The 57,344-nt window shown below is 72.9% G+C and carries 48 protein-coding genes and 1 tRNA gene (2 of these 49 only partly in view); 26 read left to right on the forward strand and 23 right to left on the reverse strand.

All coding sequences use genetic code 11. The features are described from left to right. The 4 genes from AB0I29_RS12105 to rlmB all read left to right on the forward strand — a co-directional run. On the forward strand, nt 1–472 hold the final stretch of the coding sequence (locus AB0I29_RS12105) for an amino acid deaminase/aldolase (RefSeq protein ID WP_357481770.1). 758 nt of this gene lie to the left of the window's left edge; the window shows 472 of its 1,230 coding nt (coding positions 759–1,230); the start codon falls outside the window, past its left edge; its stop codon occupies nt 470–472. Between the two features lie 33 nt (nt 473–505). Next, nucleotides 506–1,774: a low temperature requirement protein A gene (locus AB0I29_RS12110; protein WP_357481772.1), complete on the forward strand. Its 1,269-nt coding sequence runs from the start codon at nt 506–508 to the stop codon at nt 1,772–1,774. 19 nt (nt 1,775–1,793) lie between these two features. Continuing rightward, nucleotides 1,794–3,221, forward strand: a complete 1,428-nt coding sequence (gene cysS / locus AB0I29_RS12115; RefSeq protein ID WP_357481774.1) for a cysteine--tRNA ligase — start codon at nt 1,794–1,796, stop codon at nt 3,219–3,221. Between the two features lie 95 nt (nt 3,222–3,316). Then, nucleotides 3,317–4,306 (forward strand): 23S rRNA (guanosine(2251)-2'-O)-methyltransferase RlmB, encoded by a 990-nt coding sequence (gene rlmB / locus AB0I29_RS12120; RefSeq protein ID WP_285105400.1) that lies wholly within the window; start codon nt 3,317–3,319, stop codon nt 4,304–4,306. 7 nt (nt 4,307–4,313) lie between these two features. Here the strand turns inward: rlmB and AB0I29_RS12125 are convergent, their stop codons facing one another. The 3 genes from AB0I29_RS12125 to otsB all read right to left on the reverse strand — a co-directional run bounded on the left by AB0I29_RS12125 (nt 4,314) and on the right by otsB (nt 9,359). Beyond that, nucleotides 4,314–5,567 carry a DUF4032 domain-containing protein gene (locus tag AB0I29_RS12125; protein ID WP_285105402.1) on the reverse strand — a complete coding sequence of 418 codons (1,254 nt, stop codon included), beginning with the start codon at nt 5,565–5,567 and terminating at the stop codon, nt 4,314–4,316. A gap of 191 nt (nt 5,568–5,758) precedes the next feature. After that, a complete protein-coding gene (gene ugpC, locus AB0I29_RS12130; RefSeq protein ID WP_285105404.1) occupies nt 5,759–6,877 on the reverse strand; it encodes a sn-glycerol-3-phosphate ABC transporter ATP-binding protein UgpC in 1,119 nt (372 codons plus the stop codon). Between the two features lie 151 nt (nt 6,878–7,028). Beyond that, the gene (gene otsB, locus AB0I29_RS12135; RefSeq protein ID WP_285105406.1) at nt 7,029–9,359 is read right to left on the reverse strand and encodes a trehalose-phosphatase; all 2,331 of its coding nucleotides are present in this window, start codon (nt 9,357–9,359) and stop codon (nt 7,029–7,031) included. Nucleotides 9,360–9,534: 175 nt separating this feature from the next. Here otsB and AB0I29_RS12140 point away from each other — a divergent pair, with 175 nt between their 5' ends. The 3 genes from AB0I29_RS12140 (at nt 9,535) to AB0I29_RS12150 (ending at nt 12,526) form a co-directional block, all read left to right on the forward strand. After that, nucleotides 9,535–11,349 carry a serine/threonine-protein kinase gene (locus AB0I29_RS12140; protein ID WP_285105407.1) on the forward strand — a complete coding sequence of 605 codons (1,815 nt, stop codon included), beginning with the start codon at nt 9,535–9,537 and terminating at the stop codon, nt 11,347–11,349. 121 nt (nt 11,350–11,470) lie between these two features. Then, nucleotides 11,471–12,316 carry a thioredoxin domain-containing protein gene (locus tag AB0I29_RS12145; RefSeq protein WP_357481778.1) on the forward strand — a complete coding sequence of 282 codons (846 nt, stop codon included), beginning with the start codon at nt 11,471–11,473 and terminating at the stop codon, nt 12,314–12,316. A gap of 134 nt (nt 12,317–12,450) precedes the next feature. Then, nucleotides 12,451–12,526 (forward strand) — tRNA-Thr (locus AB0I29_RS12150). A gap of 64 nt (nt 12,527–12,590) precedes the next feature. On the opposite strand, the gene AB0I29_RS12155 is transcribed toward AB0I29_RS12150, so the two are convergent. The 3 genes from AB0I29_RS12155 to AB0I29_RS12165 form a co-directional block, all read right to left on the reverse strand. Continuing rightward, nucleotides 12,591–13,139, reverse strand: coding sequence for a TetR/AcrR family transcriptional regulator (locus tag AB0I29_RS12155; RefSeq protein ID WP_357481780.1), 549 nt, complete (start codon nt 13,137–13,139; stop codon nt 12,591–12,593). A gap of 34 nt (nt 13,140–13,173) precedes the next feature. Continuing rightward, nucleotides 13,174–14,709 (reverse strand): MFS transporter, encoded by a 1,536-nt coding sequence (locus AB0I29_RS12160; RefSeq protein ID WP_357481782.1) that lies wholly within the window; start codon nt 14,707–14,709, stop codon nt 13,174–13,176. Nucleotides 14,710–14,843: 134 nt separating this feature from the next. Beyond that, nucleotides 14,844–15,602 (reverse strand): SGNH/GDSL hydrolase family protein, encoded by a 759-nt coding sequence (locus AB0I29_RS12165; RefSeq protein ID WP_357481874.1) that lies wholly within the window; start codon nt 15,600–15,602, stop codon nt 14,844–14,846. 196 nt (nt 15,603–15,798) lie between these two features. Here AB0I29_RS12165 and AB0I29_RS12170 point away from each other — a divergent pair, with 196 nt between their 5' ends. The 6 genes from AB0I29_RS12170 to groL all read left to right on the forward strand — a co-directional run bounded on the left by AB0I29_RS12170 (nt 15,799) and on the right by groL (nt 21,675). Further along, a complete protein-coding gene (locus AB0I29_RS12170; RefSeq protein WP_285105900.1) occupies nt 15,799–16,515 on the forward strand; it encodes a uracil-DNA glycosylase in 717 nt (238 codons plus the stop codon). Between the two features lie 112 nt (nt 16,516–16,627). Further along, nucleotides 16,628–16,924, forward strand: coding sequence for a DUF3263 domain-containing protein (locus tag AB0I29_RS12175; RefSeq protein WP_285105902.1), 297 nt, complete (start codon nt 16,628–16,630; stop codon nt 16,922–16,924). A gap of 42 nt (nt 16,925–16,966) precedes the next feature. Next, nucleotides 16,967–17,623, forward strand: a complete 657-nt coding sequence (locus AB0I29_RS12180) for a LytR C-terminal domain-containing protein (RefSeq protein ID WP_357481784.1) — start codon at nt 16,967–16,969, stop codon at nt 17,621–17,623. A gap of 204 nt (nt 17,624–17,827) precedes the next feature. Beyond that, complete coding sequence (locus AB0I29_RS12185) at nt 17,828–18,031, forward strand: cold-shock protein (protein ID WP_036964095.1); 204 nt, start codon at nt 17,828–17,830, stop codon at nt 18,029–18,031. Nucleotides 18,032–18,321: 290 nt separating this feature from the next. Next, entirely contained in the window at nt 18,322–19,842 is a 1,521-nt protein-coding gene (locus AB0I29_RS12190; RefSeq protein WP_285105414.1) for an NAD(P)/FAD-dependent oxidoreductase, read from the forward strand. 204 nt (nt 19,843–20,046) lie between these two features. Next, nucleotides 20,047–21,675 carry a chaperonin GroEL gene (gene groL / locus AB0I29_RS12195; RefSeq protein WP_285105416.1) on the forward strand — a complete coding sequence of 543 codons (1,629 nt, stop codon included), beginning with the start codon at nt 20,047–20,049 and terminating at the stop codon, nt 21,673–21,675. A 111-nt stretch (nt 21,676–21,786) separates the two neighbouring features. Here the strand turns inward: groL and AB0I29_RS12200 are convergent, their stop codons facing one another. From AB0I29_RS12200 to AB0I29_RS12215, 4 genes are all read right to left on the reverse strand, one after another. Beyond that, nucleotides 21,787–22,113, reverse strand: coding sequence for a WXG100 family type VII secretion target (locus AB0I29_RS12200; RefSeq protein WP_350224583.1), 327 nt, complete (start codon nt 22,111–22,113; stop codon nt 21,787–21,789). A gap of 130 nt (nt 22,114–22,243) precedes the next feature. Next, nucleotides 22,244–22,948, reverse strand: a complete 705-nt coding sequence (locus tag AB0I29_RS12205) for a hypothetical protein (protein ID WP_285105418.1) — start codon at nt 22,946–22,948, stop codon at nt 22,244–22,246. Between the two features lie 105 nt (nt 22,949–23,053). Continuing rightward, nucleotides 23,054–24,619 (reverse strand): HAMP domain-containing sensor histidine kinase, encoded by a 1,566-nt coding sequence (locus AB0I29_RS12210; protein ID WP_357481788.1) that lies wholly within the window; start codon nt 24,617–24,619, stop codon nt 23,054–23,056. Continuing rightward, a complete protein-coding gene (locus tag AB0I29_RS12215; RefSeq protein WP_182619482.1) occupies nt 24,612–25,337 on the reverse strand; it encodes a response regulator transcription factor in 726 nt (241 codons plus the stop codon). The genes AB0I29_RS12210 and AB0I29_RS12215 overlap by 8 nt, the downstream gene beginning before the upstream one ends. Before the next feature lie 140 nt (nt 25,338–25,477). Here AB0I29_RS12215 and AB0I29_RS12220 point away from each other — a divergent pair, with 140 nt between their 5' ends. Continuing rightward, nucleotides 25,478–26,071 (forward strand): NYN domain-containing protein, encoded by a 594-nt coding sequence (locus tag AB0I29_RS12220; protein WP_285105422.1) that lies wholly within the window; start codon nt 25,478–25,480, stop codon nt 26,069–26,071. Nucleotides 26,072–26,123: 52 nt separating this feature from the next. On the opposite strand, the gene AB0I29_RS12225 is transcribed toward AB0I29_RS12220, so the two are convergent. From AB0I29_RS12225 to AB0I29_RS12245, 5 genes are all read right to left on the reverse strand, one after another. Next, nucleotides 26,124–26,924: a carbonic anhydrase family protein gene (locus AB0I29_RS12225; protein WP_357481791.1), complete on the reverse strand. Its 801-nt coding sequence runs from the start codon at nt 26,922–26,924 to the stop codon at nt 26,124–26,126. Between the two features lie 114 nt (nt 26,925–27,038). Continuing rightward, nucleotides 27,039–29,252, reverse strand: a complete 2,214-nt coding sequence (locus AB0I29_RS12230) for a TPM domain-containing protein (RefSeq protein ID WP_357481793.1) — start codon at nt 29,250–29,252, stop codon at nt 27,039–27,041. A gap of 125 nt (nt 29,253–29,377) precedes the next feature. After that, on the reverse strand, nt 29,378–31,075 hold the full coding sequence (locus tag AB0I29_RS12235; RefSeq protein WP_285105427.1) for a DNA repair helicase XPB: 1,698 nt from the start codon (nt 31,073–31,075) through the stop codon (nt 29,378–29,380). Nucleotides 31,076–31,106: 31 nt separating this feature from the next. After that, on the reverse strand, nt 31,107–33,800 hold the full coding sequence (locus AB0I29_RS12240; protein ID WP_357481796.1) for a helicase-associated domain-containing protein: 2,694 nt from the start codon (nt 33,798–33,800) through the stop codon (nt 31,107–31,109). A gap of 60 nt (nt 33,801–33,860) precedes the next feature. Continuing rightward, complete coding sequence (locus AB0I29_RS12245) at nt 33,861–34,781, reverse strand: NAD-dependent epimerase/dehydratase family protein (RefSeq protein ID WP_357481798.1); 921 nt, start codon at nt 34,779–34,781, stop codon at nt 33,861–33,863. A 125-nt stretch (nt 34,782–34,906) separates the two neighbouring features. Here AB0I29_RS12245 and AB0I29_RS12250 point away from each other — a divergent pair, with 125 nt between their 5' ends. The 4 genes from AB0I29_RS12250 to AB0I29_RS12265 all read left to right on the forward strand — a co-directional run bounded on the left by AB0I29_RS12250 (nt 34,907) and on the right by AB0I29_RS12265 (nt 40,325). Then, on the forward strand, nt 34,907–35,650 hold the full coding sequence (locus AB0I29_RS12250; protein ID WP_357481800.1) for a TetR/AcrR family transcriptional regulator: 744 nt from the start codon (nt 34,907–34,909) through the stop codon (nt 35,648–35,650). Nucleotides 35,651–35,845: 195 nt separating this feature from the next. Continuing rightward, complete coding sequence (locus AB0I29_RS12255; protein WP_285105431.1) at nt 35,846–36,220, forward strand: cold shock domain-containing protein; 375 nt, start codon at nt 35,846–35,848, stop codon at nt 36,218–36,220. Nucleotides 36,221–36,243: 23 nt separating this feature from the next. Further along, on the forward strand, nt 36,244–37,083 hold the full coding sequence (locus tag AB0I29_RS12260) for a DUF3027 domain-containing protein (RefSeq protein WP_357481803.1): 840 nt from the start codon (nt 36,244–36,246) through the stop codon (nt 37,081–37,083). Further along, nucleotides 37,080–40,325 (forward strand): ATP-binding protein, encoded by a 3,246-nt coding sequence (locus tag AB0I29_RS12265; protein ID WP_357481805.1) that lies wholly within the window; start codon nt 37,080–37,082, stop codon nt 40,323–40,325. Before AB0I29_RS12260 ends, AB0I29_RS12265 begins: the two co-directional genes overlap by 4 nt. A 14-nt stretch (nt 40,326–40,339) precedes the next feature. On the opposite strand, the gene AB0I29_RS12270 is transcribed toward AB0I29_RS12265, so the two are convergent. Then, nucleotides 40,340–40,576, reverse strand: coding sequence for a DUF2530 domain-containing protein (locus AB0I29_RS12270; RefSeq protein WP_285105434.1), 237 nt, complete (start codon nt 40,574–40,576; stop codon nt 40,340–40,342). A gap of 77 nt (nt 40,577–40,653) precedes the next feature. Continuing rightward, nucleotides 40,654–41,205, reverse strand: coding sequence for a low molecular weight phosphatase family protein (locus tag AB0I29_RS12275; protein ID WP_285105435.1), 552 nt, complete (start codon nt 41,203–41,205; stop codon nt 40,654–40,656). Between the two features lie 346 nt (nt 41,206–41,551). On the opposite strand from AB0I29_RS12275, the gene AB0I29_RS12280 reads away from it, so the two are divergent. The 4 genes from AB0I29_RS12280 to AB0I29_RS12295 all read left to right on the forward strand — a co-directional run bounded on the left by AB0I29_RS12280 (nt 41,552) and on the right by AB0I29_RS12295 (nt 46,440). Next, nucleotides 41,552–43,303: a DUF4012 domain-containing protein gene (locus AB0I29_RS12280; protein ID WP_357481807.1), complete on the forward strand. Its 1,752-nt coding sequence runs from the start codon at nt 41,552–41,554 to the stop codon at nt 43,301–43,303. A gap of 127 nt (nt 43,304–43,430) precedes the next feature. Continuing rightward, complete coding sequence (locus AB0I29_RS12285) at nt 43,431–43,991, forward strand: hypothetical protein (protein WP_357481809.1); 561 nt, start codon at nt 43,431–43,433, stop codon at nt 43,989–43,991. A gap of 127 nt (nt 43,992–44,118) precedes the next feature. Continuing rightward, nucleotides 44,119–45,588, forward strand: a complete 1,470-nt coding sequence (locus tag AB0I29_RS12290) for a sugar transferase (RefSeq protein WP_357481811.1) — start codon at nt 44,119–44,121, stop codon at nt 45,586–45,588. 63 nt (nt 45,589–45,651) lie between these two features. Next, entirely contained in the window at nt 45,652–46,440 is a 789-nt protein-coding gene (locus AB0I29_RS12295) for a glycosyltransferase family 2 protein (RefSeq protein WP_357481813.1), read from the forward strand. Here AB0I29_RS12295 and AB0I29_RS12300 read toward each other — a convergent pair. From AB0I29_RS12300 to AB0I29_RS12310, 3 genes are read right to left on the reverse strand one after another with little or no spacing between them, the layout of a single operon-like run. Further along, a complete protein-coding gene (locus AB0I29_RS12300; RefSeq protein ID WP_285105440.1) occupies nt 46,413–47,528 on the reverse strand; it encodes a polysaccharide pyruvyl transferase family protein in 1,116 nt (371 codons plus the stop codon). The genes AB0I29_RS12295 and AB0I29_RS12300 overlap by 28 nt on opposite strands. After that, entirely contained in the window at nt 47,525–48,817 is a 1,293-nt protein-coding gene (locus AB0I29_RS12305; protein WP_357481816.1) for a hypothetical protein, read from the reverse strand. The genes AB0I29_RS12300 and AB0I29_RS12305 overlap by 4 nt, the downstream gene beginning before the upstream one ends. Then, a complete protein-coding gene (locus tag AB0I29_RS12310) occupies nt 48,814–49,602 on the reverse strand; it encodes a glycosyltransferase family 2 protein (RefSeq protein WP_357481818.1) in 789 nt (262 codons plus the stop codon). The genes AB0I29_RS12305 and AB0I29_RS12310 overlap by 4 nt, the downstream gene beginning before the upstream one ends. 237 nt (nt 49,603–49,839) lie before the next feature. On the opposite strand from AB0I29_RS12310, the gene AB0I29_RS12315 reads away from it, so the two are divergent. From AB0I29_RS12315 to AB0I29_RS12325, 3 genes are read left to right on the forward strand one after another with little or no spacing between them, the layout of a single operon-like run. Next, entirely contained in the window at nt 49,840–51,399 is a 1,560-nt protein-coding gene (locus tag AB0I29_RS12315) for a polysaccharide biosynthesis tyrosine autokinase (protein ID WP_357481820.1), read from the forward strand. Beyond that, nucleotides 51,396–52,427: a glycosyltransferase gene (locus AB0I29_RS12320; RefSeq protein ID WP_357481822.1), complete on the forward strand. Its 1,032-nt coding sequence runs from the start codon at nt 51,396–51,398 to the stop codon at nt 52,425–52,427. The genes AB0I29_RS12315 and AB0I29_RS12320 overlap by 4 nt, the downstream gene beginning before the upstream one ends. Further along, nucleotides 52,424–53,899: a lipopolysaccharide biosynthesis protein gene (locus tag AB0I29_RS12325; protein WP_357481824.1), complete on the forward strand. Its 1,476-nt coding sequence runs from the start codon at nt 52,424–52,426 to the stop codon at nt 53,897–53,899. The genes AB0I29_RS12320 and AB0I29_RS12325 overlap by 4 nt, the downstream gene beginning before the upstream one ends. 44 nt (nt 53,900–53,943) lie before the next feature. On the opposite strand, the gene AB0I29_RS12330 is transcribed toward AB0I29_RS12325, so the two are convergent. The 3 genes from AB0I29_RS12330 to AB0I29_RS12340 form a co-directional block, all read right to left on the reverse strand. Further along, nucleotides 53,944–54,684, reverse strand: coding sequence for a polysaccharide pyruvyl transferase family protein (locus AB0I29_RS12330; RefSeq protein ID WP_285105448.1), 741 nt, complete (start codon nt 54,682–54,684; stop codon nt 53,944–53,946). Between the two features lie 150 nt (nt 54,685–54,834). Continuing rightward, complete coding sequence (locus AB0I29_RS12335) at nt 54,835–55,806, reverse strand: hypothetical protein (RefSeq protein ID WP_357481827.1); 972 nt, start codon at nt 55,804–55,806, stop codon at nt 54,835–54,837. Further along, the gene (locus AB0I29_RS12340; RefSeq protein ID WP_357481829.1) at nt 55,803–56,747 is read right to left on the reverse strand and encodes a sulfotransferase; all 945 of its coding nucleotides are present in this window, start codon (nt 56,745–56,747) and stop codon (nt 55,803–55,805) included. The genes AB0I29_RS12335 and AB0I29_RS12340 overlap by 4 nt, the downstream gene beginning before the upstream one ends. A 237-nt stretch (nt 56,748–56,984) precedes the next feature. Here AB0I29_RS12340 and AB0I29_RS12345 point away from each other — a divergent pair, with 237 nt between their 5' ends. After that, on the forward strand, nt 56,985–57,344 hold the start of the coding sequence (locus tag AB0I29_RS12345) for a CAP domain-containing protein (protein WP_357481831.1). 483 nt of this gene lie beyond the right edge of the window; only the first 360 of its 843 coding nucleotides appear in the window; it begins with the start codon at nt 56,985–56,987; its stop codon lies beyond the right edge, outside the window.

The raw sequence follows: 57,344 nt of genomic DNA on the forward strand, positions 1-57,344 counted from the left end.
CAACGCGGGCGGGACCGGTTCGATCGAGGTGAGCGGCAGCGCCCCCGGCGTCACCGAGGTGACGTCCGGCTCCGGGCTGTTCACGCCCGGCCTGTTCGACGGCTACCGCTCCTTCGAGGCCCGCCCGGCGGCGTTCTTCGGGCTCGACGTGGTGCGCGAGCCCGCCCCCGGCTGGGTCACGGCCTTCGCGGGCGGTTACGCGGCGTCGGGCCAGGCGGGCAAGGCGCGGCTGCCGCGCCTGTTCACGCCCGGCTACACGCTGAGCGGGACCGAGGGCGCGGGCGAGGTCCAGACGCCGCTGCGGGCCACGCGGGCGGACGGCAGCGTGCTCCGGACCGGCGACCGGGTCTGGCTCCGGCATGCGAAGGCCGGCGAGATGATGGAGCGGTTCGACCGGGTGCACCTCGTACGAGGGGCCGAGATCACCGAGACGGTGCCGACCTACCGGGGCGAGCACAAGAACTTCGGGTAGTCCCGCGGGCGGGCCATCGGGTAGAACAAACCCATGCCCACACTGCACCACCGCAACCGCCCGATGACGGGTCGCGACCCGCACGAGCCGGCGCGCACGGCGACCCCGCTGGAACTGCTGTTCGACCTCACGTTCGTCGTCGCGTTCGGGGTGGCCGGTGAGCAGGGCGCCCACCTCCTCGCGGAGGGGCACGTCGCGTCGGGCATCATCGGGTTCGCGTTCTCGATGTTCGCCATCTGCTGGGCGTGGATCAACTTCACCTGGTTCGCCTCCGCGTTCGACACCGACGACTGGTTCTACCGCGTCACCACGATGGTGCAGATGATCGGCGTCGTGATCCTGGCGCTCGGCCTGCCCGACATGTTCAGCTCCCTCGACGAGGGCGACCGCGTGCACAACGAGGTCATGGTCGCCGGGTACATCGTCATGCGGCTGGCCATGCTCGTGCAGTGGCTGCGCGCGGCCCGGCAGGCCCCCCAGTACCGGGCCATCTGCCTGGGATACGCACGCACGCTGGTCATCACGCAGATCGGGTGGGTGATCCTGGCCGTCGCGCCGGTGACCGTCCCCGTCTTCCTCGTGTGCGGCGCGCTGCTGGGGACCGCGGAGATGGCAGGCCCGTGGCTCGCGGAGCGGTTCGGCACGCCCGGCACCGGCCGGCAGAGCACGCCGTGGCACGCCCACCACATGGCCGAGCGCTACGGGCTGCTCGCCATCATCACGCTCGGCGAGGGCGTGATCGGCACCGTCGCGTCGCTGTCCGCCACCGTGGGTGGCTCGGGATGGACGCTCGACGCCGCCCTCGTGGCGCTCGCGGGCACCGGCCTCACCTTCGGGCTCTGGTGGACGTACTACCTCACGCCCGACGCCGAGCTGCTGCACCGGCACCGAGAGCGGTCGTTCGCCTGGGGCTACGGCAACATCGTGGTCTTCGCGGCGCTCGCCGGCGTGGGAGCCGGGCTGCACGTCGCCGGCTACTACCTGGACGGGGAATCGCACCTCGGCGCGGTCGGGACGGTGCTGGCGGTCGCCGTGCCGGTGCTCGTCTTCGTCGTGGTCGACTACGTCCAGTTCTGGGTACTGAGCCGGTCGGTCAGCCCGCTGCACCTGTACCTGGTGCTCGGCACGGTCGCGATGCTCGCGGTGGCCGTCGCCGCGGCGGCGGCGGGCGTCGCCATGTCGTGGGCCCTGCTCCTGGTGATGCTCGCGCCGGCGATCTCGGTCGTCGGGTACGAGGCGCGCGGGCACCGGCACGTGGCCCGGCTGCTCGGGCAGGCGCTCGAGCAGGAAAAGGGTGCCTGACCGCCGGTACCCTTGACAGGTGACTATTCGCCTGTTTGACACCGCTGCGCGCGAGGTGCGCGACTTCACCCCCATCACCCCGGGCGAGGTCGGCATCTACCTGTGTGGCGCCACGGTGCAGGCACCTCCTCATGTGGGCCACCTGCGCCCGGTCATCGCGTTCGACGTGCTGCGCCGGTGGCTCACCCGGCGGGGCCTGAAGGTCACCCTGATCCGCAACGTCACCGACATCGACGACAAGGTGCTGGCCAAGTCGGCCGCCGCCGGCCGGGAGTGGTGGGCGCACGCCGCGCTGTACGAGCGGGTGTTCACCCAGGCGTACGACGCGCTCGGCGTCATCCCGCCCACCTACGAGCCGCGGGCCACCGGCAGCGTGCCCGAGATGGTCGCGCTCATGGAGCGCCTGGTCGAGAAGGGGCACGCCTACTCCACCGGTGAGGGCAACGTCTGGTTCGACGTCCACTCCTGGCCCGCCTACGGCGAGCTGACCCGGCAGCGGGTCGAGGACCTCAGCCCCGAGGAGGGCGCGGAGGCCACGGCGGGGTCCGCCGCCGCGGCCAAGAAGAACCCGCACGACTTCGCGCTGTGGAAGGCGCCCAAGCCGGGTGAGCCGGAGTCGGCGTCCTGGGACACCCCGTACGGCCGCGGCCGCCCCGGCTGGCACCTGGAGTGCTCCGCCATGGCCCGCCGCTACCTGGGCGAGACGTTCGACATCCACGGCGGCGGCCTCGACCTGCGGTTCCCGCACCACGAGAACGAGCAGGCGCAGTCGCGGGCCGCGGGCTACGGGTTCGCGCAGCGCTGGATGCACGTCGCGTGGGTCACCCAGGCCGGCGTCAAGATGTCGAAGTCCCTGGGCAACGGGCTGCTGGTCAGCGAGCTGCTGGCCCAGGCGCCCGCCCCCGTGGTGCGCTACGCGCTCGCGGCCGTGCAGTACCGGTCCATGCTCGAGTGGGCGCCCGACACGCTGGACGAGGCGCGCACCACGTGGGAGCGCCTGTCCGGCTTCGTCACGCGCGCCTCGGAGCGGGTGGGCGACGTCCCGGCCGAGGAGGTCGCCAAGGCGGAGGTCCCCGAGGCGTTCGCCGCCGCGATGGACGACGACCTGAACGTGCCGCAGGCACTCGCCGTCGTGCACGAGCACCTGCGGGCCGGCAACACGGCTCTCGCCTCCGGGAGCGACGACGCCGTCCGTGACGAGCTGGTGACGCTGCGTGCGATGCTGGACGTGCTGGGCCTGGACCCGGCCGACCCGCAGTGGTCGACGTCGGGCGACGACCGGTACGCGACGGCCCTGGACGGGCTCGTGGCCGCGGAGCTCAAGGCACGCGCGGAGGCACGTGCCGCGAAGGACTGGGCCACCTCCGACGCGATCCGGGACCGCCTCGCGGCCGCGGGCATCGAGGTCCAGGACAACGCCGACGGGGCCCGCTGGTCCCTCTCCTGAACTTTCCCTGGTGGTCCAGCTTGTCGGGACCACCTCGACCGAGACCCGCGGTGGTCACGACAAGCTCGACCACCGGCTGAGAGACGAGATACACGATGGCAGGCAACTCGAAGCGCGCCGGTGCGGTGCGCAAGGCCGGCTCCAAGAAGGGCGCGCAGGTCGGCACCGGCGGCCACAGCCGCAAGGCGCTGCGCGGCAAGGGCCCGACCCCCAAGGCGGAGGACCGCACGTACCACCCCGCGCACCAGCGCAAGGTCGCGGCCGAGAAGCGGGCCACCGCTGGCGGACGCCGTCCGGGGAGCCCGGGCGGGCGGGGCGCGGGCCGCAAGGGCGCCGGGGCGGCCGAGGTCGTTGCCGGCCGCAACGCCGTGCTGGAGGCGCTGCGCGCGGAGATGCCCACCGAGGGCATCTACCTGGCCTCGCGCCTGGAGTCGGACGACCGCACCCAGGAGATCCTGGAGATCGCGCACGCGCGCAGCCTGCCGATGTTCGAGGCGTCGCGCCTCGACCTGGACAAGATCACCGACGGCGCCGTGCACCAGGGCGTCGCGATGAAGGTGCCGGCCTACGACTACCGGGACGCCGACGACCTGCTCGACGCCGCGGCCGAGGCCGGGGAGCCGCCGCTGATCGTGGCGCTGGACGGTGTCACGGACCCCCGCAACCTCGGGGCCGTGCTGCGGTCCGCCGGGGCGTTCGGCGCGCACGGCGTGCTGGTCCCGGAGCGGCGCGCGGCGGGCGTGACGGCGTCGGCGTGGAAGGTGTCCGCGGGCGCCGCCGCACGCGTGCCCGTGGCCCGTGCGACCAACCTGGCGCGCGAGCTCGCCGAGCTGAAGAAGACCGGCTGCTTCGTGGTGGGGCTCGACGCGGGCGGCGACATGCCCGTGGGCGAGCTCGCGTACGCGAACGACCCGCTGGTGCTGGTGGTCGGGTCGGAGGGCAAGGGTCTGTCCCGCCTCGTGCGCGACGCGTGCGACGCGGTGGTCTCGATCCCGATCGCGGCCACGACGGAGTCGCTGAACGCCGCCGTGGCGGCGGGGATCACGCTCTACGAGGTGGCCAGGCAGCGGGCCGAGGCCAGCTAGGCCGCTGCTAGGCCTGCTGCTCGGCCTCGCCCGGTGCGAGGCCGAGCAGGGCGTCCTCGTCGGGGCGGTGCCGCAGCACGTTCTCCACGTAGGACGCCGCGGCCTCGGGCAGCGGGATGTCCCGCTGCGCCTGCTGGGAGATGAACCAGCGGTGGTCGAGGATCTCGTGGAAGAGCTGCGCGGGCTCCAGCTTGCGCCGCATCTCGCGGGGCACGGCGTCGATCGTCGGGCGGAACACCTGGCGCACCCAGGCGTGCGCCACGATCTGCTCCTGGTCGTTCTGCCGGTCGGTCGCGGCCCGGAAGCTGTCCAGGTCGTTGAGCATGCGGCGCGCCTGGTTCTCCTGCACGTCCAGCCCCGTGAGACGCAGCAGGCGGCGGGAGTGGTGCCCGGCGTCGACCACCTTGGGCTGGATGCGCACCTTGGTGCCGTCGATGTCCGTGGTGATCTCCAGCTCGCCCACGTCGAAGCCGAGGTCGTTGAGCCGCTCGATGCGGGCGGCGACGCGCCAGCGCTCCTCGGAGTCGAACGCCTCGGAGATGGTCAGCGCGGCCCACAGCTCCTGGTAGCGCTCCACCAGGGCGTCGCCGATGGACACCTCGTCGACGTCCTCGTCGAGCAGCTCGCCGGCGGCGAGGTCCATCAGCTCGCCGATGATGTTGGTGCGCGCCAGGTCGACGTCGTAGTTGCGCTGGCCGTCCGTGAGCTGGCGGTGCATGTCGCCGGTCTCGGCGTCGACCAGGTAGGCGGCGAAGGTCTCGGCGTCACGCCGGAACAGCGTGTTGGAGAGCGACACGTCGCCCCAGTAGAAGCCGACGAGGTGCAGGCGCACCAGGAGCACCGCGAGGGCGTCGATGAGACGCGTCGCGGTGTCGGGGCGCAGGTCCTGGCTGAACAGTGCGCGGTAGGGCAGGGAGAACGGCAGGTGCTCGGTGATCAGCACGGCCTCGAGCCGGTCGCCGTCGGGCGCGCTGCGGCCCGTGATGACGCCCACGGGGACCACGGAGGGCACCTCGATGCGGTGCAGCTGGCGCAGCAGCGCGTACTCGCGGTAGGCGACGCTCTCGCCGATCTCCTTGATCGCCAGGACGCGGCCGCCGTGGTTGACGAAGCGGACCACGTGCCGCGAGATGCCCTGGGGCAGCGCGGCAAGGACCTCGTCCGGCCACTCGGCCAGGGGGACGTCCCACGGGAGGTCCAGCAGAGTCGGGTCGGGTGCGACCGCCGTGATCTGCAGGTTCTGCTGGGGCATGGGCACCATTCTGCGCTGAGCCGGCCGGTGGGCCGGGCAGGGCGGGGAATCCGCCGGGGGCGGAGTCATGAAAGGCCTGCGGGGTGTGTTGCTCGGAGCAGACATTGTCTACGCCGAGCAACACACCCCGAGGATGTCACCGTTCCCTCGGCGAGCCGAGGGGTCGGGCCCGGTGGCCGGGCCCGTGGTCACGCTTCGGCTCAGCCGAGGCGCTCACCCGTGGTCGCGGAGAACACGTGCGAGTGACCGGCCTGGATGGCGACGGAGATGACGTCGCCCTTGTCCGGCACGCCGCGCGGGTCGATGCGCACGATGACCTGGTTGGTGTCGCCGGCGCTGAGGTCGACGTCGGCGGCGTCGCCCTTGAGAGAGCCGTAGACGAACGCGTCGGAGCCGAGCTCCTCGACCAGGTTGACCTCGACCTCGAACGAGCCGGCGGTGCCGGAGGAGACGACGTCGAGGGCCTCGGGGCGGAAGCCCAGGGTGACCTTGCCGCCGTCGGCCTCGGCGAGGTTGCTCGCGATGGAGCGGTCGAGCGGGACGCTGGCCGAACCGACCTTGACCTGGCCCTCCTTGACGTCGAACGTGCCGATGTTCATGGCGGGGGAGCCGATGAAGCCGGCGACGAACACGTTGTTCGGGCGGTCGTACATCTCACGCGGGGTGCCGACCTGCTGCAGGATGCCGGCGTTGAGGACCGCGATGCGGTCGCCCATCGTCAGGGCCTCGGTCTGGTCGTGGGTCACGTAGACCGTGGTGACGCCCAGGCGGCGCTGCAGCGACGCGATCTGCGTGCGGGTCTGGACGCGGAGCTTGGCGTCGAGGTTCGACAGCGGCTCGTCCATGAGGAACACCTGCGGCTGACGCACGATGGCGCGGCCCATGGCGACACGCTGACGCTGACCACCGGAGAGGGCCTTCGGCTTGCGGTCGAGGTACTCGGTGAGGTCGAGGATCTTCGCGGCCTCCTCGACACGCTGGCGGATCTCCGCCTTGGGCGTGCCGGCGATCTTCAGGGCGAAGCCCATGTTGTCCGCCACCGACATGTGCGGGTAGAGCGCGTAGTTCTGGAAGACCATCGCGATGTCGCGGTCCTTGGGCTGCACGTCGGTGACGTCGCGGTCACCGATGAAGATGTGCCCACCGTTGACGTCCTCGAGACCCGCGAGCATGCGCAGGGAGGTGGACTTGCCGCAGCCGGACGGGCCGACGAGGACGAGGAACTCGCCGTCCTCGATCTCCAGGTTCAGCTGGTCGACGGCCGGGCGCTCCGTGCCCGGGTAGACGCGCGTCGCGTGGTCGAAAGTGACCGTAGCCATGAGAAAACATCCCTCCACCGGCAGGTACGTGCCGGACGATCCGTTGTGGTCGGGTGCCGTTGCTTCCACTCGCGTGTCGGCGGTGACACTGTTGCAGCGCGATCGTACCCCGGTTGGTCAAGGCCGCGGTATCGACCGGGTCACGTACGGGTCAGTCCTCCCCGCGCAGCGTGCGGGCGAGGCCGGCCAGCACTGCGGCGAGCGCGTCCGGGTCGGGCACGCGGTGGGAGGCGAGCGTGTCGCCCGTGCCCACCTTGATCGACAGGTCGCCGGCCTCGAGCGCGCCGAAGGCCTGCTCGTCGGTGGTGTCGTCGCCCGCGTACAGGACGCGCACCTTCTCGACGCCCAGCTCGGCCGCCACGGTACCGCGCAGCCGGCGCAGCGCCTCGCCCTTGCTGGTGGTCACCACGGACACCTCGACCACGTCCTTGCCGTGCATCACCGGCAGCCCCAGGTTGGCCGCGACCTCGTCGGCGGCCACGGTGATGGCGGCGGCGTCGTCCACGCTCGCCAGGCGCGTGTGCACGACGGCGGCGGCGGGCTTGACCTGCACCCATGCCCCCTCGCGGCCGGACACCGCGGACTCGAAGCCCGCGACGAGCGCGTCGAGCTGGCCGGACTGGACGGTGGTCAGCTGGAAGGGCACCTGGTCGACGCCGGTGGCGGTGGCCCGCCCGGCCTCCGCGCCGTGGCTGCCCACGAGGAACGTGCCGTCGGGGGCGACGGTGCGCTCGGCGAGGTCGGACAGGTCGCGGCCGGAGACGAACGCGAGGCGCACGGGCGCCTCCTGCGCCAGCGCGTGCAGCTGCTCGACCGCGGTCCGCGCCGCGCGCGTCATGGTCGACGACTTGGGGTCGTCCACGAGCGGCGCCAGCGTCCCGTCGAAGTCGGAGGCGAGCAGCCAGCCCGTCGTCGGCTTCCTGCGCCGTCCGCTCCCGTTGCCCATGCGCGCGAGCCGGCCCTTGGCGGGGATGCCGTCGGGAACGGTGGTGAACGCCGTGAGCGCGTCCCGGAGGTTGTGGTGCCGGGGCTCCGCGGAGCGCGGGTCGACGCTGAGCGGCCGCGGCGGGACTGCCGTGAGCACCCCGAGGAAGGTCTCCGACCACTTGGCCACGTCGTCGGCCAGGACCTTGCGGCGCAGGCGCCGCATGCGGCGGCGCTGCTCCCGGGGGTCCATGGTCGCGGCGGCCACGATGATGTCCTTCATGCCGTCGATGTCGTGCGGGTTGACCAGCAGCGGGCCGGGGGAGAGCTCGTCGGCCGCGCCCGTGAACTCGCTCAGCACCAGGGCGCCGCGCTCGTCGGAGCGGGCGGCGATGTACTCCTTGGCCACGAGGTTCATGCCGTCGCGCAGCGAGGTCACCAGCAGCACGTCGGCCGCGAGGTAGAGCGCCGCCATCTCCTCCGGCGGGTAGGAGTGGTGCAGGTAGTGGATCGCCGAGTGGCCCAGCTCGCCGTACTCGCCGTTGATCCGGCCCACGAGGATCTCGACGTGCTCGCGGAGATCCTGGTAGGCGCCCACGTTCTCGCGGCTGGGGCTCGCGACCTGCACGAGCGTGGCGTGCTCGACGTCGAGGCGGCCGTCGTCGAGCAGCTCGCCGTAGGCCTTGATGCGGTGCCGGATGCCCTTGGTGTAGTCGAGGCGGTCCACGCCCAGCATCAGCGTGTCCGGGTTCCCCAGGTCCGCCTTGATCTCCTTGGCGCGGGCCTGGACCTCGGGGGTGCGCGCGAGCGTGTCGAACCGGTGGGAGTCGATCGAGATCGGGAACGACGACGCGCGCACGTGCCGGCCGGGCCGCCCGTCGGCGTCCGGGATGGTGATGACGGGGCCGCGCGTGGTGAACCCGGTCAGCCGCCGCGCCGAGCGCACGAAGTTCGCGGCGTCGCCGTTGCGCTGGAAGCCCACGAGGTCCGCGCCGAGCAGTCCGTCGATGATCTGCCGTCGCCACGGGAGCTGCGCGAACAGCTCGACCGGCGGGAACGGGATGTGGTCGAAGAACCCGATCCGCAGGTCCGGTCGCAGGTCGCGCAGCATGCGGGGGACGAGCTGGAGCTGGTAGTCGTGCACCCAGACGACGGCGCCCTCCGCGGCCTGCTCCGCGGCGGCGTCGGCGAAGCGCTGGTTGACCCGGCGGTAGGCGTCCCACCACTGCCGGTGGTAGTCGGGGCGCTCGATGACGTCGTGGTAGAGCGGCCAGAGGGTCCCGTTGGAGAAGCCCTCGTAGTACCGCTCGATCTCGACGGCGTTCAGCGTGACCGGGACCAGCAGCATCCCGTCGGCCTCGAAGGGCTCGTGCGCGAGGTCAGGGGCGCCGGACCAGCCGACCCAGGCGCCGTCGGCGCCCTGCATGACCGGCTCGAGTGCCGTGACCAGGCCGCCTGGTGACCTCTGCCAGGTGAGGTCACCGGTGGTGCCGACCGAGAAGTCGACCGGGAGCCGGTTCGCGACGACGACCAGATCGTACCCGTCTTTACCCGGCAATGTACTGCTCCTTATGTGTGGATGATTCTCGCTCTGCTGCGTCAAGAGTAACGAGGTCTCTTCCCTGCTCAGGGTAACGATGTCTCGCTCCACTCGAACGTCGGCCCGTCGCGGTGCTGGTCAGGGGCTGGATGTTGGCGGGCGTCCCCTGTCGGTGACGGCTACGGTGTGCCTCATGGAGGAGGTGGAGGCCTCGATCGCGCCCCCGCACGGCGCCGGCCCCGCTGCCGGTACGAAGCTCGGCGGGTACACGGTCGTGCGCGAGATCGGGTCGGGCGCGATGGGCGCCGTCTACCGCGCCCAGGACGACGGCGGGAACGCCGTGGCGCTCAAGATGCTCCACCGCCACCTCGACGACCGGGCGGCCCGCGAGCGGCTGCGCCGCGAGGCCACCGCGCTGCAGGGGCTGAGGCACCCCGCGGTGGCCCGGGTGCTGGACGCCGAGCTCGAAGGACCCGACGCGTTCATCGTCACCGAGCTCGTCGAGGGCCCCACGCTCGAGGAGGAGATCGACGCGCGCGGCCCCCTGGACTCCCGGGACCTCTTCGAGCTCGCCGACCAGCTCGCCGACGCGCTCGAGGCGGTCCACGGCACCGGCGTGGTGCACCGGGACCTGACCCCGTCGAACGTGCTCATCGCACGGACCGGGCCGGTCCTGATCGACTTCGGGCTCGCGCAGGGCCCGGGCGACGTGCGGGCGACCCGGACCGGGTTCGTCATGGGCACCCCCGGCTACCTCGCGCCCGAGCTGCTCGACGGCGCCGAGCCCGGCCCTGACACCGACTGGTGGTCCTGGGCGGCCGTCCTCGCCTTCGCGGGCACCGGCCGCGCGCCCTTCGGCGTGCGGCCCACCGAGCTGGTGCTGCGCCGCTCGCGGCAGGGCCGGGCCGACCTCGACGGGCTCCAGCCGCGTGCCGGCCGGGCGCTCGCGGCGGCGCTCCGGGCCGTACCCGCGGAGCGCTGGGGACCGAACGAGGTCGCGCGGGCGCTCAAGGCCGAGTCGGACGCCTTCGTCGCCACGACGACGGGGGAGGGCGGCCCGGAGACGACGGTCCTCGACACCTCCGGTGACGGGACCACCGTGGCCGCGGCCGACGCCGGCTCGACGCGCGTCATGCCGAAGGGCCTGCTGCCCCGCCGGCGACCGGTCTCCGAGGCGGCCGGCGGTGTCGGCGTCGGTGCGGCGGCAGGAGCCGCCGCTGCCGCGCGCAACCCCAACCCCGTGGGCGGCGTGAGCGACCTGGCGCAGGGCGCCGGCCAGGCCAAGGGCCGGTCGGTCACGGGCCGGGCGTCCGGCTCGCCGGGTCCGGGCACGCCGTCGGGCGGGACCGCCCTCCTGCCGGAGCCGGTGAACCCCGCACGGGTCACCGGCTACCGCACGCTGTTCCTGACGCTCACCGTCGCCCTCATGACGCTCGCCGCGACCCGGCCCGGTGCCGCCGTCGCCGTGCTCGTGGTCCTGCTCGTGGTGACCCGCCTGGCCGGCATCGCCGTCGACGAGTTCCGCAGCCGCCGCGCGCGGCGTGGGCCGAGCCGCAGCGACGCGCTCGTGGCGACCCTCGTGTCCCCGTGGCACCTCGTTCGCGCCGTGTTCGGCGTGCTGCCCGCCGTGGCCGTCGGGATCTGCGCGGGGGTCATCGTGGTGCTGCTCGGACTGGTGGTCTTCGCGCCCGGCAACGTGATCATCGCCCCCATCCCGACCGTCGAGGCACGGTCCGTGGGCGGCATGAACGAGCCGATCGTCGACAGCCTTGTGCTCGCCGTCGCCATGCTGGTCACCGTGGTCGTGACGTGGTGGGGGCCGGCGTCGTACGGGACGCGGGTCGGGGCCGGGCCGCTGCTGCGCCGGATCGCCCCGACCAAGGGCTCCAAGACGGTCGTCACCCTGGTCGTGCTGGCGCTCGCCGTGCTCGCCGCGCTGCCCCTGTTCGGCGGCTCCGTGGACGTCGTCTGGTGGCCGCTGGACGACCGGCCCGCCGTGACCTGGTGACCCCTGATCCGGGTGTCCGGATCGTACAGAAACGTTCAGCAGTCTCCCAGCGAACGCTAGTAGGCTTGATGGAGGCGCGTGTCGCGCCTCGCCCCATTGGCCCGCATCTCGAAGGACCCCGATGTCGACGAATCAGACCAAGGCACAGCGCCGCGACGCGGCCCGTGCCGAGGCCCTTGCACTCCAGAAGAAGCAGCAGGCGAGCGAGAAGCGCAACCGCCTGATCGTGCTCGGCGCGCTCGGGCTGGGAGTCATCATCCTGGTCGTGGCTGTCGTCATGATCTTCATGGAGTCCCAGAAGACGCCCATGGAGAAGGTCGACAACGTCCCGGCCGGCGTGGTGCAGGAGACCGGCATCCCGGTCGGCGCCGACGGCGCCGCGGGCACCTCGAACGAGGGCGCCAAGACGCTCGACGTGTACGTCGACTACATGTGCCCCATCTGCGGCCAGTTCGAGCAGACCAACAGCGCGAGCATCACCGAGATGCGCGAGGCCGGTGACGTCACGTTCGTGGTGCACCCGGTCTCGATCCTGGACCGCACCTCGCAGGGCACCGAGTACTCGACGCGTGCGGCGTCGGCGGCGGCCTGGGTCGCCGACCGCGCCCCGGAGCAGTTCGCCGCGTTCCACGACGCGATGTTCGCCAGCCAGCCGCAGGAGAACACCGCGGGTCTGTCCGACGAGCAGATCGCGCAGGTCGCCGAGCAGGCGGGCGTGCCGGCCGACGTCGCCGCGGGCATCACTGACGGCGACGCGACGGACACCTACCGGGAGTGGGTCACCGCGTCCACGGAGCTTGCGACCAGTGACGAGGCCTTGTTCAACGCCCAGGGCGGCTTCGGGACGCCGACCGTGGTGATCGACGGTGAGCGGTTCGAGGACTGGCAGACCCCCGGCGCGCTGACCCAGGCGATCACGGGCGAGGCCGCCAGCTCCGACGAGCCTTCCGCGCAGCCTTCCGAGTAGCAGCGGGCGAGTCGACGGCGGGGTCTCGGACTGCGGTCCGGGGCCCCGCCGCTCTGTCTCCCGCGGCGTCTCGGCGACGCGCGGGGATTCGACTCGGACTCGGGCCGGAGGAACCGTTAGGCTGTTCCCCGCCCGCCGCCTTAGCTCAGCTGGTAGAGCTCCCGCCTTGTAAGCGGAAGGTCGTCGGTTCGAACCCGACAGGCGGCTCCAGAGGCCCGGAATCCTTGGGATTCCGGGCCTGCTCTGTCCCGCGTCGAGGGCTCCTGAGCGGGCGTCAGGCCTGAGGAGCTCCCGCCACGGCGCGCACCAGGTGTTCCGCGACGGCGCGGCGCTGGGTGTCGGGCATCGACCGGTAGGCGAGCGACTCGAACATCCACAGCCCGTCGGCGGCGAGGCGCGCCACCAGCAGGGACATCGAGGCAGGGTCGGCCTCGGCGTCGTCGGGCACGGGCGCCCACCGGTCCAGCACCATGCTCCACGGGCCCGCCCACTCCGGACGGGTCGCGGCCTCCAGCATGAGCTGCAGCTCCGCCCGGGTCGCGGCCTGCGCGCTCACGCGGATATAGGCGGCCAGCCGCTCGTCGGAGGTGAGCTGGTCGGCTGGGCGGCCGGCGTCGGCCTCCAGGGTGGCCTCCCACCGGTCGGCCAGGTGCTCGTGGATGGCCACGAGCAGCCCCTCGCGGGAGGGGAAGTGGTACATGATCCCGCCGCGGGTCAGCTCGGCCTCGGCCGCCACGGAGTCGAACGTCACGGCCCTGACGCCCTCGCGCTGGACCAGGCGCACGGCGGATTCGAGGATGCGGTCGCGGTTGCTCGGTCGCACGGGGTCTCCTGCGGGGCGTCGCGGTCGGAGCGGTTCAGTGACCCGAACCGTAGGCGGAGGATGCCGATCCCGGCCCGTAGGCATGGAGCAGCACAGTTGTGACGATAGCGCCGACCGCCAGGACCGCGGCGCAGACCACCATGACGACGAAGTAGCTGTTCCCGAAGGCCTGGCCCGCGGCGGCGAGCACCTCGGGGCCGGTGCCCGGGGCGGTCAGGGCATCGGACATGGACCGGCTCGCCTCGACGGGGGCGTCGACGGGCAGGCGGACCGTCGCGGTGTAGATGGTGGTCAGCAGCGAGCCGAGCAGGGCCACGGCGGCCAGGCTGCCGAACTCGTACGAGACCTCCTCCACGGAGGACGCCATACCGGCGCGGCGGGCCGGCACGTTCCCGATGATCGCGGTGGAGGCCACCGACATCGCCGCCCCCAGCCCGAGGCCCGTCACGAGCAGGCCGGCGAGCAGCAGCCACTCGGTCCCGTGCTGCACGCCGTACAGCGTCCCGGCCACGCCGGCGGCGCCCACGGCCAGGCCGCCGCCGATCAGCATCCGCAGGCCCACCACGTGGAGAAACGCCCCGGCCAGGAGCGAGGACGGCAGCGAGCCGAGGGCGATCGCTGCCACCAGGAGCCCGGACTCCAGCGGGGTGAACCCGGCCACGAGCTGGAAGCGCTGCGTCGTGGCGAGCTGCAGGCCGCCCATGGCGAACATGGCGATCGCCGCCGCCAGCACCCCGGACGAGAACGCGGCGTTGCGGAAGATCGACAGGTCGAGCAGCGGGAACGGCAGGCGTCGCTGCCGGCGCACGAAGACCCACCAGCCCACGACGGTCACGGCGGCCGCCCCGAGGACGACGGTCCCGGACCGGTCGGCGCGGGCGACCTCCTTGATCAGGACCACGAGCCCGACCAGCGTGACCAGGGCCTGGACGGACGAGACGAAGTCCCACCGGGTCGCAGGGTGCGGGTCGTCCTCGGGCGCGACGGCGAGCCCGACGATCACGGCCAGCAGGACCACCGGCACGTTGATCAGGAAGATCGAGCCCCAGGCGAAGTGCTCCAGCAGGACGCCGCCGACGATCGGCCCGAGGGCACCGCCGACGACGGACAGGCTGCCCCACACGCTGATGGCGATGTTGCGCTCGCGCTCGTTGACGAAGGCCACCCGGATCAGGGCCAGCGTGGCCGGCATCATCGCCGCGGCGCCGACGGCCAGCAGCCCCCGCGCGGCGATCAGCACCTCGGGCGTGGGCGCGGTCGCGGCCAGGAAGGAGGCGAGCCCGAACACCACGAGGCCGGCCACGAACATCCGCCGGTGCCCGAACCGGTCGCCCAGCGTGCCCGAGCCGAGGAGGAGCCCGGTCATCACCAGCGGGTAGGCGTTGATGATCCACAGGCTCTCGCTCCAGCTCGCGTCGAGCTCGCGCGTGAGGGTCGGCAGCGCCGTGTAGAGGATCGAGTTGTCCAGGGTGATCAGAAGCAGGCCGGTGCCCACGGTGACCAGGAGGGTCCAGCGTCGTCCGGTGCTGAGCTGGGACGTGCCCGCACTGCGCGGAGGGCTCATCGTCATGGTTGTAAATGTACCATCTAGAAGGTTAAGTTACGCGGCCAGGGCAGGGTTGCGGAGACGTCAGAGGCTCCCCGGTGCGAGCACCAGGGAGCCTCTGAGATTCACCCTCGAAAGTGTAGGGCCGTACCGGGGGGTTACGCGCGCGGCCAGACCCCCGGCGTCGGCCACTTGGCGGTGCGCCCGTCGCCGCTGGAGGTGCCCGTCAGGCGCCGCTTGACCCAGGGGCCCACGTGCTGGCGCATCCAGGCGGCGTTGGCGCGCGCCGTCTCGCGGAAGGCCGCGGGCGGGGCGGCGTCGAGCGGCACGTCGTAGCCGGCGTCGTCCGGTTCGAGGCCGAGCGCGACCAGCGCGGCGTTCGCCACCCGCTGGTGCCCCTCGGGGGTGAGGTGGATGCGGTCGGAGGACCAGAGGCGCAGGTCGGCCAGGGCGCGCATGCCCCAGAGGTCCACGACGTGCGCGCCGTGGCGCCGGGCGATGGACCAGACGTTCGCGTTGAAGATGCCCACGCGGCCGTTGGTCCAGCTCAGGGCGGCCCCCGCCTTGAAGCCGGTGCCCATCAGCACGTCGGCGCCGGTGGCACGGAGTGCGGCGACGGCGTCCTCCAGCGCGGCCGAGATCGCGTCGATGTCGGCCGTGGCGCGCAGGATGTCGTTGCCGCCCGCGACCAGCGAGACGAGGTCGGGCTGGGCGTCGAGGGTGACCCCGAGCTGCTCGGCGACGATCGGGCGCAGCTTGCGGCCCCGGATCGCGAGGTTCGCGTACTCCAGCGGCGCCTCGCCGGCCGAGATGCGGCGGGCGGAGAGCGCGGCGGCGAGGTTGTCCGCCCAGCCACGCTGCACGTCCGGGGCGTCGGGATAGGGGTCCCACAGGCCCTCCGAGAAGGAGTCGCCCATGGCGATGTACCGCGTCCAGCGGACGGGGGCGGTCGCGGAGGGAGTGGTGGAGGGGCCTTCCGGTTCTGGGGTCGTCGTCGCGCTCACGGTGCCCATTGTCGCGCCAACACCGTGAGGAGTCGTCACAAGTGGGTGTGTCGGGCAGCACAGGGCGTCAGTGTCGGAGGGTGCCGGTAACCTCCTGAACGTGGAGACCATCGTGAACCCGACACCCCCTGCCGACGCCGCCGCTGCCGCTGGCCGGCCCCCGTTGTCGCAGGTCATCGCGCCGGACTGGGCCGAGGCCCTGGCCGACGTCGAGCCCCGCATCCATGCGATGGGCGACTTCCTGCGCAACGAGGTCGCCGAGGGACGTACCTACGTCCCGGCGGGGGAGAACGTGCTCGCCGCGTTCAAGCGTCCGCTCGCGGACGTGCGCGTGCTGATCGTGGGCCAGGACCCGTACCCGACGCCGGGGCACGCGATGGGCCTGTCCTTCTCGGTGCAGCCGGACGTGCGGCCGGTCCCGCGGTCGCTGGTCAACATCTACAAGGAGCTGCAGGAGGACCTCGGCCTGCCGATCCCGTCGAACGGTGACCTCCGGCCCTGGGCGGACCAGGGCGTCATGCTGCTGAACAGGACGCTGACCTGCCGCCCGGGCTCCTCCGACTCGCACGCGGGCAAGGGCTGGGAAGAGGTCACGGAGGCCGCCATCCGCGCGCTGGTGGCCCGTGGCGGCCCCCTCGTGGCGATCCTGTGGGGCGCGAAGGCGCGCAACCTCAAGCCGTGGCTGGGTGACGTCCCCGTCGTCGAGAGCGCGCACCCGTCGCCCCTGTCGGCACGCAGCGGCTTCTTCGGGTCGCGGCCGTTCTCGCGAGCCAACGCGCTCCTGGAGCAGCAGGGCGCGCAGCCCGTCGACTGGCGCCTGCCGTAACGATCGCGGGCCGCCCTTGGCGCCGGCGGACGGCCGGCGTGCAGACAACGTGAAAAGGACTCAGGTGAACGACAGGACTGTTCCTCCGACCTACGGGGGGACCGGCGAGACGCTGGTCGCCCACGTCGAGGCCCCCGCCGTCGCGGGCGGGGAGAAGGGGCTCTCCGACCGGGACCGCGAGATCCTCGCGTTCGAGCGCCAGTGGTGGAAGTACGCCGGCGCCAAGGAGGAGGCGGCGCGTGAGCTGTTCGGCCTGACGGCCACGCGGTACTACCAGGTTCTCAGTACGCTCATCGACTCCCCGGCCGCCCTGGAGCACGACCCGATGCTGGTCAAGCGCCTGCGCAGGCTCCGGTCGACCCGGCAGAGAGCACGATCTGCACGCCGTCTGGCGGATGAGAACCACTGAGAAGGCACCGATCCGTCACAACAACCCGCTACTCTCTCTGCCGTGACGAAGAGTGGCTACCCCTACCCGCCCGACGAGTTCGACGTCGCTGTCCCCGGGGGCGCACCGGTGGGTGTCCACCGTGCACCGCGCAGCGGCTGGAGCTCGGCCTGGCCGTTCCTGCTGGTCGCCGTAGTCTGCGCCGCCGTGGCGTGGGGCGGCATCACACTGCTCTCCGGCGACGGGGAACCGGCGGAGGCGTCGGGCGACCCGTCGAGCTCGGCCTCGGCCCCGGCATCGCCGTCCGCCTCGGCGTCGGGTGATGCCTCGGGTGAGCCGTCAGGCGAGCCCAGCGGTGAGCCGTCGGCGGAGACCGGCGGCCCTGCCGACCCGGCGGCGCTGAAGGCCGGCGCGGACCTGACCGCCCAGGTCGCCGTCTACAACGTCGGGCAGGAGGCAGGTCTCGCCGGCGAGACCGCCGAGTACCTGATGGGGCAGGACGTGGCCGGCGCGGCGCTGCGCGAGGAGCCGCAGACCCCGGACGGCGCGACCTACACGGAGAACACCATTCTCTACGGTGCCGACCGTGCGGACACGGCCGCCTACACCGCGGCGCTGCTCGGCATCCCGGAGGCGAACATGGTCGAGTCGGCGGCGGTTTCGAGCTCGCCCGAGGCCGTGTGGGTGGTCGTCGTGACCCGGCCCTCGACGATGGGCTGACCCTCGGTTGGGTTTACCAGCCTGTACCACCATGTTGATATTCCTTGACAAGCGGCCGTTTGCAGCCCTCTGACCTGGGCGTTCGCCATGCGCTTAATGCCGCATACCGGGCATAGAGGGTTCCCTGGTGTGAGACGGACCACTAGGCTCGAACCACCACGGGTCGACCGAGTGGCCCGTGCAGAGGTACAAGGAGAACTACGCATGGCCCAGGGCACCGTCAAGTGGTTCAACGCCGAGAAGGGGTATGGCTTCATCACCCCGACCGCCGGCGGCCAGGACCTTTTCGTTCACTACAGCGCGATCCAGAGCGATGGCTACCGGTCCCTCGACGAGGGTCAGGAAGTCGAGTACGAGGTGGGGCAGGGACAGAAGGGTCCGCAGGCAGAGCAGGTTCGTCCACTCTGATTCGATGGGACGACGGGTGGGAAAGGCCCACCCGTCGCCCGCCGCCCCCCGAGGATGCTGGGACCCAGACCCCGGCGTCCGCACTGGACGGTCGACGACGACCGGTATCGCACCATGTCGGACGACGATGCCCGACGCCACCGAGCAGCCGCCCCGTACCGCGGCTGCTCGCTCTGGTTCTCGCCCGGCCCCCCTGCCTCGCGAGAACGGTTGGGACGACGCGCGCCCGACGCGCCCCATGGTCCGGCGCCGCACCGTGATTCGTCGCGCACCCATGATTCGATGGGGGCGTGACGCTCCTCGACGCGGTGGTGGTCGGCTCCGGGCCGAACGGCCTGGCGGCCGCGGTGACGCTCGCCCGCGCGGGGCTGGGGGTCCGGGTCCTGGAGGCCCAGCCCACGGTCGGCGGCGGCGCGCGCACGCTCCCCGTCCCGGAGCTCGCCGACGACCTGCTCTTCGACCTCTGCTCCGCCGTGCACCCCATGGCCTGGGCCTCGCCGTTCTTCCGGGCCTTCGACCTGCCGGCGCACGGCGTCGAGCTCGTCGCGCCCGAGGCCGCCTACGCCCAGCCGCTCGGCGGCGACCGCGCGGGCATCGCGTGGCGTGACCTGGCCCGCACGGCCGACGGCCTCGGGGCGGACGGCGATGCCTGGCGTGACCTGCTCGGACCGCTCGCCGAGAGCTGGCGGCAGGTGACCGCGCTCGCGCTGGGGGACAAGAGGACCGTGCGCGGCATGCTGGAGGGCGTGCGCGACCACGGCGCGCACGCGTCGGAGACCTGGGGCCTGGCCTCCCTGGTCCGGCCCGGCCTGCGGTTCGGTGCGGCGCTCCTCGAGCAGGGCGGACCGCGCTGGGAGCGACGGTTCCTCACCGAGGAGGCGAAGGCCCTGCTCACCGGCGTCGCGGCGCACGCCATCACGCCGCAACCGTCGTACGCGGGGGCGGGTACGGCCCTGCTCCTCGCGGCCCTCGCGCACGCCGACGGCGGCTGGGCCGTGCCGGTGGGCGGTTCGCAGGCCATCACCGACGCCCTGGTCCGCGACCTCCGGGCGCACGGCGGCACCGTCGAGACCGGCCGCCGGGTCGACGACTGGCACGACCTCCCGCCCGCGCGCGCCGTCCTCTTCGACACCACGCCGACCACGGTGCTGCAGGTCCTGGCGGACCGGATCCGGGCGCCGCGCCGTGCCGCCCTGCGCAGGTTCCGGTACGGCAACGCGGCCGCCAAGGTCGACTTCGTCCTGTCGGGCCCGGTCCCTTGGTCGGTGCCCGACGTCGGGCGCGCGTCGACCGTGCACGTGGGCGGGTCCCGCGCGGAGATGGTGATCGCGGAGGACGCCGTCGCGCACGGGGTGCATCCCGACCATCCGATGGTCCTGCTCAGCGACCCGGGTGTCGCCGATCCCGGCCGGGTGCGGGGCGCCACGCGGCCGCTGTGGACCTACGCCCACGTGCCCGCCGGCTCGACGCACGACGTCACCGAGGCGGTCACGCGGCAGATCGAGCGCTTCGCGCCCGGCTTCCGCGACGTCGTCGTCGGCGCGCGGTGCATCCCCGCCGACCAGATGCAGCGCCACAACCAGAACTACCCGGGCGGCGACATCTCCGCGGGCGCAGCGAGCATGTGGCAGATGATCGCGCGGCCGACCCTCGCCCCCGACCCGTACCAGGTCGCCGAGGGGGTGTACCTCTGCTCGGCGTCGACCCCGCCGGGGCCGGGCGTGCACGGCATGGGCGGCTGGCACGCCGCGCGCCGGGCGCTGGTGCGGGAGTTCGACGTCCGTCACGTGCCGGGGCTGGCGCCGGGGTAGGCGCCCCGCGTTCGCCCGCGGTGTACGCGCCTTGCACTCTCAAGGTCCGAGTGCCAATAATGTCTTAGCACTCTCCGTTGGAGAGTGACAGCAGGGTCGAATGGTGAGGCCTCCTGCCGCGGCGAGACATGGTCGTCGAGGCGGTTGCCGTCCGTCGCGGGCACCGGCCGGCCTGGACAAGCCACCAGCGGAGGATTCATCCCCATGGCCAAGATCATCGCTTTCGACGAGGTTGCTCGTCGGAGCATGGAGCGCGGGCTCAACCAGCTCGCCGACACGGTGAAGGTCACGCTCGGCCCGAAGGGCCGCAACGTCGTCCTGGACAAGAAGTGGGGCGCCCCCACGATCACCAACGACGGTGTCTCCATCGCCAAGGAGATCGAGCTCGAGGACCCCTACGAGCGGATCGGCGCGGAGCTCGTCAAGGAGGTCGCCAAGAAGACGGACGACGTCGCGGGTGACGGCACCACCACCGCCACCGTGCTCGCCCAGGCGCTCGTGAAGGAGGGCCTGCGTGTCGTTGCCGCCGGTGCCAACCCGATCGCCGTCAAGCGCGGCATCGAGAAGGCCACCGAGGCCGTCACCGAGCAGCTGCTGAACGCCGCCAAGGAGATCGAGACCAAGGAAGAGATCGCTGCCACGGCCGCCATCTCGGCCGGCGACCCGGCGATCGGCGAGCTCATCGCCGAGGCCCTCGACAAGGTGGGCAAGGAAGGCGTCATCACCGTCGAGGAGTCGAACACCTTCGGTCTCGAGCTCGAGCTCACCGAGGGCATGCGCTTCGACAAGGGCTTCCTGGCCCGCTACTTCGAGACGGACCCCGAGCGCCAGGAGGCCGTGCTCGAGGACCCGTACGTCCTGATCGTCGAGTCGAAGATCTCGAACGTCAAGGACATGCTGCCCCTGCTCGACCAGGTCATGAAGTCGGGCAAGTCGCTCCTCATCATCGCCGAGGACGTCGAGGGCGAGGCCCTGGCGACCCTGGTGCTGAACAAGATCCGTGGCACCTTCAAGTCCGTCGCCGTCAAGGCCCCGGGCTTCGGCGACCGCCGCAAGGCCATGCTGCAGGACATCGCGATCCTGACCGGTGGCCAGGTCATCACCGAGACGGTGGGCCTCAAGCTGGAGAACGCCACGCTCGAGGAGCTGGGCCAGGCGCGCAAGGTCGTCGTCACCAAGGACGAGACCACGATCGTCGAGGGTGCCGGCGACGCCGACCTCATCGCCGGTCGCGTGAACCAGATCCGCAGCGAGATCGACAAGTCCGACTCGGACTACGACCGCGAGAAGCTGCAGGAGCGCCTCGCCAAGCTGGCCGGCGGCGTGGCCGTCATCAAGGCCGGCGCGGCCACCGAGGTGGAGCTCAAGGAGCGCAAGCACCGCATCGAGGACGCCGTCCGCAACGCGAAGGCTGCCGTCGAGGAGGGCATCGTCGCCGGTGGTGGCGTGGCCCTCATCCAGGCCGGTGCCGTCGCGTTCGCCAAGCTCGAGCTCGAGGGTGACGAGGCGACCGGTGCCGCGATCGTGCGTGCCGCGATCGACGCCCCGCTGAAGCAGATCGCCGTGAACGCCGGCCTCGAGGGCGGCGTCGTGGCGGAGAAGGTGCGCAACCTTCCCGCCGGCCAGGGCCTGAACGCCGCGACCGGCGTGTACGAGGACCTGCTCGCCGCGGGCGTCAACGACCCGGTCAAGGTGACCCGTTCCGCGCTGCAGAACGCCGCGTCGATCGCCGCGCTGTTCCTCACCACCGAGGCCGTCGTCGCCGACAAGCCGGAGCCCGTCGGGGCCCCCGCCGGCGACCCGACCGGTGGCATGGGCGGCATGGACTTCTGAGTCCTGCCTGAACCGCTCGGGCCTCGGCCCGCGCACCCGTCCGACGCCGGTCGGTCAACCTCTCACGCGGAGGGTGACCGGCCGGCGTCGGACTTTTCCGCCTGCTCCTGGTCAGGAGAACATGCGCGTCGCGGCCGCCTCCGCCTCCGCGTAGGTGCGGGCCGCGGCGGCGAGCGCGGCCTGGATCGCGTCCAGCGCGCCCTCGACCTGCGCCTGGGCGCCTCGCCACTGCGCGACCGTCCCGCCGAAGGCCGCGGCGGCCGGTCCCTGCCAGCTCGCCTGCAGCGCGTCGAGGTTGCGCATGAGCGCCCCCACCTCGGTGCGCACCGTGGCCACCGAGCCCGCCACCGCCGCGCTCGCGTGCTCCACCTGGTCGCTGTCGACCTCGAACCGCATGGTCATCACCTCCCGCACGCCGGTCCGTCCAGCGTCGTCCACCGACGGTAGGCAGGGGCTGGCCGACGGCGGAGGGCTCCCGGGGCCACCTGTGCACGGGGGCGCGAAAGCTCGCGGTGTGGTCGCGCTCGAACCGCTGCGCGGCGGTCCGGAGGGTCGGTCGCGGGTGGCGTCAGGCCGTTTCGAGCTTCGCCTGCTCCTTGCGCAGCCGGTGCAGCTCCATGTCGAGGTTCTGCCGCGCGGGCTCCTCCCACGCGGCGCCCATGGGGCTCAGGAAGAGCGACTTGCGGGCGAGCAGCCGCTCGATCACGCGGATCCGGGCCCGGAGGTAGTCCTCGGCGGGGATGTGCGCGTACTCGGCGCGCACCGCGGACTTGTAGTCCTTGTACCGCTGCGGCTCGGCGGCCAGCATCGCGAGGTCGGCGTCGTTCAGCACCGCGGCGTCGAAGTCCGCGGGGTCGGGTGCGTGCCGCACGATGGCGTTGACCAGGGCGGCGACCCGGTCCGCCGCACGGTCGGGAACCCCGAGCTCGGTGAGCTCCTTGTCCGCGAGGGCCGCGGAGGCCGTGGTCTGCTCGCCGCCCTGTGAGGCGTCCGCCATCTTGCGCTCGGCGTTGAACACCGCGCCGTGGTACCAGGCGGCGAGGCGCACCAGGTCCGGCTCGTGCGTCTCCTCGGCCAGCTCGTCCACCCGGTGCAGCACGGAGGCCAGGTGGCGCAGGTTGTGGAAGTGCCGGTTCTCGTCGGCCCACCGGTCGAGCAGCGACTGGCCGACCGCCTCGATCGCCTCGGTGTCCGCCGTGGCCCCCGCGCCCACCGCACTGCGGACGAAGGACTTGAGGAACCACTGCGGCGCGTCAGACGTCAGCACGCCCATGTGAACTCTGCCTTACGGTCGATGTCGGTCACTCCACGACCAGCCTATTACCGAAACGGTCAGTGGCGGCTACCACCGTCACGGGATCGTGATCACGGTTCGGGGTCAGAGCGGCAGCGTGAGCCGGACCGTGAGGCCGCCGCCGGGGGTCTGGCGTACCTCGACGTGCCCGCCGTGCGTGCCCACGATCGCCGCGACGATCGCCATGCCCAGCCCCGAGCCACCGCCCGACTCCCGCGTGCGGGACGAGTCCGCGCGGTAGAACCGCTCGAAGATCCGCCGGCCCTGCTCCTCCGTGAGACCGGGGCCGTGGTCGCGCACCTCCAGGACGGCGCTGCTGCCCGACGCCGGGGCGCCCGGGTCCGTGGTCGCCTTCCCGCCGTTCTGCGCGGCTCCGTTCGTTCCCGGCGACGCCGGGAGCACGCCCAGCGCGATCTCGGCGGGTGTGCCCGCCGGCGTGTGCCGCGCGACGTTACCGATGAGGTTGGTCAGGACCTGCCGCAGGCGGTCGCCGTCGCCCTCCACGACGAGCTTGTCGGGGACCTGCGCCGCCGGGTCCTCCGGGCCTGCGTCGGGGGCGAGCGGCACGACGGTGACGTCGCGCGTCGGGTCCAGCGCGTGCAGGTCCTGGGCGGAGTCACGCGCGAGGGCGACCAGGTCGACGTCCTCGCGGGCGACCGGGCGGCCCTCGTCGAGGCGCGCGAGCACCAGCAGGTCGTTGACGAGCGTGCCCATGCGGCGGGCGGCGTCCTCGATGCGGAACATCGTGTCGTCGACCTTGTCCGAGCTGTCCAGGGCGCCCATCCGGTACAGCTCGCCGTAGCCGCGGATGGTCGCGACGGGCGTGCGCAGCTCGTGCGAGGCGTCCGAGACGAACTGCCGCATGCGCACCTCAGAGGCCTCCTGGGCGGCGAAGGCGCGCTCGATCTGCGTCAGCATCGCGTTGAGCGACGCCGCCAGCGAACCCATCTCGGTGCCGGCGGGGGCCTCGGGGACACGCAGCGTCAGGTCGCCCGCCGCGATCTGCGCGGCCGTGTGCTCCACGGACCGGAGCGAGCGGAGCGACCGCTCCACGAGCAGCCACGCCGTGAGCCCGCCGAGCAGCACGATGCCCAGGCCCGACATGATCAGGGTGCGGGTCAGGATCGAGACGGTCTTGTCCATGCCCACCAGCGGCAGCGCGACATAGACGACCGCGCGCTCGCCGCTCGGGTAGGTCGCGCCCAGCGTGATGACGCGCCAGCTCTCGGTGCCGGTGTCCGGGCCGTCGCCGGTCCCGCCGTCGGTGCCGCTGTCGCCGGCGCCGGTCGCCCCGGCGGCGGTGAACGGCTCGCCGCCGCTGGCGACGGCCTGCTCGTACGTCACCGTCGGCAGCTCGGGCGTGCCGAAGCGCGTGATCGCGGAGTTCCCGAGCTGGGTCTGCCTGCCGCTCTCGTTCTCGATCAGCACGTAGTAGTCGCTGGGCAGGGCCTGGCCGGAGGTGGACTGGATGATGCCGATCGGGTCGAGCGCGGCCGTGTGCAGCTCGTCGTCCACCTGCTGGACCAGGAAGCCCGACACCACCGTGGTCGTGGCGATGCCGGCGATACCCAGCCCCGCCGCCAGCAGCAGCGAGATGATCGCGACGAGCCTGGCGCGCAGAGGGATTCCGGCGAGGCGCTCCCTAAGCACGGACGGGCTGCGGGGCGCGCAGCAGGTAACCGACGCCTCGCTTGGTGTGGATCAGCGGGGGCAGGGTCTCGCCCTCGACCTCGAGCGTGTCGATCTTGCGCCGCAGGTAGGAGATGTAGGACTCGACGATGTTCGCGTCGCCGCCCCAGTCGTACTGCCACACGTGGTCCAGGATCTGCGCCTTGGACAGGACCCGGCCGGAGTTGAGCATGAGGTAGCGCAGCAGCTTGAACTCCGTGGGCGACAGGTCGACCTCGACGCCGGCCCGGCGCACCTCGTGCGAGTCCTCGTCCATCTCGAGGTCGCCCACGTGCAGCACGGCCTCCTCCTCGGGGGCGGGGACGCCCGTGCGGCGCAGCACCGCGCGGATCCGGGCCACGACCTCCTCCAGGCTGAACGGCTTGGTCACGTAGTCGTCGCCGCCCACGGTGAGGCCCTGCACCTTGTCCTGCGTGTCGTCCTTCGCGGTGAGGAAGACGACGGGCGTGTGCCGGCCGGTCGCCCGCATGCGGCGCGTGACCGTGAAGCCGTCCATGTCGGGGAGCATCACGTCGAGCACCACGAGGTCCGGCTCCACGTCGCGGACGAGCTGGAGGGCGCCGTTGCCGTCCGCGGCGGCATGGACCTCGAAGCCCGCGAAGCGCAGGGACGTGGACAGGAGCTCGCGGATGTTCGGTTCGTCGTCAACGACGACCAGACGCGCCTCAGGAGTAGCCATGTTTCCAGTGTGCGGCTGGTTCCTGAACACTGTCTGAGTTTCGCCCGGGAAATCCCCCGGGCTCTCGCCGCGGGTGGACGTCGCCCCGTCGGACGGCCCTCGGCTCCGCGATTCGGCGCACACGGCCTAGGCTGTGTCGCATGTCAGCACCGTCCCCGCAGGAGCCCGGGCAGTTGCCCCGGCGCACGTATCTCATCGTCGACGGTGAGAACATCGACGCCACGCTCGGCATGAACGTGCTGAACCGCCGTCCGGCACCCGAGGAGCGCCCGCGCTGGGACCGTATCTCCGCGTTCGCGGAGAAGGTCTGGTCGCAGGACGTCGTGCCGCTGTTCTTCCTCAACGCGACGTCCGGCCAGATGCCGATGCCGTTCGTGCAGGCGCTGCTCGCCATGGGCTACAAGCCCATCCCGCTGGCGGCGCAGGGTTCGGAGAAGGTCGTCGACGTCGGTATCCAGCGCACGCTCGACGCGCTCCTGGACCGCCCGGGCGACGTGCTGCTCGCGAGCCACGACGGCGACTTCCTGCCGCAGATCGAGGCTCTGCTGACCGACGACGACCGCCGCGTCGGCCTGCTGGGCTTCCGCGAGTTCGTCAACGCCCGGTTCACCGACCTGGAGCAGCGCGGCCTGGTCATGTACGACCTCGAGGCCGACGCCGACGCGTTCACCACGATGCTGCCGCGCGTCCGCATCATCCCGATCGAGGAGTTCGACCCGCTGCGCTACCTGTAGCCGGCGTGGCGCCCCGGGCCATCGGCTCGGGGCGCCGCGCGCAGCCCGCGCGCTACCGGCTCAGGGCGAGCGTGCCCTCGTACGGGGTGCGGTCGCCCTGGGGCAGCGTGGGTCGCGCGTTGTGCCCGTGCGACGCTTCGTCGAGCACCGCGATCTGCTCGGCCGACAGCTCCACCGGCGTCGCGTAGACGACCCACTGGACGCCCTCGGTGCACGGCGGCGTCGTCAGGCTGCCCTCGTACGCCTCGTAGGTGGGGTCGGTCGGTAGCATCGCCGCGACGTCGAGCGGCAGATCGGAGGTTCCCGGCGACGCCGCGCCCTCGACGAACGGCTGCCAGGCCGCGTTCTCCGCGCCCTCCTCGGCGAGGACGCCGATGACGAGCGTGCGGCCGTCCTCGGTGGTGTGGACCAGGTGGAACTCCGCGTCCATCGCCTCGCCCTCGACGGTGTGCTCCGACGGAACGTGGAAGTGCGTCTGGGCCAGGGTGAACTCGGCGCCGTCCCACTCGATCGTCGACGCCCCGCTCTCGGGCACGAGCTGGACGGTGTGACCCGTGTCGACCGACTCGCCGACCGTGGGGGACGACATGATCGTCGGGTGGTCGGTCGCCTCCTGGTCGGCGTGGGCGGGCAGATCGATGGGCGACTGCGCGTCACCGGCCGAGCATGCCTCGAAGTCGGCGGACAGGTGCCCCCATTCCGCGGGCCCCTCTGCGCCCTCGTACGACCAGTGCACCTCGCCGCCCACGCCGGGCGGCGGCCCCGCAGAGGCCGCGTCCGCGGCGGTGCCCGTGCCGCAGGACGCGAGCAGCGGGGCGAGGAGCAGTGCTGTGGGCAGGGCGAGCTTCTTCAACGTGTACTCCGGAGGGGTGATCCGTGTGAACGGCGAGAGCCGGTTTGCCGGCAGCCCAAATTACCTTTTTCCCGACCTTTCGCCCACCCCGTTCGGCGATTTCGTGCGGGAGTGCTACCTCGCCGACACCGGCCACCAGGCCCGGACCGTGCCCAGCTTGCGGTGCGCCGCCGGCCGTCCGCCGCCGAACCCGCCCCCGCCGAACCCGCCGCCGATGCGTGCCGTGCGGGCGCGCTTGCGGGAGCGCACGAGGTGCGGGTCGAGCAGGATGCCGCCGAGCATCATGCCGCCGGTGATCGGCCCGTTCGCGTCGTTCCCGCCGGCGTCGGGCTCGGCCTCGGCGGCGGCAGCGGCCGCGACGACGGCGTCCGCGTCCTGGCGGGCCAGGCGCGTCGCCTCCCGGACCAGCGCGCTCGCCTCCTGGGCCTCGTTCAGGGCCGCGGTGGGGTCGGTCGGGTGGAGCGCGCGGGCGACGTCGGCCAGCCGGACCGCCTCCGCGAGCCGGGTGCGCGCCGCGGCGCCGACGGCCCCGCGGCGGGTAGCGATGAAGTCGCCGGTCTGGCGCAGCTGCGCGTCGACGCGGCGGAGCGTGTCGCGCAGCAGCGCGGACGCCCGGGCCTTGACCTCGGTGTTGTCGCGGGTGGACGCCAGGGCGGCGTCGAGCGAGGCCTCCGCCGCGGCGATGCGCTGCAGGCCGGCGAGGGGGTCGCCGCCCTCCCGCGTCACCTCGACGTTCTTGAGCGAGGCCTGGGCCGCGGCGCGCGCGAGGGTGACGCGGAGGTCGCCCTCGATCGCCTTGGCGGAGGCCACGTCCTGGGTGAGCGACGCGATCGACTTGTCGAGCCGGCTGACGGCCTCCCGGAGGTGCAGCGCGGTCGCGTCGACGGCGTCGAGCAGCATGACGGCCTGCCCCAGCGCGTTCTGTGCGCCCCGCGCGTGCGCCACGGCGACTACCTTCTGGCCGGCCGCCAGGGCCGAGTTCCCGGCGGCCACGGCCTCCTTGGCGTTGGCGAGCAGCAGCTCCGCCTGCTCCGGGTTGCCCACCACGGTGGCCAGCGGGCCCGTCGGATACCGCCGGGAGAGCTGCGTCAGGAGGCCGCGCGCGGTGGCGACCCGCTGGGCGACCTCGACCTCGCGGGCGACGACGTCGGCGAGCAGCTCCGGGGCGCGCTGCTGCAGGCGCCGCAGGTCGTCGAACGCGCGGGTACGCGCGTCGAGCGTGTCGGCCGCGGCCTCGCAGAGCGCGATGACCCTGGTCAGGCGGGCGCGACGCACCGGGTCCTCCTCGGTCCCGGGCTCGGTGTCGTCGGGCGCCGGGGCGTCGGACGTCGCGGCCCGGGCCTCCGTGTCGAGCGTCTGCCGCACCGCGAACGCCTCGCGGACGTCGGCGGCGGCGCCCTCGAGGATCAGCTCGAAGTCCCGCGTCGCGTCGGCGCCCAGCTCGGAGCGGGCGAAGCCGAGCTCCTGCTCGCACGTCTTCAGGGCGTCGTCGATGCCCACCAGGGCTGCCGCGGCACGTTCGTCGAGCTCGTCGAGCGTGAGGTCCGCGAACGCGTCCGGCGCCGGCCCGCCGGCCACCGGGGTGCGGTCCCTGAGCTGGGCGAGGAGCGGGCGGAGCCGGGGCACGGCGAACCGCCACAGCACGTAGCCCAGGGCGGCCAGGACGAGGATCGCCGCGACGGCGATGCCCACCACGACGAGCGGGTTCGTGGTGCCCGCGACCCCCTTGCGGACGCTGTCGGCGGCGTCGGCGGCGGCCGGGGCCCACCGCTCGTCCTCGACGGCGGACGCCACGGCGTCGTCGATCCGCCCGAGCTGGCCGTCCGTCAGGACGACGTTCGTGTCCGCGGACAGGCCGAACTCGTGGTCGACGGTGGCGATCGCCAGGAGCAGGTCGTCGGCCCCGAGCCCGGACTGGTTCGCGCTCGCGTTGGCCCAGTCCACGGGGTCGGTGCCGTCGAAGCTCTCGATGTAGACGACGAACATGCGCAGGTCGGACTCCGCGGCGAGCCGCTCGACGGCGGCCAGGACGTCCTGGCGCTCGGCGTCGGTGAGCGCGCCCGCGCCGTCGGTCACGGGGTCCGTGAGGGTGATCGGCGGCGACGCGGGCAGGATGTCCGACATGAGCTCGGCCTGCGTGGCGGCCGACAGTCGCGGCGACACGGACGGCCGCGGCTCGGCCGGCCCGACGACCGTCGCGTTGGCGGCCTGTGACGTGGCCGCCAGGACGACGCCGACGAGACCTGCGAAGGCCACGATGACCCAGCCCCCGGAAGCACGGGTGCCGGGATCGTGCGGACGCTCGGCTCTTGCTCGGGACTCGATCACGTCCCTGATCGTCACCCCGGGTTCAAGACAGCGCAATCGGAGACCGTAACGTTGCGTACGTGCAACGAATCCTCAGGTGAATGCCCAGCGTGAAGGGCATTTTCACGCGCTGAGCAGGCCCGACGTCAGGGTGCCGTCGAACCGGCCGGCGAACCGTCCAGGTCCTCGGCGTCCACGATGCGGTACGCGTACCCCTGCTCGGCCAGGAACCGCTGCCGGTGGGCCGCGAAGTCCTGGTCCACGGTGTCCCGCGCGACCACCGCGTAGAAGTGCGCGGTGCGGCCGTCGGCCTTGGGCCGCATGATGCGCCCGAGGCGCTGCGCCTCCTCCTGCCGGGACCCGAACGAGCCCGACACCTGGATCGCGACCGACGCCTCCGGGAGGTCCACCGAGTAGTTGGCGACCTTGCTCACCACGAGGCGCGAGATCTCGCCCTCGCGGAACGCGCCGAACAGCCGCTGCCGCTCCTTGTTGGTGGTCGCCCCGGTGATGATCGGCGCGCCCAGGTGCTCGGCCAGCTCCTCGAGCTGGTCGATGTACTGGCCGATGACCAGCACCTGGTCGTCGGGGTGGCGCGCCACGATCTGCTCCACCACCTTCTTCTTGCCCGACGCCGACGCGGCCAGCCGGTACTTGTCCTCCGTCTCGGCCGTCGCGTAGGTCATCCGCTCGCTCTCCGGGAGCGTGAGGCGCACCTCCACGCAGTCGGCGGGGGCGATGTAGCCCTGGGACTCGATGTCCTTCCACGGCGCGTCGAACCGCTTGGGCCCGATGAGGCTGAACACCTCGTCCTCGCGGCCGTCCTCGCGCACCAGCGTCGCGGTCAGGCCGAGCCGCCGCCGCGCCTGCAGGTCCGCCGTCATCCGGAAGACGGGCGCGGGCAGCAGGTGCACCTCGTCGTACAGGACGAGGCCCCAGTCGCGGGCGTCGAGCAGCTCGAGGTGCGTGTAGACGCCTTTCCGCTTGGTGGTGAGCACCTGGTAGGTCGCGATGGTGACGGGCTTGATCTCCTTCTTGGTGCCGGAGTACTCGCCGATCTCGTCCTCGGTCAGCGTGGTGCGCCGGACCAGCTCGTCGCGCCACTGGCGCGCGCTGACGGTGTTCGTCACCAGGATCAGCGTCGTCGTGCCGGACCTGGCCATCGCGCCCGCGCCCACGATCGTCTTGCCCGCGCCGCAGGGCAGCACCACGACGCCGGACCCGCCGTGCCAGAACCCGTCCACGGCCTGCGCCTGGTAGGGGCGCATCTCCCAGGGGGCCGCCTTCTCGTGCGGCGTGCGCGGGTGCGTGGTGGGGCTCAGCTCGATCGGGTGCTTCTCGCCGTCCACGTAGCCCGCGAGGTCCTCGGCCGGCCAGCCCAGCTTGACCAGGACCTGCTTGAGATGTCCGCGCTCGGAGGGGTGCACCGTCACCGTGGACTCGTCGATCCGCGCGCCGACCAGGCCGGCGGTGCGCCTCGACTTCAGCACCTCCGCGAGCACCGCCCGGTCCGTGGTGCGCAGCACGAGGCCGTGCGCCGGGTCCTGCGCGAGCTGGAGCCGCCCGTAGCGGGACATCGTCTCGGCCACGTCGACCAGCAGCGCGTGCGGCACCGGGTACCGGCTGAACTCGATGAGCGTGTTCACGACCTGCTCCGCGTCGTGGCCGGCCGCGCGCGCGTTCCACAGGCCCAGCGCCGTCAGGCGGTAGGTGTGGACGTGCTCGGGTGCGCGCTCGAGCTCGGCGAACGGCGCGATGGAGCGGCGCGCCTGCTCGGCGCTGGGGTGGTCGACCTCCAGCAGGAGCGTCTTGTCACTCTGCACGATCAAGGGGCCGTCGGGCATGGGGTCTCCCTCAGTGTTGGTCTGGTGCGCCTCAGGGCGTGGACGACGTCGGCAGGACCGACGCGATGCGGTGGACGGCGATCGTCAGCTCGGCCTCTCGGTCCGGGTCGAGCGCGCGCAGCCTGCCGCCGTCGAGGTTCAGGGGTTTGAGCTCGCGGCGCTCCAGCCGGCCGGTGTGCCCGGCCACCTCGACGATCACGGTGGAGCCGTCGCGGAGCGCGTCGCGCAGCAGTGCCAACCCGTCAGCGGGGTGCTGTGTTCCCGGGTCGTCCTGTGCAGGCCCGGGTTCGTGGTCCGCGGCCGGCGCACCGGAACCCGCGGCGGCCGTGCGCGACCCGTTCGTCGAGGCAGGCGACGCCGGCGGCGCCTGCCCGGCCGCGCCGGACGTCACCTCCTGAGCCGTGCCCGTGCCGGCGGGCATGCTGGGGACCACCCGGTAGCCGCGCAGCGGCACGCCGCCGCCGGGAACGGCCACGGAGTGCGCCACGTCGGCGGCCTCCGCCCGCGCCCGCGCACCGGCCCGTGCCGCCGCCTCGACGGCGCGCAGCTCGGCGACCAGCGACTCGGGGTCGGGCGTGCGGGTGGCGACGTCGGACCCGGAACCCATCCGGATCGCGGCCGCCGAGCGCGGGGCGGGCATCGCCCGGCCCGTGACGCCGCGGCGCGCGACGAGCACCCGGCCGTCCGGGCCCTCCAGGGCCGAGACCAGCCCGCGGCTGCGGAGCGCCTCGTGCAGTGCGGCCGCGGGGACCGACGCCGCGAGGACCGTCGGCGCGAGCCGCACCAGGCCGAGGCCGGCGAGCGACGGGTCGTGCTCCAGCCCGGCGAGCACGGTCGGGTCGGCGGCCCGAAGGTACGCCGACGCCGAGCCCACGCGCACCGCGCCGTGCCGCCGGGCGGTGTCCCGGACCAGGTACTCCAGCGGCTGGGGGACGGGCACGGGGGACCGGTGCGCCAGCTCGTCGAGCAGGCCGTCCGCCGTCTCGCCCTGGTCGAGCGCCCGCGTGACCGACGCCGGGCTGAACCGCACCGTCGTCGCCGCGCCGCGCGACTCGACGTCCGCCGCCCGCTCCAGGAGCCGCGCGAGCTGCCGCGACGGCCGCCCGGGCACGATCCCCGTGAGGTCGCCCTGCAGCAGGATCTCGTCCACCTCGTGCGGGAGCACCGCGCGCAGCGCCCCGGCGACGTCGGCCGGGTGGGAAGCGGCCGCCGGGAGGAGCTCCCGGCCCGGCGCCGAGAGCGCGCCGGCGCCCGTCACGCCCAGCCACTCCATCTCGGCCAGCAGACCCTCGACCGCGCTCGCGGGTGGCACGGAGCGGGGCGTGTGCCAGGTCAGCACCTCGACGACGGCGCCCGCCGTGGGCGCCAGCACGGTCTCGCCGTCCAGGCCCTCCGCGAGCACCCCGAGCACGCTGTCCCGCAGCCGCGGCACCCACGGCCGCTGCAGGTCCGGCGACAGGGGCGCGCGCAGCGCCCCCTTGTCGTCGCGCGAGCCCACCAGCCACGGCGCGCGCCGGGAGGTCAGCCAGGCCTCGACCAGGCGGGCCCAGCGGACGGCGTCGTCCAGGTCGTCCCAGTCCGTCACGGTGGGTACGTACGACGGCGGCGCCTCGCCGTCGTCCCGGACCAGGCCGGCCAGCGCGGCGACCTCCACCACGAACGCCGCGGTGGGCTCGTCCGTCTCGAGCTGGGCGGCGAGCCGGCGCAGGTCGCGCACGCCCAGCCCGCCGGCGCGCAGGACCGACGGGGGGTTCTCGTCCCAGGACCTGCGCAGCACGCGCACGCGCCGGACCAGCTCGAGCGCGGCGCTCGCGGCCTCGGCGTCGGCGGTGGCCGCCGGCAGGGAGCGCCCCTGCGGCTCGGGCGCCCGGGTGTGCGGTGCGCGGTGGGTGTGCCCGTCGCGCAGGGCCAGCCCGACCAGCCGCGGCAGGACCACGTGCCGGGCGTCGGAGCGGACCAGGAGGTGCGCGGTGACCAGCCAGTTCACCGCGTCCCGGGGGCGGGTCCCCGCGGCCGGCACGACGCCGACCGGCGGCCCCCAGGCGAGGGCGTCCAGGATCGCCCGCGCCCCGCCCGGCGCCTCGGCGAGGAGGGCGTCGAGCGCGGCGCCCGTCCCGGGCGGGCCGGGCGTGGGACCGAGTGCCCGGGCGACCGCCTCGGCCAGCCCGTCCGGGACCGGGTCGATGTGCGGGCCCAGGCCCGCGGGGTTGGGCCCCAGCAGCTCGTCGAGCCCCGGCGAGGTGCGCAGGTCGGGGGACGACGCCGGTCCGGTGCCCTGGCCGGCGTCCCAGAGGAGGGCGTGCTCGACAGCCAGGTGGACGGCCGCCTCCACCGCCTTCCGGTCGTCCGCCGCGCCACCGAGCGCCCGGGTCACCACTTCGGTGCCGAGGGCGCTGGGGCCGAGGGTGCTGAGACCGGGCGTGCCGGGACCGGGCGTGCTGAGACCGGGCGTGCCGGGACCGGGCGGGGCGCGGAAGACCGGTTCCAGGGCGAGCACCGCCTCCAGGACCTGCAGGGTCAGGGCGTCCGCGCGGGCGAGCGCGCGTTCGAGCGAGGTGCGGCTCGACGCGCGGGCGGCGAGCGACCGGAGCGTCGAGGGGGAGGGGGCGGCGAGGTCAGGACGGGCGCGCAGGAGCGCGGCGAGCGCGGTGTCCGAGCGCTGCCGGAGGTCGTCGGCGAAGTGCCGCGTGGCCGAGGCCGGCGCTGCGGGGAGCGATGAGGCCATCCTGACGATGCTACGCGGGTTTCCTGGGCCGGAGTCCGACCGGTCCGCGCCCGGCCGCCGTCAGACCTCCGCGGTGCGGCGGCAGACCTCCTCCCACGGCGTCGGGGTGATGCCGAAGCGGTCGCGGGCCGCGGCGTCGTCCAGCACGTACGGCCGTTCCCACTGGTAGATGATCTCCCGCATCTCGCGCATGAAGGGGACGGCGAGGGCGGCGGCGGCGAGGCCGGCGCCCCGCAGCGCGGAGATCTTCACCGGTGGCCTGCCCACGCTCGCGAGCACGTCGGTCAGGGCCTGCGCCTGCGTCACCGGGGCGTTGCTCGGCACGTGCCAGACGCGCCCGTGGGCGCCCGGGTCCTCCGCGGCGGCCACCAGGGTGCGGGCGGCGTCCGCGACGTCGGTGAAGGTGTGCGGCTGGTCGGTGCGGCCCATCATCAGCGCACGCTTGCCCCGCAACGCGCTCGGCACCAGGCGGGAGATGTGCCCGTTGCCGCCCACGCCGCGGCCCATGTAGTCGGAGCCGCGGATCTCGACGGCCCGGATGCGCCCGGCCTCGTGCGCCGCCTTCGCGTCCGCCCACATCCGGGCGCGGAGCAGGCCCTTGTGGTCGGTCGCGGCCTCGGGCAGGTCCTCGGAGATCGGCACGTCGACGGGTCCGTAGGGGTACAGGGTGCCGGTGATGCCGTAGACGGCACCGGAGCGCTCCGCGGCGGCCAGCAGGGACGAGGCGAGCGGGGGCCAGACCTGCTCCCACTGCGTGTAGTCGGCCGGGTTGGCGCAGTTGTAGAGGTAGTCGGCCCCCTCGGCGGCACGGGACAGGGCGTCGGCGTCGGAGGCGTCGAGCGCGAGGTGCTCCACGCCGTCGATCCCGGTGGTGCGGCCCGAGCGGCTCACGACCGTCACGCGGGACCCGCGCTCGGCGAGCAGGGCGGCGACGTGGCGGCCGATCGGACCGGCGCCGACGATGAGGTGGGTATCAGACATGACCAGTGCTCCATTCCGAGAGCGGTGCTCTCTGTTGTGTCGCAAGCGTGGCACGCGCAGGTGCGCTTTGGCAAGAGCGGTGCTCTCGGTTGTGTGCAGTGATCTGTCGTGCGAACCTGAACGGCATGAGTCCGGCCCGCACCGCCCGCGCCCTTGCCCGCGAGACGATCACCCGCGAGATCCTCGACTCCGCCCGCGCGCGGCTGTCCACCGACGGTGCGGCGGCGCTCTCGCTGCGCGCCGTCGCGCGGGACGTCGAGATGGTGTCCTCGGCCGTGTACCGCTACTTCCCGAGCCGGGACGCCCTGCTCACGGCGCTGCTCGTCGAGTCCTACGACGAGCTCGGCGAGGCCGCGGAGGCCGCCGACGCCGCCGTCGCCGACCGTGCGGACACCGCCGCCCGCTGGCTCGCCACCTTCCGCGCCGTGCGGGCCTGGTGCGTGGCGCACCCCGGGGAGTTCGGCCTGCTGTACGGCACCCCCGTACCCGGCTACGCCGCGCCGCGGGACACCGTCGTGCCCGCCGTCCGCGTGGTCCGCGTGCTCGCCCGGATCGTCGGGGACGCCTACGCGGCGGGCGCCCGCCCCCCGGCGGTGCCGGCCCCCGTGGCCGCCGCCACGGCGGACGCGCCGGTGACCGTCGCGCCCGGCCTGGCGTTCATCGCGGACCAGGGCCTCTGGACGGGCACCGACCTGGCGGACGACGACGTGGCGGAGGCCGTCCGCCGCACGATCATCGCCTGGACCACGCTGTTCGGCCTGATCTCGTTCGAGCTGTTCGGGCACCAGGTCGGCTCGGTCGCGGACCCGGTGACATGGCTCGACGAGGTGGCGCTCCGGCTCGGCGCCGACCTGGGCATCGGCGTCTGAAACCCAGCGTCCGGGCGGCCCGCGCCCGGCACCCGGCACACCGCGCGGGCGAAGAGTGGTCAATGCATGCGACGCGGTAGGCATCCGCCCGGTAACCTTGTGCAACGGGTCCGGAGAGAGCGCGTCAGTCGCAGCACCCCGGGCCGTCATGAGCAGTTTCGCGAGCAGTACCGACAAGCACAGAAGAAGGTCGCAGTGCCCACCGGCAAGGTCAAGTGGTTCGACACCGACAAAGGCTTCGGTTTCATCGCCAACGAGGACGGCGGCGAGGTGTTCCTGCACGCCTCCGCCCTCCCCGAGGGCGTCGTGCCCAAGCCCGGCGCGCGCGTGGACTTCGGGGTGGCCGACGGCCGCCGCGGTCCCCAGGCGCTCGCGGTCAAGGTGCTCGACGCCGCGCCGTCGGTCGCCAAGGCGAAGCGGAAGCCCGCCGACGACATGGCTGTCATCGTCGGCGACCTGACGCAGATGCTCGACCGGGTGGCAAATGACCTGCGCAAGGGGCGTTATCCGAAGAACCCGGAGACGCTAGCCAAGATGCTGCGCAAGGTCGCAGACGACTTCGACGCCTGAAACCCCACGAGGTCCCGAGGAACATGGTGACGATCACCGCGCCCGCTACCCGAACGCCTATCCGGCGGGTCGCCGCACGCTCCAGCCGCGACGCCGTGCTGAACGGTGCCGCGGATCTCGCGCGCGCCGCCGCGCAGGAGGTCGCCGAGCGGCCCGAGGACGTCGGGGAGCACCTCGGCACCCTCTTCGAGGACGAGCGGGTGGTCTCGCACCGCTTCGCGGCGACCATGCGCGGGTACCGCGGCTGGCACTGGACGGTCACCGTGACGCGCGTGCCGCGCGGCCGGACCGCCACGATCAGCGAGGTCGAGCTGCTGCCCGGCGACGAGGCGATCCTCGCCCCGGTCTGGCTCCCGTGGTCCGAGCGGCTGCGCCCGGGCGACGTCGGCCCGGGCGACGTACTGCCGTTCCGCGCCGACGACCCGCGGCTCGAGCCCGGGTACACCGCCACCGGCGACCCCGAGGTCGACGAGGTGGCGATCGACGAGCTCGCGCTCGCCCGCGCCCGCGTGCTGTCCCCGCAGGGTCGGGACGAGGCGGCGGAGCGCTGGTACCGCGGTTCGCGCGGGCCGACGTCCGCCGGGGCCGTCGCGGCGGCCGCCGAGTGCATGGCCTGCGCGTTCCTCATCCCGCTCTCCGGTCCGATGGGCCAGCTCTTCGGGGTGTGCGCCAACGAGTGGTCGCCCGACGACGGCAAGGTGGTCTCCCTCGACCACGGCTGCGGTGCCCACTCGGAGACCGACGTCGAGGCGCACCCGACCGACTGGCCGGCGCCCGCCCCGCTGATCGACGAGAACGAGATCGAGCCGGTGGCGGCGTCCGGCGACCAGCCGGCGGGCGACGGGGGCGAACCCTCCGCGTGACCCACGACCCCTTCGGCACCGGAGCGCTGCGGCGCGTGGTGACCGAGGCGTGGCTGGCCTCCCCGACGCGCTTTCGCGAGGACGCGAACACCGAGGAGGACCACGCACGCGGGTACTACCGCGACCGCGTGGTGGTGGAGCTCGCCCAGAACGCGGCCGACGCCGCCGCCCGGGCCGGGGTTCCCGGCCGGCTGATGCTGACCCTGGAGCCGCGCGGCTACGCGGGCGACGACGCGGAGGGCAGCGCGGCGGGCTGGTGGCTCGTCGCCGCCAACACGGGCGCGGCGCTCGACGCCGACGGCGTCGCCTCGCTGGCCTCCCTCCGGGCCTCCGCCAAGTCGGGCGGCCCGGCCGGGCCCGACGGCGTCGTGGGGCGGTTCGGGGTCGGGTTCGCCGCGGTCCGGTCGGTGTCGGACGAGATCCTGGTGCGCTCGCGCGGGGGTGGCGTGCGCTTCGCGCTCGCGGCCACGCGCGCGGAGCTGGGGCTGGGACCCGACGCGCCGGGCGCAGGGCCGGCGCCCGGCCTCGCGGACGAGGCGCGGCGGCGCGGCAGCGCCCTGCCCGTGCTGCGGCTGCCGTTCCCGGCCCCCGGGACCACGGCGGAGGAGCCCGACACCGTGGTCGAGGTGCGGCTGCGGGACGACGCGGCGGTGGCCGCCGTCCGCGCCCAGCTCGCCGCCGTCGACGACGGTCTGCTGCTCGCGCTGCCCGCCCTCGAGGAACTGGTGATCGAGGACGACTACGCAGGTCAGCCGGGTTATGACCCCGGTGTCGCTGTGCCCCGTGCGACACAGCGCGTCCTGCGCGACGTCGGGACGCGCTGGCGCGTGCACCGGGCGTCCGGGGTCCTGGAGCCGGACGACTCGCTGCCGTCCGAGGCGCGCCGCGCGGACTGGTCGGTGCTCTGGGCGGTGCCCGCGCCAGGGAGCCGGGCGGCGGCCGGGCCGACGCTGCACGCACCGACCCCCACCGACGTCCGGCTCACGTTCCCCGCGCTCCTGATCGCCTCGTTCCCGGTCGACCCGGGAAGGCGGGGTGTGCTCCCCGGGCCGACGTCGGACCAGGTCGCCGCCGAGGCGGGCCGCGCGTACGCCGCGTTCCTGGGCGAGCTCGCCGCACAACCCGGGGGCGGCGGGCCGCAGGCCGCGCGACCCGCGGTGCACGACGTGCTCGGCCTGGTGCCGACCGGGCTCCCCGCGGGCGACGTCGACGCCGCGATCCGGGCGGCCGCCGGCGACGCCCTGGGCGCCACCCCGCTGCTGCGGCCGAGCGCGCCCGCGCCGCTGGTCGCGCCGCGGGACGCCGTGTTCGTCGCGGGGCCGCTCGGCGAGGACCCGGCGCTCGCGCGCGCGCTCGCCCCGGGAGCCGTCAGGGCCCTGGTCACGGTCCCCGTGCGTCATCAGGCCCTCGTCCGCTGCCTCGGGGCGGACCCCACCGACCTCGTCGACCTGGTCGAGGCCCTGCCGCCGGATCCCGGCGTCGTGCACGCGGCCCTCGACGCCCTCGCGCCGCACGTCGGCGAGCCCGCCGTCCTGGAGGCCGTGGCGGGAGCCCCGCTGCCGCTCGCGGACGGCCGCGTGACCCGCGGTGCGCGGGGGACCGTGCTGCTCGACACCCCGCGGCTTGCCGGGATCGCCCGCGCGCTGGGCGTCCGGGTGGTCCACCCGGACGCCGCGCACCCGGTGCTGGAGCGGGCCGGCGCGGCCCCCACCACGCCGCGCGGGCTGCTCGCGGACGCCGGGGTCCGGTCGGCGGCGCTGGCCGCCGCGGAGGACGTGCTGGACGACGGCGACGCCGAGCACCTCGGCGGCGTCCTGTCGGCCGGGCCCCCGGCCGAGCCCGCTTCTCCGGCCACGGCCGCCGGCGCGCCCCAGGAGCCGTGGGCACCTGAGGACCCGACACCCGCCGAGACCGTGTGCGCGGTGCTCGAGCTGGTGCGCCTCGCCGTCGCCGAGTCGGCGGAAGACCTGCCGTTCTGGCTGGGCGAGCTGCCCGTGGTGGCGGACGGCGCCGTCGTCCCGCTGCGCGAGGCGGTGCTGCCGGGCACCTGGGCGGCGCGGAACCTGGACCTCGCGCCGGTGCGGGCCGACGTCGTCGAACGCTGGGGCGAGGCCGCCCTCGAGGCTGCCGGGGCCCACGCCGACCTGGGTGTCTACCGCGTGGCCGACGTCGTGACGCCCGACGGGGACGACGACGGCGACTACGGTCCCGACGACCCGGCCGGCTGGCTCGCCGACTGGGACGAGTACCTCGACCTGCTCGCCGAGGAGCTCGGTGCGGGCGCGTGGGTCGGCGACGTCGCGGCCGTCCCGGACCTGGACGCGCTGGGCGACGTCGCGGGCACCGAGCCCGAGCATGGGCCCGGGCACGGCTCGCTCGCGGCGGGGCTCGCCCGGATCGCCGCCGACCCGGAGCTGCGCCGTGCGCTGCTGACGCCCGTGCGCTCGCCCGACGCCCCGGACCGCGAGGCCCCGTCGTACACGGCGTGGTTCCTGCGTCGTCGGCTCGGAGCGCCCTTCGCGCTGGGGGACACCCCGCTCCTGCCGCCCGCACCACCGGAGACCGCCGGTCTGGACGCGGACCTCCTGACCGCGCTCGGCGGCCTGCACAACCTGGCTGACCTGCCCGGACGCGACTGGCCGACGGTCCTGGAGGGCCTGCCGGACGCGTCGGCCGGGTCGTCCGGGCGGCTGTCCGCCGACGTCGCGCGCGCCGTCTGGACGGGTCTGGCCACGGTCGCCCGGGCCGACGGGCCGGCCATTGCGCCGCTCCGGCTGCCCGCGATCGGCCCGGCCGGGATCACGGTGGAGAGCACGGACGACCTCGCCGTCGCCGCCTCGCCCCGGTGGGCCCAGCTCGGCCCGGTGGTCCCCGCGCCCGCCGACGTCGCCGAGGCCCTCGCCGACCTGCTCGACCTCCCGCTGGAGGCCGGCGCCGACGTGGCCCCTGACGGATCCGGGGAGCCGGTCGAGCTCGACCCGCGGGTCCGGGCGGTCGTGCCGGCCGCGCCGGCGACCTGGCGCCGCCACACGACACTGACGGTGGAGGGCAGGCCCGTCGCCTGGTGGGTGTCCGCCGGCACGCCGGGCGAGGGGCCCGGCGTCGTCGCGCACGCCGTCGCGGTCGAGGGCCTCGCGCGGGCGCTGGCCGAGCTCACCGGGGCGGATCCGCTGCTGCTGGAGGCATTGCTGCGGGACCCGGGCCGTGCGGAGGCGTTGAGCGCGGAGCGGGCCTGGGGCTGAGGGCCGGCGCGACGTCAGCGGTGGCGGCGCGCCCAGAGCAGGCCGAGCCCGCCGAGCACCACGCCCGTGCCGCAGATCGCGACGTTCTCGACGCCGCCGCGACCGGTCAGGAGCAGGATCAGCGCGACGATCAGCCCGATCACGAACAGCCCGATGCCCGCGCCGAGGACTCGGTAGAGATCGGCGTGCGGGGCCGGCGGGCTGGGCCGACGCTCCTCGGGATGGGCCAGCAGGGAGCGGATCGTTGGCACCTTGCCAGTGTACGGACGCCCGCCCGCCCGGCCCGCTGAGGGCGGTCGTGCCCGGGGTGAATTCCGTCGCACCCGGATCACCCCCGCAGTGCGGCCAGCACCGGTGTGAGCGCGTCGACGATCTGCTCGTAGGCGCGCCGGTAGGTGGCGGCGCCGCGCCCGTACGGGTCGACCACGCCGTCGTCGTGCTGCTGCCCGGCGTGCCGGGGGCGCTCCTGGAGGGCGGCGGGAACGAGAGCGGCGAGCCGCGCGGCGTCGTCCCGCCCGGTGACGGTGCCCGGCCGCAGGGTGCTCGACAGCCGGCCCAGCTCCCGGACGGTGAGGGTGCGGCGGACGGCGGCCGGTACCTGCTCGACCACGAGGGCACGATGCTCGGAGGTCAGAGGCAGGACCAGGTCGGCCTGCTCCACGAGGGCGGGGACGAGCTGCCGGGCGGCGAAGCCGGCGGGCGGGAAGCCGTCGGCGGTCAGCAGGTCCGCCATGGGTTCCGGCACGGGCCGGCCCACCAGGGCGTGCGTCCCGGCACTGCCGACGACGACGGATCCGTCGAGGACGCCCCGCAGGAGCAGCTCCACGGCCGGTGAGCGGCAGATGTTGCCCGTGCAGACGGCGAGCACGGTGAACGGCATGGCGGATACCTTCCTGCCGGCGTTTCCGGGGAGTAACGGGAAATGAACACGGTATTACTGCGTGAGTATGCACGGACTTTCTATTCGGAATCATTTAATGATTGTGCAAGAAGCTCGGAGCGGCAACTCGGTGAATATGCACGGATGCCAATTCGCCGCGCTTGTTTCCCGGGTCATGGGTAATCTAACGCGCACTGCACCGGAGAAGCCATCAGGAGGCTTGGTGACACATCCAGGTTGGGGCGAGAAATGGGCGAGCCCGGGGGATACCACGGTGCTGTCGGTCGCGAGGCCCGGTCCGGCTCCCGCGCCTCGGCCGCGGCGCGGGCCCCCGCGGTCCAGGCCGGTGTTCTGGACGCGCGGCCGCCGCCGCAACCTGAGGATCGTCCTGCTGGGTGTCGCGGCCCTCGTCGCCGCCCTCGTGCTCCTGCTCGGCTGGGTCGCCCTCGACGCCGTGCGGGCACGGGGAGCGCTGGACCAGGCGGCGCAGGACGTCACGGCCCTCCAGGCCGACGCCGTCGCCGGCCGGACCGACGGAATCGGTGCGAGGGTGTCCGACCTGCAGGAACATGCCGCGGAGGCGCGGGAGGCGACCGACGGCGCCCACTGGTCGCTCGCGGGCCGGCTCCCCGGCGTCGGGCCGACGGTGCGCGCGGTCTCGACGATGGCGGCCGTGGTCGACCGGCTGGCGCAGGGGCCGCTGCCGCGGCTCGCCCAGGTGGTCGAGGTGGTCGACCCGGGGGCGCTCGCGCCGCGGGACGGGCAGGTCGATCTCGGGCCGCTGCAGGACGCGGCGCCGGACGTCCGGCGTGCCGACGAGGCGGTCGGTGACGCGCTGTGGAGCGTCGAGGCCATCGGCGGTGCGCCGATGCTGCCGCAGGTCGCGGCCGCGGCGGAGGAGCTGGGGCGGCAGCTCTCCGACCTGCGCATGTCCACCGCCACGGCGTCGCGGGCGGCGCAGCTCCTGCCGCCCATGCTGGGCGCGGACGGCCCGCGCGACTACCTGGTGCTGGTGCAGAACAACGCGGAGCCCCGGGCACTGGGCGGGATCGTCGGGAGCGTCCTGGTGCTGCGCGCCGACGAGGGCCAGGTCGAGCTCGTCGACCAGCGGCCCGGCGCGCAGGTGGGCTCGTTCGACGAGCCGGTGGTCGAGCTGACCCGGGACGAGCGGAGCGTCCTGGGCGGCGACGACCTGGGCCGGTGGATGCAGAACGTCACCGCGACCCCGGACTTCCCGCGGTCGGCCGAGATCGCGCGCGAGATGTGGCGGCGCGAGACCGGGCGGACCGTGGACGGCGTGCTCGCCACGGACCCGGTGGCGCTGGCCGCGCTGCTGGACGACGTCGATACCGGCCCGGGCGGCGTGCTGCGCGGTGAGGAGCTCGTGTCGTACCTGCTCAACGGGGTGTACCGGACCCAGACGCCTCGCGAGCAGGACGAGATCTTCGCCGACGTCGCGGAGCGGGCGTTCACCGCTCTGTCCGGGGGTGACGCCGACCCCGCGAGGATGGTCGACGCCCTTGCCGTCGCCGCTCGCGAGGGGCGGCTGTCGGTGTGGTCGAGCGAGCCCGCCGAGGCGGAGCTGCTGGAGGGCACGGTGCTCGACGGCGCCCTGCGCGGGGTCAGCGGCGACCGCCCGGTGATCGGCGTGTTCACACAGGGAATTCAGATGGCGAAGATCGCGTACTACGTCGACACCGCGGTGGACGTCACGGAGCGCGAGGAACGCCCGGACGGGTCGCGGGAGCTGGCCGTCACCGTGACGTACACCTCGCGCGTCGACGCAGGTGAGGTGGCGGATCTGCCCGAGTACGTCACCGGCGTCGGAGAGTCACGGCCAGGGGAGGTCCGGCTGCGCGCCCTCGTCTACGCGCCGGCCGGGGGCTGGATCGTCGCGGCGTCTGACAAGTCCGGAGATGTCGGCGTATCACCCCAAAAACATGATCAGCTCTGGCTGTCATTCCGGGATTTCTCCCTGAGTGCGGGAGAGACATCTTCTATCACCTATGTAATCATCACCGGGAAGCAGCAGGACGGGGGTGTCATTCTGCGAACAACTCCGGGTCCGAGACTCGTGAGAACACCCGCCGATAAATGACGCTCCCGACGAGAGAACGACGGATTTGCCACATGTCCCGCGCCATATGCGGTGGGCCGTGGATCCCGGTGCACGGACACCGATCTCACACCTTCAGCAAGAACGTCACGACATCAAGGACTGAGCAATGCTTCGACGCCTCTTCAGCGCTCTGACCGTCACGGCAGCCGCCGTGCTGGCCCCGGTGGCGGCCACCACCACGTCGGCGGCCGCGGACGAGTACGGCCCCAGCGAGTTTCCCTGCGTCATCACTTTCGAGAGCCTGTCGGTGACGGTGGGCGAGCCCTTCGGGTTCACCGTCTCGTGCCCGGACCTCGCCGGCGTGACCATCACCGTCCAGATCGCCTTCGCCGGTGATGCCGACGCGGCCGGGGAGCCCGCCTCGGCCGTCGAGGTGGCCGGCGCCGACGCGGAGGAGCTCACCCTCGACGACGACGGCGAGGTGTCCGACACCGCCACCGTCTCCGCCGCGGGCGACTACACCGTCCAGGTCCTCGACGCGGACGGCGAGCCGTTGTCCGAGGTGTACACGATCACCGCAACCGCCGGTGCCGACGGCGCAGGGGGCGGGGGTGGTCTGGCCGCGACCGGGTCCACGAGCCTCCCGTACCTCGCCGCGGCCGGCGCACTGCTGCTCCTCGGCGTGGGGACGCTCGTGACCATCCGCGTCCGGTCCCGGCGCGGCTGATCGACCCGGGCCGTCCACCGACGGCCCGCCACGGCCCGCGCGCCGCGTCCCGCCGTCGAGGCGGGCGCGGCGCGCGGCCCGAGAGCACGGACTCCAACATCTCGGACCCCCAGTCCAGGAGTGTGCCTTGATCCTCGACAACCGTTCTCCCGTCCCGATGACGGCACCGGCGCAGCGCCGGGGACCCGCAGCACCGTGGCAGGGCGTGATCGTCCGGCGCGCGCTCCTCGTCGACGTCGCCGCCGCCACGACCGCGGTCGGCCTCGGGTACGTGCTCCGGTTCGACCGGAGCATCGAGGTGGACCTTTTTGAGCCGCGCGGCGGCCAGTACGTCCTCATCTCGGTGGTGCTCGCCGAGGCCTGGGTGCTCGCGCTCGGCCTCGCCGGCTCCCGCAGCCCCCGCGTGCTCGGCTCGGGGTCCGAGGAGTACCTGAGGGTGGCCCGCGCGACCGTCGGGCTCTTCGGGCTGACCGCGATCGTCTGCTACCTCGTCAAGTTCGACCTGGCGCGGTCGTACGTCGCCGTCGCGCTCCCGATCGGGATCGTGCTGGTCGCGACCGGCCGCCGGATTCTCGCGAACCGGCTCCACCAGGAGCGGGCCCGGGGCGAGTTCCAGCGGCGCACCCTCGTGGTCGGTGCACGAGACGCCGTCGTCGACCTGTGCCGGCGCGTGGCGCGCGCCCACGAGGCCGGGTTCCGGGTGGTCGGCGTGTGCCTGCCGGGCGGTCCGGGGATGCCCTCGCCGGTCGACGGCGTCCCGGTGCTCGGCCGCATCGAGGACGCCGCGGACGTCGCGCACGCCCACGACGTCGACGTCGTCGCCGTCACCGCGTCCGACGGCGCCACGCCCCACGCGCTCAAGCGACTGGCCTGGGACCTGGAGCCCACGGGCGCCGAGCTCGTGGTGGTGCCGGCGCTCGCCGACGTCGCGAGCCCGCGCCTGGTGATCACGCCGGTGGACGGCGTGCCGGTCGTCCAGGTCTCCCCGCCCGGCTACACCGGCCTGCAGCACGCGCTCAAGCGGGTCTTCGACGTGGTGGTCGCCACGCTGATCCTGCTGGTGGTCACCGCGCCGCTGGCCGTCCTGGCCGCGCTGGTGCGGCTGACCAGCCCGGGCCCCGCGATGTTCACGCAGCAGCGGATCGGCCGGCACGGCAGGCCGTTCACCCTGCTCAAGCTCCGGTCGATGCGACAGGGCGCGGAGGCGGAGCTCGCCGAGGTGCTCGACGGCGACGTCGGCGTCTTCTACAAGCCGAAGGCCGACCCGCGGGTCACGGCGCTCGGCCGGTTCCTGCGCAAGTACTCGCTCGACGAGTTCCCCCAGCTGCTCAACGTGATCAAGGGCGACATGAGCCTGGTCGGGCCGCGGCCGCAGGTGGCGCTCGAGGTGGCGCAGTACGACGACGTCCTGCGGCGCCGGCTGTACGTGAAACCGGGACTGACGGGGCTCTGGCAGGTGAGCGGCCGCAACGACCTGTCGCTCGACCAGGGCACGCGGCTCGACCTCTACTACGTGGAGAACTGGAGCCTGCTGGGCGACATCGGGATCATCCTGCGGACGGCACGCGAGGTGATCTCTCCCAGCGGGTCCTCCTGACACGGCCGGGACCAACGGGCAGTGGCGAGATCGGCCTGGCCCATCGACAAGGAGAGAGAGTTCGTGACGTCACCTGACGCGATCAGCCTGATCACCGTCTCGTACAACAGCGCCCGCGCCCTGGAGCGGTTCTGGGCCGGTCACCGGTTCGTGCCCTACCAGTGGACGGTCGTCGACAACAACTCGTCGGACGACTCGCGCGAGGTCGCCCGCCGGCTCGGGGCGCGGGTCGTCGCGCTGGACTCCAACCAGGGCTTCTCCGCGGCCAACAACGTGGGCGCGTCCGTGACCGATGCGGACGTGCTGATCTTCTGCAACCCCGACGTCACCGTCACCCCCGACGGGATCGCGACGCTCGCCGACCAGGTGCGGCGGACGGGTGGGATCGTGGCACCCCAGCTCGTCAACGCCGACGGCTCGCTCCAGGAGAACGGCCGAGGCATCCCGTACCTGCACCGGAAGGTGCTGCACCTGCTCGGCTGGGACGATCCCGGCTACGTGCGGCTCGCGAAGGCGGCAGAGGTCATCGACGTCGCCTGGGTCATGGGCGCGGCCCTTGCGGTGACGCGAGAGGACTTCCTGCGGGTCGGCAGGTGGGACCCCGGGTACTTCCTGTATTACGAGGACCACGACCTGGGGCTCAGGATGCGCTCGGCCGGCCTGCCGGTGCGGATCAACGGTGACGTCCGGTGGACCCACGGGTGGCGACGCGAGACGCGGCGGAACCTCACCGTCGCCGCATGGCGCAACGAGTTCCGTTCCGCGGCCCGGTTCTACCGGCAGCACCCGTACTGCCTGGTGCCGCTGCCCGGCCGAGCCGCTGATCAGGTCCGGCGGCTGGGGGTTGTGTAGCGCCTCCGTGCGGCACGAGACGTCACGACGGAACTGATGCGGTGCGCGACCTCGTGGACCCGGGCGGCCGCTGCGCGGACGACGGAGGCAGTCCGGCGGGTCAGGTCCGCGAGCTCGGCCCTGTCCAGGGCGTCGAGCTCGGTCGTCGGGTCGCGGCGGCCCGCGCCGACCCACTCGGCCCCCACGACGTCGAAGTGGCGATCGATCTTGGCGGTGGCCTGCTCGCACCAGCCGAGCGGCACGGCTCCCTCGGTCGCGGCCAGGATCAGGACGTGCAGGCGGTCGGAGACGACGGCGTGCGCCCGCCGGTAGACCTGGCGGAGCTGCAGCTCCTGCTCGCCGTGGTCGTCCGAGCACCAGCCGACACAGGTCGCACCCAGGAGCCCCGCCACGTGCCGGGCCCGGTCGTCGTCGCGCTGCACCTGTGCCACGACGACGACGGAGGCGTCCACGCGCCGGGCGAAGCCGGACACCGCGCGGATCCAGTCCCGGGTCGGCATCGGCCGGTCCGACCGGAGTGACACGACCACGCAGTCTCGCGCCGGCTGAGGAGGGTTCTCCTCCAGGAGGCCGCCGCGGGGCAGCCCGAACGCCCAGTCGGGCACGATCGGGGCCGGGGCCAGGAGCTCGGCCGAGCCCCGGTCGCGCCAGGTCAGCAGGTCCGCCAGGCGGGCGAGGGCCCGGAACGGCCACATGAGGCCGGTCCGGCGGCGTCGGATCCCCGCGCCGACCCAGACGATGCCTCCACCCCGTGACCGGATCAGGGGCAGCCAGGGGAGGAGCGCGACGACGCCGACCAGGTACGCCTTCGTGACGTCGAACTCGCCGGCGTTGAACGCCAGCACCGTCGGCCTCCTGACGGCCGAGGACACGAACGCGGCCCACCAGCGCAGATAGCTGGTCGCTACCCGGACGTCCAGCGGCAGGGCCAGTCCCCTGGAGTAACCGGAGCCCGGGTCGCCGCACCAGACCGTCACGTCGCCGGCGTCGGCCAGGGCGTGGAGGTACGGACGCCGGAGCGCCGAGTCTCCGACGTTGTCCTCCTGTCCCGTGAGCCAGGCGAAGATGTGGGGCGGTTCGCTGGTCATGCGGCTCCCGTGCGGATCGGCCGGTCCTGGTCGGAGAACGGCGGGCGGCTGAACGCGACCGCGATCAGTGCGGTCCACGAGGCGATGTAGTGCACCTCGTTGTGGCTGGAGTAGAAGACGGAAGCACCGAGCAGCGAGGCGGCATAGAGCCACATCGCGGTCTCGCGCCGTCGTGCCAGCCGAATGAAGGTCACGACGACGAGCGCGAGGAACACCAGCGCGATCCACAGGGGGAACTCGAGGATCACCGACCCGACCGTCGAGTGCATGGGTGCCTCACCCGTGACGAACTTCCGGAAGCCGGCGGGATCAGCGACGGCGAACTCTCCGACGTCGACGTCGCTGCGGTACGTGACACCGGAGAACCCGCCCGGGGTGACGCCGAGCAGGAAGTTCCAGACGTTCTCGACCTTGACCTGCCCGGCGTACCCGAGGAGCAGCAGGTGGGCGTCGTTGGACCTGTTCGTGACGTCGTTCTGCTCGAACACCCGGCGGAAGGAGTCGAAATAGTGTCCGGCCCGCACAGTGACGACGACGGGAGCGCAGACGGCCGTCAGGAGCACGAGATGCACCCCGTAGACCTGCCAGGCCTGAACGGCGTACGAACGGATCCGTCGGTATTCGAGGACGAAGGCGATGAGATATGCCGGTGTGAAAAGGTAGGGCAGGCGTGAGATCGTCAGCAGACTGATGACGAAGAACGCCAGGGAAATGATGATTCGTAATGGTGTTCTGAGGAACCGGAGAGAGGCGAAGGAAAGAAAGCACAGCGCGACCGCGGCGTGCGACTTGTCATCGAATCCGAGACGTCGCCGGGCGTCTCCGGAAGCCAGGTCGACGGCCAGCAGCAGGACGACCAGGACCAACGCGACCGGGATGGCCCGGCGCAGTCCTTCCGCGAAGGCCGCGCCCTGCCCGTGGTCGTGGCACAGCCGGTACACCGCGACGAGATGCAGCCCGAAGAGGGCGAAGAACAGCGTGTGCTCGACCTGGATGACGTAGCCGTACAAGGCCGACACCGAGTACGCGGCGGCGGCCACGGACCCGAGAGCCAGGAGGAAGAGGCCGACGTCCCGGGGGCGCAGGAGGCGCGGGTGCGCGGAGAGGAGCAGGCCGAGAGCCACGGCCTGGGCCACGTTCGAGACGGCGAAGCGTCCCGTCAGCTTGAAGCTGATCATCATCCCGACGACGAGCACGACGGTCGCCGCGGTGATCAGGCGCTTCTCCCGCGCGGACCCCGTGGTGCGGAGGTCCGGCCCGGTCGTGCCCGTCCGCTCGAGGACCGTCATGGTGCGTCCCGCACGGCGGGCCGGATCGTGGGGCGCACCCAGCCCCGGAGCAGCACGCGGGCCAGCGCCGTGGGGTCGCCGAGGAACTGCCGGCGGTGCTTGCGGAAGACGGCGCGAACCGCCTGGTCGCGTACCGCGGCCGAACCCGCCGAGATGCTGTCGGCGCGGCGGCGCACGTCCGCGACCACGTCGGGCACGTGGACGATCCTCGCCCCGGCGGTCTCCAGGACCGTGAGGCACAGGTCCCAGTCCTGGAACCGGCGCAGCCCGGGATCGAACCGGACCCGGGCCAGCAGCGCGGCGTCCGCGACCATCGTCTGGGTGGAGGCCACGTTGCCCCGCCGCAGCACCGTGCCGGGTGCGACGACGTGCCGCGGGGGGACGGTCCGGCGGCTGCCGTCCAGGTCGTGGAGCACGTGCGACCCGAAGACGAGAGTGTCGGGTCCCACATGGGGGAGGAGCTTCTCGACGAAGGTCGGGCGCCAGAGGTCGTCGCTGTCCTGGAACGCGATCACGTCACCGGTCGCCTCGAGGATGCCCCGGTTGCGAGCGGCCGTCGCGCCCGAGTTCGCCTGGGAGACGTAGCGGACCCGGGGATCGTGTGCGGCGAACGCTCCGACCAGGGGCGCGGTGCCGTCGGTCGACCCGTCGTCGACGACCAGCAGCTCGTGCACCGGGACCGTCTGGTCCAGGACCGTGGCGATCGCCGCGCCCAGCGTCGCCTCCCGGTTGTAGGTCGGCAGGACGACGGACACGCGGGGGGTGTCGCCCGGAGCAGGACCCATTCGGTGCCTCCGTTTTTTCGGCCTGCGGAACCTGCGGGAAATGTATCGTTAATCATGGGGTGCGGCGGTTCGAAAATATCCCTCCGCAACCATATGGACGCCACCCTAATAAGCGTCGCGTCTTGATGCTCGCTCAGGGCGCGCGGCAGAGATCAGCGGGTTACTCTCCATATGCTCGCTGCGCATTCATTCTTTTTCACCTGTTCATCTCTCGACCCGATTACCAGGGGGCTGCCCATGGGACTGACGGAGTACATCGCGATCCTGCGGAAGCGGTGGCTCTCGATCGCCGCGGCGGTGGTGGTGGGCCTGTGCGTCGCCGCGCTGGCCTCCGTGCTGGCTACGCCGACCTACCAGGCGGTGGCGCAGGTGTACGTCTCCGTGCGTGGCGGAGCGTCGGTGGACGACCTGGTGCAGGGCAGCGCCTACACCGGTCGGCAGGTGCAGTCCTACGCGGCGCTCGCGACCAGTCCGCGTGTGCTGTCGCCGGTCATCGAGGAACTCGGGCTCGGGGTGACGCCGCAGGAGCTCGCGAGCGGCGTCGCCGTCGAGCAGCCGCCGGACACCGTGCTCATCACGCTCACCGTCACGGACGAGTCACCCGATCGCGCCGCCCGGATCGCCGACGCCGTCGCCGAGAGTCTGGCCACGGTCGTGCAGGAGCTGGAGCAGACGGGCGAGGCACAGGAGTCCCCCGTCCAGATCAGCACCGTCCGGGAAGCCGTCGTACCGACACATCCCGTCTCGCCCCGCGTGGCGCTCAACCTGGCGCTGGGGCTGGCACTCGGCCTGCTGGTCGGCGTCGGGGCTGCGGTGCTGCGTGACCTGCTGGACACCCGCATCCGGTCCGTGGCACAGGTGGAGGCGATCACCGACGCGTCGGTCATCGGGGCGATCGCCTTCGAGGAGGACGCCGTCGAGCACCCGCTGATCATCCAGGGCAGCCCGCAGGGCCCCCGTGCCGAGGCGTTCCGCAGGCTGCGGACGAACCTGCAGTTCCTGGAGGCCGGTGGTAGCTCCCCGACCTTCGTCGTCTCGTCGGCACTGCCGGGTGAGGGCAAGTCGACCACCAGCATCAACCTGGCGATCACGCTGGCGGACATGGGGTCCCGGGTCGTCGTCGTCGATGCTGACCTGCGTCGCCCGTCGGTCTCGAGGTACATGGGTCTCGAGGGCGCCGTGGGCCTGACGACGGTTCTCATCGGTCGCGCGACGATCGACGACGCCGTCCAGACCTGGGGCAACCGCAACCTGAGCGTCCTGGCCTCGGGGCAGGTCCCGCCGAACCCGAGCGAGCTGCTCGGGTCCCCGGCGATGGCGGAGGTGTTGCGCGAGCTCGAGCGGCGCTACGACGCCGTCATCATCGACACCGCGCCGTTGCTGCCGGTCACGGACGGGGCCGTGCTCGCGAAGCTGGCCGGTGGGGCGGTGATCGTGGTCGGTGCGGGCCTGACCCACCGGCACCAGCTCGCAGAGGCGCTCGACGCTCTCGCCAAGGCCGGCACCGGTGCGCACGGCGTCATCGTCAACCGGCTGCCCCTCGAGGAACAGGGGGACTACCGCTACTACGGCTACGGCTCGGAACCGAGCGCGCGGCCTGTCGACGAGGTCGACGGCGCGCATCCGCGGCACGTCCGGTCCCGCCTGTGGCCCGGTCCGGGGCGGGCCGCGAGCACGACGCCGCCCACCGGGGGGACAGCAGCGAGCCCGATGCGCCCGTTCCGGCCGGTCGAGCGAGAGACGTCGGTGACCGTGGGCGCCCCGGCTACCAGGAGCGGCTCGAAGGACGACGGATGAGCTCGTCCGCCCGCGCGGTGCCGCGCACGGCCATCAGGGTGCTGCACACCCTCCGTCCGCCGGACGGGAGGACCAGGTACGTCGACCAGATGATCGCCGGGGCACCCCCGCAGGTGTCGGTCCGGACCTTCTCGTGGCCGCGCGCGCTCCTCGGCGCGTACGACGTGTTCCAGATCCACTGGCCGGAGTTCCTCGTCCGTCATCGGACCTGGCTCGGCTCGCTGGTGAAGCGCGGTCTGACGAGGCTGCTGCTGCTCCGCCTCAGCGTCACCGGCACACCGGTGGTGCGCACTGCCCACAACCTCGCACCGCACGAGCCGGGTGAGCCGGCGGAGCGCCGGCTGCTCGACGCGGTCGACCGGCGCAGCGCGCACTGGATAGCGCTCAACCCGACGACGGTCCTGCCACCCGGGGCCGAGGGGTCGGTGATCCTGCACGGCCACTACCGTGGCAGGTTCGCGGCGAGCGAGGTGCCGCCGACGGCGGGACGCGTCCTGCAGTTCGGGCTGATCCGGCCGTACAAGGGCGTCGAGGGGCTGATCGAGGCGTTCCGGGCGTCGTCGCGTCAAGACCTGTCGTTGCGCGTCGTGGGCAGGCCGGTCGACGACACGATGCGCCGTGCGGTGGAGGACCGCGCCACGGGAGACCCTCGCGTGAGCCTGTCGCTCGCGTTCGTGCCCGACGACGAGCTCGCCCGCGAGGTCGCCGCGGCGCAGCTCGTGGTCCTGCCCTACCGCGAGCTGCACAACTCGGGGGTCGCGCTGGTGGCGCTGTCGCTCGACCGTCCGATCCTGGTGCCGCGCACCCCGGCCTCGGAGGCGCTCCGGGAGGAGGTCGGCCCGGGCTGGGTGCTGCTGTTCGACGGCGAGCTCACGCCGCAGGTGCTGGAGTCCGCGGTCGACCGGGCCGCCCAGGTCGTCGGCGCGGGCGGCGCACCGGACCTCCGGGACCGGGACTGGGCCACGGTGGGGGAGCGTCACGCGGAGGTCTACCGCCACGTCCTGGGACGGAGCGGGGGGTCTCGGTGAGCGAGGCACCTGTGCGGACAGGCGTCGAGGCGCTTGGGCGCAGTGCCGCTCGGGGCGGTCTGGTGACCCTGGTCGGCCAGGGGATTCGAGCTCTTGTCCAGGTCGCGTCGATCCTTGTCCTGGCGCGTTTGCTCAGCCCGGATGACTACGGCTACGTGGCGATGGTCGGCGCGATCGTCGGTGCTGCGACCATTCTTCAGGATTTTGGGTTGGCGCGGGCCGCCGTGCAGGCCCCGATCATCACCCGAGGACAGCGTGACAACCTGTTCTGGCTCAATGTCGGGTGCGGCGTGGTTGCTTCCGCTCTCGTCGCCGTCGGAGCCCCCATGGTGGCAGGGTTCTACGGCGAGCCGCTCCTTGTGGACCTCACTCGCTGGTTGGCGATTCCGTTCTTGCTGGGTGGGATCTCGGCGCAGTTCAGGGCGTCGCTGACGAGAGACCTGCGGTTCGCGGCGTTGGTGACGATCGACGTCCTCGCTTCGATGCTGGGATTGTTGGTCGCGATCGGTGTCGCCGTCTTCGACGGTTCGTACTGGGCACTCGTGACCCAGCAGATCGTCGCGGCCGTGATCGTCTGTGCCGGATCCGCGATCGTCGCCGGTTGGCTACCGGGTCTTCCTCGGAGACGTGAGTCGGTGCGGTCGTTCGTCTCCTACGGGTTGAACCAGCTCGGTGCTCAACTGCTCACCTATGCGAGCCTGAACGCTGACGCCGTCGTGGTAGGTGCCCGGTTCGGAACAACCGCGGCAGGCATCTACGACCGTGCCTTCCGGATGATGATGCTGCCGATACGCCAGCTGCAGTTCCCGGTCACGCGGGTCGCGATGCCCGTGCTGTCGCGACTGCAGGACGATGCCGAGGCATTCAGCGGGTTCGTGGTACGGGGGCAGGTCATACTTCTCAACCTGCTTGCACCGGCGATGATGTTGTCAGCGGTCGTGGCCGGACCTTTGGTCGAGATCGCACTCGGCCCCCGCTGGGCAGAAGTCGCGCCGTTGTACGCCGTGCTGGCCATTGGGGGCGTGTTCCAGGCGGCTGGGTTCACCTCCGGCTGGGTCTTCATGGCGACCGGTGAGATGCGCTCCCAGTTCCGGTTTGCGCTCTGGTCGCGCCCGCTGATGGTTGTCGCGGTCATCGTCGGGAGCATCTGGGGAGTCATGGGAGTCGCAGTTGCCTATGGTGTCGGCTCAGCCCTGCTGTGGCCGATCTCGCTGCTGTGGGCCGGACGCGCGGCGGGCTTGCCCGCTCGCCCGTGGCTGACGAGCAGCTGCCGCACGGTCGCGGTGCATGGAATCGCCGCTCTGGGCGCAGCCGGCGTCGTGCATCTCGTCGACCCGGGAGCTCCGTGGATTGCGATCGGTACAGCCTTCGTCAGCGCGGCGGCGACTTTCGCACTGGAGGCGCTGGTCTGGCCGGCGCTTCGAGGTGATCTGCGCGATGTCATGCGGACGCGTGCGCTCCTGCGAAGGTAGTTGTCTGCGGCGACAGCGGCCCGTCGGGGCTTCTCTCCGCCGATTCACGGTCGTTCGTGCTCGTCGGACGCCGGAATGATCTGAAGCGGCCTGCATTCGGCACGCTCGCCTCGTGCGTTCAACCACAGATCGCTGGGGAACGCGTCGAGGAGCGGCTGCACTTCCCGCGAGGGAGGCTGTTCACCTCCCCAGGTGATCGCGGTCTCGACGTCGGGTGCGGGACGGAAGTCGGCACGTCCTGTGCCACGGTAGTAGTCCTCGTACTTGAATCGTGGCTCTGTCGTCGAAGTGACGAGCCGTGCGGGGATTCCGAAGCTCTCGGCGGCGACTATCGCATGGAGCGAGCTGCCGACGACCAGCTCGCTCGCCGCGATGGTGCCGAGGACCGTCCAGACGTTGTCGGTCGGATCCGTCACGTCAGAGCGGCCTGCTGCGTGCTCCCTGTCGTGAAGATTGGGGACGACCGAGACGGCGCGACGTTCGAAACGGCGGGCACAGTGCTCGCGGGGCCAGAGCTTGCCCACCAGCAATCCTGGGTCTCCGTAGACCTCGGGAACGTCGTACCCCTGCGCCAGCAGGAACTGCCGTGTCAATGGTCCTCGGACAGCACGGATGTCCAGTTCCCGATACCTGGCTGGATGATCGAGCGTCTTGCCGTTCGCGCCGATCCCCCAGATCACGTCGCCCGTTCGGGCCAGGTTCAGGATCGACCCGACGGCCAGAAGCCGGTGGGAGATGACAGGTTCGACCAACTTGTTGTCCGCCACGATCTTCGCGACAACCATCGGTCCGAGGAGGTCGCCGAAGTTGTTGACCGGACGCCTCCACGGTACGAGTCGACCCAACCTGCTGCGTAGAACCGGACGGCGCGGGTTCCAGTTGACCACTGTGACTGGCAAGGTGACTCCTCCTCTCGAGCCCGGCGACAGTTCGCTCTAACGCCGCGCCGGCCAGCGCGCCGCGGGGGAGGAGCGCCAGAGCATGCCCGTGACGCCCTGCGGGACGGCGGGTGGCACCACCCGTGCCGGAACCATCCGTGCGATCCGCCGCGCAGGAGACGCCGTCACCTTCCGGTGCACGTAGGGGTACAGCGCGCGGAGCCGGTCGAACTCCGCCCGGGTCACGGCGTCGTCATGGTGGGGAAGGGCATCGAGGGCGGCCCAGGTGTCGTCCGCCAGGGCGCGCAGCGGGGCGGGGACCGGCATGTCGTCCCACCGCACCTCGACCCGGTGCAGCGTGTGGTCGACGAAGGCGTCCACCCGCTCGACGGCGCTCGTGTCGTGCGGGTCGATCATCGGCAGGTCGAGCGCGGTGGCGGCGTCGAACACCGGGCCGTCCCAGTCGTGGATCAGGTCCCAGTAGCGCACGAAGGCCCGCGGGGTCGCCCGGGTCGCGAGCTCGGTGCCGAGCATCACGTTGACCCACCCGGCCAGCCGGTCCACCAGCCAGTCGCGGTGGTCGGTGACCATGCTGCCCGCCATCTCCCCGGGTGGGCGCAGCACGGTGAGGCACGACGCCGTGGCGCCCGCGGCGGCCGCCGCCCTCTGCCAGTGCTCGAGGAACCACAGCAGCCGCGGGTCCTTGATCACGAGGTCGCCGTGCTCCGCGGTCCGGGCGGCGAGCCAGGCCCTGATCTCGCCGGACGCGTTCGCCTCGGCGCCCGCCCGGTCGACCAGGTGCCAGGCGAGGGGGCGCGGGTCCGCGGCCTCCACGTCGGCCGACCGCAGCACGGCCTCGTGGAGGTCCACCACCCACCGCGACTCCGACGGACGCCGGGGGTTGGCGGCGTCCGGCTCGACCTCCGGGCGCGGCACGGTGAGCCCGAACTGGCGCAGCACCCCGGCGAGCGTGCTCGTGCCGCTGCGCTCGGGGCCGGTGACGAGGACGACGCGGGGGCCGCCGGTCATCGGGCGTCCGCCGTCGGGCCCACCTGCACCGGGGCCCACGGGGCCGCCCGGTCCAGCACGTCCAGGTCGTAGCCGTGCGCGCGGATCCGCTCGCCGAGGTGCTCGCTGACGACGCTGCGGTAGCGGGGGAGCAGCGCGACGTCGGTGACGTCGCGCACCAGGTCGCCCCGGGGTGTGCCGCGCCGCGACCCGATGTGCGCGAGGTGGTTGCGGACCCGGCCCGCGAGGTGGCCGCGGCCGCCGGTCTCCCACAGCTCGGCGTAGCGGTTGCCGCGGTCCGCGTCGACCGGGCGGAGGCCGCCGCCCGGGAGCTCCAGGTCCAGGAACCGCGCGACCCGGTCGAGCTCCCGCGCGGGCTCGCGCATCAGGTGCTCGTACCGCAGCACCAGCAGGTTCTCGATGTGCAGCGCGTCCTGCGCGAAGACGTCGTGCGCGTGCACCCAGTGCTCGACGAGCCGGGGGAACCCGTAGGTGAACCGGCCGCGGGTCCGGGTGGCCCACTTGCGCACCGCCAGGGCCTGCACCACGGGGTGCCGGGTGACGACCACGAAGCGCGCCCGCGGGAAGACCTCCTGGAGGTAGCGCATCTTCGTGAGGTTGGGCGTGGACTTCTCGACGAGCACCGTGCGGTCCAGGTCCCAGTAGGGCGACCAGCTCTGCCACAGGCGGGCCGCGGCGTCCGGTGCGCGCTGTGCGTCCTCTTCGGTGAGGTGTGCCTGTGGATGAAAGGACCATTGGGACGTATTACCCAGCGCGCCGGCATAGGCGTCCTGAATGTGTTGTCCCTCGTCCATGGCGGCACCCGTTCCGGTGAGTCCGGAAGCGTCGTGGCTGGAACCGATGATGCGGGCGACAAGGGCGGTCCCGCTGCGGTGGAGCCCGCCCACGAAGGCGAGGCGATGGTCGTTCCAGGGCGCGCCACTCGTACTTGTTCCGGACATGTGGGGAAAACCTCGGCTGCTCGACGAAGAGTGGTCGCTGTGCCCCGCAAAAATATGCGATGAATGTACCGCGTGCGACCCGAATCGGCCGTTAGCCAGGATATGCGGCAGTGAATTCATCCGGGGTGGGTTTGGCGCATTGTGCCGGTGCTGGCATCCGGTGCCCCGGCTTTGTCTGTGTCGATAAGACTTTTCAGGCATTCCGTACGATCGTGATTGCCGGTATTGTCCCGGCTTGTGTCCCCAGCACCCCGTCCGACGTCGTCCGCGGCTCCGCCCGGGCGCGCCCCGCGCAGGGCCGTGCCGCCCCGGTTCCTGGCGCCCCGGTCGCTGGCGGGCGGCATGCTCGCCGTCGCGGTGGGCGTCTGCCTGACGGCGTGCGCCGGCCTGCTCGACCCGAGCGCCGAGCCGATGCCCGCGCCGGGGATCGCGCCCGGTGTGGTCGGCGTGGCGGCGCCGGTCGAACGGGCGCCGTCCCCCCACCCGACCTCGGTGGGGGCCATCTACGGCGAGCACGCCCAGGAGTCCGCGGCGGTGGACGTGCAGCCGGCTCCCAGCGACTCGGCGTCGCGCGGCGAGGACCGCGAGCCGCTCCCG

The sequence above is a fragment of the Promicromonospora sp. NPDC050262 genome (genome assembly GCF_040655935.1).
Classification (GTDB): Bacteria; Actinomycetota; Actinomycetes; order Actinomycetales; family Cellulomonadaceae; genus Promicromonospora.

Bases quoted from the DNA above. Each gene is read 5' to 3' on its own strand.
- AB0I29_RS12110 (WP_357481772.1), top strand. From the start codon at position 506: ATGCCCACACTGCACCACCGCAACCGCCCGATGACGGGTCGCGACCCG.
- rlmB (WP_285105400.1), top strand. From the start codon at position 3,317: ATGGCAGGCAACTCGAAGCGCGCCGGTGCGGTGCGCAAGGCCGGCTCC.
- AB0I29_RS12125 (WP_285105402.1), bottom strand. From the start codon at position 5,567: ATGGTGCCCATGCCCCAGCAGAACCTGCAGATCACGGCGGTCGCACCC.
- ugpC (WP_285105404.1), bottom strand. From the start codon at position 6,877: ATGGCTACGGTCACTTTCGACCACGCGACGCGCGTCTACCCGGGCACG.
- AB0I29_RS12140 (WP_285105407.1), top strand. From the start codon at position 9,535: ATGGAGGAGGTGGAGGCCTCGATCGCGCCCCCGCACGGCGCCGGCCCC.
- AB0I29_RS12145 (WP_357481778.1), top strand. From the start codon at position 11,471: ATGTCGACGAATCAGACCAAGGCACAGCGCCGCGACGCGGCCCGTGCC.
- AB0I29_RS12160 (WP_357481782.1), bottom strand. From the start codon at position 14,709: ATGACGATGAGCCCTCCGCGCAGTGCGGGCACGTCCCAGCTCAGCACC.
- AB0I29_RS12165 (WP_357481874.1), bottom strand. From the start codon at position 15,602: ATGGGCGACTCCTTCTCGGAGGGCCTGTGGGACCCCTATCCCGACGCC.
- AB0I29_RS12185 (WP_036964095.1), top strand. From the start codon at position 17,828: ATGGCCCAGGGCACCGTCAAGTGGTTCAACGCCGAGAAGGGGTATGGC.
- groL (WP_285105416.1), top strand. From the start codon at position 20,047: ATGGCCAAGATCATCGCTTTCGACGAGGTTGCTCGTCGGAGCATGGAG.
- AB0I29_RS12205 (WP_285105418.1), bottom strand. From the start codon at position 22,948: ATGGGCGTGCTGACGTCTGACGCGCCGCAGTGGTTCCTCAAGTCCTTC.
- AB0I29_RS12215 (WP_182619482.1), bottom strand. From the start codon at position 25,337: ATGGCTACTCCTGAGGCGCGTCTGGTCGTCGTTGACGACGAACCGAAC.
- AB0I29_RS12220 (WP_285105422.1), top strand. From the start codon at position 25,478: ATGTCAGCACCGTCCCCGCAGGAGCCCGGGCAGTTGCCCCGGCGCACG.
- AB0I29_RS12235 (WP_285105427.1), bottom strand. From the start codon at position 31,075: ATGCCCGACGGCCCCTTGATCGTGCAGAGTGACAAGACGCTCCTGCTG.
- AB0I29_RS12240 (WP_357481796.1), bottom strand. From the start codon at position 33,800: ATGGCCTCATCGCTCCCCGCAGCGCCGGCCTCGGCCACGCGGCACTTC.
- AB0I29_RS12245 (WP_357481798.1), bottom strand. From the start codon at position 34,781: ATGTCTGATACCCACCTCATCGTCGGCGCCGGTCCGATCGGCCGCCAC.
- AB0I29_RS12250 (WP_357481800.1), top strand. From the start codon at position 34,907: ATGAGTCCGGCCCGCACCGCCCGCGCCCTTGCCCGCGAGACGATCACC.
- AB0I29_RS12260 (WP_357481803.1), top strand. From the start codon at position 36,244: ATGGTGACGATCACCGCGCCCGCTACCCGAACGCCTATCCGGCGGGTC.
- AB0I29_RS12275 (WP_285105435.1), bottom strand. From the start codon at position 41,205: ATGCCGTTCACCGTGCTCGCCGTCTGCACGGGCAACATCTGCCGCTCA.
- AB0I29_RS12285 (WP_357481809.1), top strand. From the start codon at position 43,431: ATGCTTCGACGCCTCTTCAGCGCTCTGACCGTCACGGCAGCCGCCGTG.
- AB0I29_RS12300 (WP_285105440.1), bottom strand. From the start codon at position 47,528: ATGACCAGCGAACCGCCCCACATCTTCGCCTGGCTCACGGGACAGGAG.
- AB0I29_RS12305 (WP_357481816.1), bottom strand. From the start codon at position 48,817: ATGACGGTCCTCGAGCGGACGGGCACGACCGGGCCGGACCTCCGCACC.
- AB0I29_RS12310 (WP_357481818.1), bottom strand. From the start codon at position 49,602: ATGGGTCCTGCTCCGGGCGACACCCCCCGCGTGTCCGTCGTCCTGCCG.
- AB0I29_RS12315 (WP_357481820.1), top strand. From the start codon at position 49,840: ATGGGACTGACGGAGTACATCGCGATCCTGCGGAAGCGGTGGCTCTCG.
- AB0I29_RS12320 (WP_357481822.1), top strand. From the start codon at position 51,396: ATGAGCTCGTCCGCCCGCGCGGTGCCGCGCACGGCCATCAGGGTGCTG.
- AB0I29_RS12330 (WP_285105448.1), bottom strand. From the start codon at position 54,684: ATGGTTGTCGCGAAGATCGTGGCGGACAACAAGTTGGTCGAACCTGTC.
- AB0I29_RS12335 (WP_357481827.1), bottom strand. From the start codon at position 55,806: ATGACCGGCGGCCCCCGCGTCGTCCTCGTCACCGGCCCCGAGCGCAGC.
- AB0I29_RS12340 (WP_357481829.1), bottom strand. From the start codon at position 56,747: ATGTCCGGAACAAGTACGAGTGGCGCGCCCTGGAACGACCATCGCCTC.